At 63.2% G+C, this 57,671-nt stretch carries 49 protein-coding genes (1 of these 49 running past the window's edge); 29 read left to right on the top strand and 20 right to left on the bottom strand.

Annotated elements, in window-relative coordinates; translation table 11 throughout:
- Positions 1–1,352 carry the 3' portion of a circularly permuted type 2 ATP-grasp protein gene (locus NE850_RS21555; protein WP_007178004.1) on the top strand. The gene continues 1,288 nt to the left of window position 1, outside the view, so only the last 1,352 of its 2,640 coding nucleotides appear in the window; the start codon falls outside the window, past its left edge; it ends in the stop codon at positions 1,350–1,352.
- A complete protein-coding gene (locus NE850_RS21550; protein ID WP_007178003.1) occupies positions 1,349–2,239 on the top strand; it encodes a transglutaminase family protein in 891 nt (296 codons plus the stop codon). Before NE850_RS21555 ends, NE850_RS21550 begins: the two co-directional genes overlap by 4 nt.
- 197 nt (positions 2,240–2,436) lie before the next feature.
- Here NE850_RS21550 and NE850_RS21545 read toward each other — a convergent pair whose 3' ends face one another.
- Positions 2,437–2,619, bottom strand: a complete 183-nt coding sequence (locus tag NE850_RS21545) for a hypothetical protein (RefSeq protein WP_157187717.1) — start codon at positions 2,617–2,619, stop codon at positions 2,437–2,439.
- 88 nt (positions 2,620–2,707) lie between these two features.
- Between NE850_RS21545 and NE850_RS21540 the strand changes: the two genes are divergently transcribed.
- From NE850_RS21540 to NE850_RS21465, 16 genes are all read left to right on the top strand, one after another.
- A complete protein-coding gene (locus tag NE850_RS21540) occupies positions 2,708–3,313 on the top strand; it encodes a hypothetical protein (protein WP_310699386.1) in 606 nt (201 codons plus the stop codon).
- 479 nt (positions 3,314–3,792) lie between these two features.
- Positions 3,793–4,746 (top strand): hypothetical protein, encoded by a 954-nt coding sequence (locus NE850_RS21535; RefSeq protein WP_165189091.1) that lies wholly within the window; start codon positions 3,793–3,795, stop codon positions 4,744–4,746.
- A gap of 61 nt (positions 4,747–4,807) precedes the next feature.
- Positions 4,808–6,013 (top strand): HlyD family efflux transporter periplasmic adaptor subunit, encoded by a 1,206-nt coding sequence (locus NE850_RS21530; RefSeq protein WP_165189089.1) that lies wholly within the window; start codon positions 4,808–4,810, stop codon positions 6,011–6,013.
- Between the two features lie 12 nt (positions 6,014–6,025).
- Entirely contained in the window at positions 6,026–8,143 is a 2,118-nt protein-coding gene (locus NE850_RS21525; protein WP_007177999.1) for a peptidase domain-containing ABC transporter, read from the top strand.
- Positions 8,136–9,440, top strand: a complete 1,305-nt coding sequence (locus NE850_RS21520; RefSeq protein ID WP_007177998.1) for a TolC family outer membrane protein — start codon at positions 8,136–8,138, stop codon at positions 9,438–9,440. The genes NE850_RS21525 and NE850_RS21520 overlap by 8 nt, the downstream gene beginning before the upstream one ends.
- 67 nt (positions 9,441–9,507) lie before the next feature.
- Entirely contained in the window at positions 9,508–9,930 is a 423-nt protein-coding gene (locus NE850_RS21515; protein WP_007177997.1) for a MarR family winged helix-turn-helix transcriptional regulator, read from the top strand.
- An 81-nt stretch (positions 9,931–10,011) separates the two neighbouring features.
- The gene (locus NE850_RS21510) at positions 10,012–10,428 is read left to right on the top strand and encodes a MarR family winged helix-turn-helix transcriptional regulator (protein WP_007177996.1); all 417 of its coding nucleotides are present in this window, start codon (positions 10,012–10,014) and stop codon (positions 10,426–10,428) included.
- A gap of 91 nt (positions 10,429–10,519) precedes the next feature.
- Positions 10,520–11,647, top strand: a complete 1,128-nt coding sequence (locus tag NE850_RS21505; RefSeq protein ID WP_007177995.1) for an HlyD family secretion protein — start codon at positions 10,520–10,522, stop codon at positions 11,645–11,647.
- Between the two features lie 7 nt (positions 11,648–11,654).
- On the top strand, positions 11,655–13,226 hold the full coding sequence (locus NE850_RS21500) for a DHA2 family efflux MFS transporter permease subunit (protein WP_007177994.1): 1,572 nt from the start codon (positions 11,655–11,657) through the stop codon (positions 13,224–13,226).
- A gap of 10 nt (positions 13,227–13,236) precedes the next feature.
- Positions 13,237–14,670: an efflux transporter outer membrane subunit gene (locus tag NE850_RS21495; RefSeq protein WP_310699385.1), complete on the top strand. Its 1,434-nt coding sequence runs from the start codon at positions 13,237–13,239 to the stop codon at positions 14,668–14,670.
- A 46-nt stretch (positions 14,671–14,716) separates the two neighbouring features.
- Positions 14,717–15,904: a thiolase family protein gene (locus tag NE850_RS21490; RefSeq protein WP_165189085.1), complete on the top strand. Its 1,188-nt coding sequence runs from the start codon at positions 14,717–14,719 to the stop codon at positions 15,902–15,904.
- Between the two features lie 193 nt (positions 15,905–16,097).
- The gene (locus tag NE850_RS21485) at positions 16,098–17,375 is read left to right on the top strand and encodes a NupC/NupG family nucleoside CNT transporter (RefSeq protein ID WP_007177991.1); all 1,278 of its coding nucleotides are present in this window, start codon (positions 16,098–16,100) and stop codon (positions 17,373–17,375) included.
- Between the two features lie 15 nt (positions 17,376–17,390).
- Entirely contained in the window at positions 17,391–17,780 is a 390-nt protein-coding gene (locus tag NE850_RS21480; RefSeq protein WP_007177990.1) for a cytidine deaminase, read from the top strand.
- Positions 17,777–18,742: a nucleoside hydrolase gene (locus NE850_RS21475; protein WP_007177989.1), complete on the top strand. Its 966-nt coding sequence runs from the start codon at positions 17,777–17,779 to the stop codon at positions 18,740–18,742. The genes NE850_RS21480 and NE850_RS21475 overlap by 4 nt, the downstream gene beginning before the upstream one ends.
- A 246-nt stretch (positions 18,743–18,988) precedes the next feature.
- Entirely contained in the window at positions 18,989–19,924 is a 936-nt protein-coding gene (gene panE / locus NE850_RS21470; RefSeq protein WP_007177988.1) for a 2-dehydropantoate 2-reductase, read from the top strand.
- 63 nt (positions 19,925–19,987) lie between these two features.
- Positions 19,988–20,287 (top strand): hypothetical protein, encoded by a 300-nt coding sequence (locus NE850_RS21465; protein ID WP_007177987.1) that lies wholly within the window; start codon positions 19,988–19,990, stop codon positions 20,285–20,287.
- A gap of 86 nt (positions 20,288–20,373) precedes the next feature.
- Here NE850_RS21465 and NE850_RS21460 read toward each other — a convergent pair whose 3' ends face one another.
- From NE850_RS21460 to NE850_RS21430, 7 genes are read right to left on the bottom strand one after another with little or no spacing between them, the layout of a single operon-like run.
- The gene (locus NE850_RS21460; protein ID WP_007177986.1) at positions 20,374–21,420 is read right to left on the bottom strand and encodes an ABC transporter substrate-binding protein; all 1,047 of its coding nucleotides are present in this window, start codon (positions 21,418–21,420) and stop codon (positions 20,374–20,376) included.
- A 42-nt stretch (positions 21,421–21,462) separates the two neighbouring features.
- Positions 21,463–22,590 carry an FAD-binding oxidoreductase gene (locus NE850_RS21455; protein ID WP_007177985.1) on the bottom strand — a complete coding sequence of 376 codons (1,128 nt, stop codon included), beginning with the start codon at positions 22,588–22,590 and terminating at the stop codon, positions 21,463–21,465.
- Positions 22,583–24,016: an NAD(P)/FAD-dependent oxidoreductase gene (locus NE850_RS21450; RefSeq protein ID WP_007177984.1), complete on the bottom strand. Its 1,434-nt coding sequence runs from the start codon at positions 24,014–24,016 to the stop codon at positions 22,583–22,585. The genes NE850_RS21455 and NE850_RS21450 overlap by 8 nt, the downstream gene beginning before the upstream one ends.
- On the bottom strand, positions 24,013–24,408 hold the full coding sequence (locus NE850_RS21445) for a (2Fe-2S)-binding protein (protein WP_007177983.1): 396 nt from the start codon (positions 24,406–24,408) through the stop codon (positions 24,013–24,015). Before NE850_RS21445 ends, NE850_RS21450 begins: the two co-directional genes overlap by 4 nt.
- Positions 24,408–25,202 (bottom strand): ABC transporter permease, encoded by a 795-nt coding sequence (locus tag NE850_RS21440; RefSeq protein ID WP_007177982.1) that lies wholly within the window; start codon positions 25,200–25,202, stop codon positions 24,408–24,410. Before NE850_RS21440 ends, NE850_RS21445 begins: the two co-directional genes overlap by 1 nt.
- A gap of 39 nt (positions 25,203–25,241) precedes the next feature.
- Positions 25,242–26,156 (bottom strand): ABC transporter permease, encoded by a 915-nt coding sequence (locus tag NE850_RS21435; RefSeq protein WP_165189081.1) that lies wholly within the window; start codon positions 26,154–26,156, stop codon positions 25,242–25,244.
- On the bottom strand, positions 26,149–27,240 hold the full coding sequence (locus NE850_RS21430) for an ABC transporter ATP-binding protein (protein ID WP_007177980.1): 1,092 nt from the start codon (positions 27,238–27,240) through the stop codon (positions 26,149–26,151). Before NE850_RS21430 ends, NE850_RS21435 begins: the two co-directional genes overlap by 8 nt.
- A 302-nt stretch (positions 27,241–27,542) precedes the next feature.
- Between NE850_RS21430 and NE850_RS21425 the strand changes: the two genes are divergently transcribed.
- A complete protein-coding gene (locus NE850_RS21425; RefSeq protein WP_007177979.1) occupies positions 27,543–28,421 on the top strand; it encodes an IclR family transcriptional regulator in 879 nt (292 codons plus the stop codon).
- A 60-nt stretch (positions 28,422–28,481) separates the two neighbouring features.
- Here the strand turns inward: NE850_RS21425 and NE850_RS21420 are convergent, their stop codons facing one another.
- The 7 genes from NE850_RS21420 to NE850_RS21390 all read right to left on the bottom strand — a co-directional run bounded on the left by NE850_RS21420 (position 28,482) and on the right by NE850_RS21390 (position 36,502).
- Positions 28,482–30,062: an OprD family outer membrane porin gene (locus NE850_RS21420; protein ID WP_007177978.1), complete on the bottom strand. Its 1,581-nt coding sequence runs from the start codon at positions 30,060–30,062 to the stop codon at positions 28,482–28,484.
- Positions 30,063–30,215: 153 nt separating this feature from the next.
- Entirely contained in the window at positions 30,216–31,262 is a 1,047-nt protein-coding gene (locus NE850_RS21415; protein ID WP_007177977.1) for an ABC transporter ATP-binding protein, read from the bottom strand.
- Complete coding sequence (locus NE850_RS21410) at positions 31,259–32,257, bottom strand: ABC transporter ATP-binding protein (protein WP_007177976.1); 999 nt, start codon at positions 32,255–32,257, stop codon at positions 31,259–31,261. Before NE850_RS21410 ends, NE850_RS21415 begins: the two co-directional genes overlap by 4 nt.
- Position 32,258: 1 nt before the next feature.
- Positions 32,259–33,173: an ABC transporter permease gene (locus NE850_RS21405; RefSeq protein WP_007177975.1), complete on the bottom strand. Its 915-nt coding sequence runs from the start codon at positions 33,171–33,173 to the stop codon at positions 32,259–32,261.
- Between the two features lie 3 nt (positions 33,174–33,176).
- Positions 33,177–34,115 carry an ABC transporter permease subunit gene (locus NE850_RS21400; RefSeq protein WP_165189077.1) on the bottom strand — a complete coding sequence of 313 codons (939 nt, stop codon included), beginning with the start codon at positions 34,113–34,115 and terminating at the stop codon, positions 33,177–33,179.
- Between the two features lie 16 nt (positions 34,116–34,131).
- Positions 34,132–35,748, bottom strand: a complete 1,617-nt coding sequence (locus NE850_RS21395) for a peptide ABC transporter substrate-binding protein (RefSeq protein ID WP_310699384.1) — start codon at positions 35,746–35,748, stop codon at positions 34,132–34,134.
- 181 nt (positions 35,749–35,929) lie between these two features.
- On the bottom strand, positions 35,930–36,502 hold the full coding sequence (locus tag NE850_RS21390; RefSeq protein WP_007177972.1) for a cupin domain-containing protein: 573 nt from the start codon (positions 36,500–36,502) through the stop codon (positions 35,930–35,932).
- 928 nt (positions 36,503–37,430) lie between these two features.
- On the opposite strand from NE850_RS21390, the gene NE850_RS21385 reads away from it, so the two are divergent.
- From NE850_RS21385 to NE850_RS21355, 7 genes are all read left to right on the top strand, one after another.
- Positions 37,431–38,972 carry a peptide MFS transporter gene (locus NE850_RS21385; protein ID WP_007177971.1) on the top strand — a complete coding sequence of 514 codons (1,542 nt, stop codon included), beginning with the start codon at positions 37,431–37,433 and terminating at the stop codon, positions 38,970–38,972.
- A 159-nt stretch (positions 38,973–39,131) separates the two neighbouring features.
- Positions 39,132–40,604 (top strand): PLP-dependent aminotransferase family protein, encoded by a 1,473-nt coding sequence (locus NE850_RS21380; protein WP_007177970.1) that lies wholly within the window; start codon positions 39,132–39,134, stop codon positions 40,602–40,604.
- Positions 40,605–40,922: 318 nt separating this feature from the next.
- Entirely contained in the window at positions 40,923–41,375 is a 453-nt protein-coding gene (locus tag NE850_RS21375) for an HU family DNA-binding protein (RefSeq protein WP_007177969.1), read from the top strand.
- A 404-nt stretch (positions 41,376–41,779) separates the two neighbouring features.
- Positions 41,780–43,189, top strand: a complete 1,410-nt coding sequence (locus tag NE850_RS21370) for a circularly permuted type 2 ATP-grasp protein (protein ID WP_007177968.1) — start codon at positions 41,780–41,782, stop codon at positions 43,187–43,189.
- 165 nt (positions 43,190–43,354) lie between these two features.
- Positions 43,355–44,305 (top strand): alpha-E domain-containing protein, encoded by a 951-nt coding sequence (locus tag NE850_RS21365; RefSeq protein ID WP_007177967.1) that lies wholly within the window; start codon positions 43,355–43,357, stop codon positions 44,303–44,305.
- 11 nt (positions 44,306–44,316) lie between these two features.
- The gene (locus NE850_RS21360; RefSeq protein ID WP_310699383.1) at positions 44,317–45,117 is read left to right on the top strand and encodes a transglutaminase family protein; all 801 of its coding nucleotides are present in this window, start codon (positions 44,317–44,319) and stop codon (positions 45,115–45,117) included.
- 170 nt (positions 45,118–45,287) lie between these two features.
- On the top strand, positions 45,288–46,160 hold the full coding sequence (locus NE850_RS21355) for a proteasome-type protease (RefSeq protein WP_007177965.1): 873 nt from the start codon (positions 45,288–45,290) through the stop codon (positions 46,158–46,160).
- 303 nt (positions 46,161–46,463) lie between these two features.
- On the opposite strand, the gene NE850_RS21350 is transcribed toward NE850_RS21355, so the two are convergent.
- Together NE850_RS21350 and NE850_RS21345 are read right to left on the bottom strand one after the other, a co-directional pair.
- Positions 46,464–47,645 carry a porin gene (locus NE850_RS21350; protein WP_007177964.1) on the bottom strand — a complete coding sequence of 394 codons (1,182 nt, stop codon included), beginning with the start codon at positions 47,643–47,645 and terminating at the stop codon, positions 46,464–46,466.
- Between the two features lie 413 nt (positions 47,646–48,058).
- The gene (locus NE850_RS21345) at positions 48,059–49,393 is read right to left on the bottom strand and encodes a YihY/virulence factor BrkB family protein (RefSeq protein WP_310699381.1); all 1,335 of its coding nucleotides are present in this window, start codon (positions 49,391–49,393) and stop codon (positions 48,059–48,061) included.
- Positions 49,394–49,605: 212 nt separating this feature from the next.
- On the opposite strand from NE850_RS21345, the gene NE850_RS21340 reads away from it, so the two are divergent.
- The gene (locus NE850_RS21340) at positions 49,606–50,145 is read left to right on the top strand and encodes a YbaK/EbsC family protein (RefSeq protein ID WP_007177962.1); all 540 of its coding nucleotides are present in this window, start codon (positions 49,606–49,608) and stop codon (positions 50,143–50,145) included.
- A gap of 406 nt (positions 50,146–50,551) precedes the next feature.
- On the top strand, positions 50,552–52,111 hold the full coding sequence (locus NE850_RS21335; RefSeq protein ID WP_007177961.1) for a methyl-accepting chemotaxis protein: 1,560 nt from the start codon (positions 50,552–50,554) through the stop codon (positions 52,109–52,111).
- 35 nt (positions 52,112–52,146) lie between these two features.
- Here the strand turns inward: NE850_RS21335 and NE850_RS21330 are convergent, their stop codons facing one another.
- From NE850_RS21330 to NE850_RS21320, 3 genes are all read right to left on the bottom strand, one after another.
- The gene (locus tag NE850_RS21330) at positions 52,147–53,634 is read right to left on the bottom strand and encodes a SulP family inorganic anion transporter (RefSeq protein ID WP_007177960.1); all 1,488 of its coding nucleotides are present in this window, start codon (positions 53,632–53,634) and stop codon (positions 52,147–52,149) included.
- Positions 53,635–53,928: 294 nt separating this feature from the next.
- Positions 53,929–54,519 carry a YSC84-related protein gene (locus NE850_RS21325; RefSeq protein WP_007177959.1) on the bottom strand — a complete coding sequence of 197 codons (591 nt, stop codon included), beginning with the start codon at positions 54,517–54,519 and terminating at the stop codon, positions 53,929–53,931.
- A 214-nt stretch (positions 54,520–54,733) separates the two neighbouring features.
- Positions 54,734–56,122: an FAD-binding oxidoreductase gene (locus NE850_RS21320; RefSeq protein ID WP_310699380.1), complete on the bottom strand. Its 1,389-nt coding sequence runs from the start codon at positions 56,120–56,122 to the stop codon at positions 54,734–54,736.
- Positions 56,123–57,217: 1,095 nt separating this feature from the next.
- Here NE850_RS21320 and NE850_RS21315 point away from each other — a divergent pair.
- A partial coding sequence (locus tag NE850_RS21315) for a hypothetical protein (protein ID WP_310699379.1) occupies positions 57,218–57,671 on the top strand: 454 nt, incomplete at its 3' end.

Here is a 57,671-nt window from a genome sequence, read left to right as displayed (position 1 = left end):
CCGACACCTATACGATCCAGCAGGCGCAGCGCTTTTCCTGCACGCCGCGTTACGAAGACGGCACCATTGGCCGCCGTCCGTCGGTGCTGCGCGTCTATGCGATCGCGGACGTCAACGGCGGCTGGCATGTGATGCCGGGCGGCTTCACCCGCATGGCCGCCGAACGCCAGACCACGGTGTCCATGCAGTACGGCGGCAGCAGCGTCGATACGTGGGTGCTGTCGAGCCAGCCAACTTCGACCTTCACGCTGCTGCCTTCGCCCATGCAGCCTGCCGACCTCGCGCGCAAGCACCGCACGGTGTCGAGTCGCGCGGCGGAAAACCTGTTCTGGGCCGGACGTTACGGCGAGCGGGCCGAGAACAACGTGCGGCTGCTGCGCCTGATTCTCGGCTCGCTGGAAGGCAACGACGCCGACGCGATGTTTCCGACCCTGGTCGAACTCGCCATGCATTGCGGGCTCGTGCAGTCCGGCGACATGTTCTCGCCGCATTCGCCGCAAGCCTTCGAGCGTGCGCTGGTCGCCAATCTGAGCGAGAGCACGGGCGCCGCGAGCATCGGCCAGAACCTGAGCTGTCAGGCGCGCTCGAACGGGGAAGTGCGCGGGCGTCTGTCGAACGACCACTGGCGCACGATTCTCGCGGCGCGCAACGATTTTCGCGACGCGTTGCAGACGCTGATGCCGGCGCCGGGGTACATCGGGGGTGCCTCGCAAGGCAATGGCAGTAACGGCAACGGCCGCGGCGAACGCTACGAGCGTTACGATCGCGTTACGTTGATGAACGCGCTCGAACGGCTGTCGGTGCAGTTGTCGGCGATCAGCGGCGCACAGGGCGACCGCATGACACGCGACGAAGCATGGCGCCTGCTGTTCGTGGGCCGTCACATCGAGCGCGTCTCGGCGATGACCTCGTTCCTGCGCGTGGTCGCCGATAAAGGCCAGCTCTCCACGCCCGCCGGTTTCGATCTGCTGTTGCAGCTGTTCGACAGCACGCTCACGTATCGCTCGCTCTATCCGGGGCGCTTCGAAGTGCCGGCATTGCTCGATCTGCTGGTCATCGAGCCGACCAATCCGCGCGGTATTTACGGCGTATACGAGCGTCTGCGCAAAAAGCTCGACGAGATCGCCGTGGCGGCGGGCAGCACGCGGCATCGTCCGTTCGCCGAATTGATGGCGCCGGCGGATTCGTTGCCGTCGCTCGAATCGCTGTGCGCCGTCGACGAAGACGGCGCCTACGGCAATCTGATTGCGGTATGCGATCAGATCGGCGGGTTTGCCGGCGCGGCCGCGCATGAAATCAGCGCGCGCTATTTCAGTCACGCCAGCACGGTCGCCTCGCAGGTATGGTCATGAAGAACGCGCCGACTGTGCTGTCCGTCTCGCATCGCACCACTTACCAGTATTCCACGTATGTGGAGACCGCGCAGCATCTCGCGACGATCCGGCCGATTGCCTGCTCGTGGCAACGCGTGGTCTCGCACAGCGAGAAGATCGAACCCGAACCGTCGTATCTGAATAGCCGGATCGACGCATTCGGCAACGACGTCCTGTATTTCGCGCTCGATGCGCCGCACGAGCGCCTGCAGCTCGTCAGCGAAACCACTGTGTCGCTCACGCCGCGCTGGACCGACCTCGATCCCGAGGCGACACCCGAATGGGACGACGTGGCCGACGCGCTGCGGTTTCGCGTCGGCGGCCAGTTCCGGCCCGAGGTGGAGTTCTGTTTCGCGTCGCCGAACATCGTGCCGCGGCCGTCGCTGCGCGCCTATGCATTGCCGAGCTTTCCGCCGGGCATGCCCATTGCCGCCGGCGCGATCGATCTGATGCACCGCATTCACGAAGACTTCGCCTACAAGCCTTCCGCGACCATGTTCGATACGCCCGCCGAACGCGCCTTCGAATTGAAGAGCGGCGTGTGTCAGGACTTCGCGCAGGTGATGATCGGCTGTTTGCGCTCGCTGGGTTTGCCGGCGCGCTACGTGAGCGGCTATCTGCGCAACGACCCGCCGCCGGGACAGCCGCGTTTGATTGGCGCGGATGCGTCGCACGCATGGGTATCGGTGCATTGCCCCGGCAGCGGCTGGATCGATCTCGATCCGACCAACGACGTACTTGCCGATGTGGATCACGTAACGCTTGCCATTGGCCGCGATTACAGCGACGTGTCGTTGCTGCGCGGAATGATTCTCGGTGGCGGTGCGCATCGGGTGGAAGTGGGGGTGACGGTTCTCGCGCTTTAGATGCGGGCTGCGCAGGCCGTTTTCAGCGGATATTCGGTGTAGTTCTTCCAGTGCTTCATAACGTTGCAGGCCGCGAACCAGCGTCGCGGCCGTTTCGGTCACAACTCCGCTTTTCACTTCTGAGAGGCGCGAATCTCTGTTCGGCAGGTGTCTTCACTCGACACGGTGTCAGTTTCATTCAACGTCAATGTCGCCGGTCAATCTATCGGCATCTTTGGGAAAATTCCGACGTTTTCTCGGTGAAATCTTACAACTGGCGAGACCGCCAGCGCGGATACTTTTACACGTTGCTCTGGGCAACCTGAACAACCTGAAAAGAACGTTCCGACGCCGATGACACCTGCCGCATGTTTTTTGCGCGGGGCGATCATCGTCGTCATGCAGGCGGGTGTGCATATCGTCACGCGCAGAACAAACATTGGTAGTTTTGAAATGGCGGCTAAAAGACAGTCCGAATTCACGCGGGAAATGAACAGGCGAGCGCAGCGGCGCACCCATGCGCTGATGTTAGGTGCGCTCGGCGTCTGTGTGTCGGCGCCTGGACATGCGCAGACCGTCATGGATGGCAGCGCCCAGTTCAACGATCAGCGTGACGATGGCGCGAGTGCTTCCGCTACGGAGTCGGGGCAGGCAATCGCTGGGAGCGAATGTATCGTGAATTCGTGTGCGCAAAGTCCGTCGGCGGCGCTCGGCTACGCTTTCAGTACGTTTCGTACGTCGGGGCAAGGGGCGGCGGATACGCAAAACTATTCCGGCTTCACTGCCGGCGCCAGTATCGGCAACTGGCAAGTGCGCGAGCGGGGCGCCCTCCAGTCCATCACGAGGCCAGGCACGTCATATCAGAACATCGCGGCTTACCGGCAGCGCGACATTCCGTCGTTGAAAGGTCAACTGGTTCTCGGCGACGCGCCTCCCTCCGCGGACGACAGCATCGCTTCGAATATCGCAACCGCGAACCAGACGGAAGGGGCCGAACGCCTGATGCTGTTCATGAATGCCGTTCCCATGAAGGTGTACGCACGCAATTCGGTTGTCTCATGGTCGGATGTGGAGCGCGGGAACGGGCATCACTAATGTCGACCGGCGCTCGCCAACAGGATCTGGAGTCGCGATCTTCAGAGACTCCGTGCAGAGCGGGTCGCTAAAGGATTCAAGGATTGGCCGAGCTTCGCAAGAGGCAAAGCCATGTTTGTAGGTCGTAGTTTGTCGCTGTAGTTGTACTAACTTTAATTTTTTAAATAAAAGGCAAGAAAATGCAAAAGATCGATCGTAACGCACTGGCTCAATCGAAAATCGCCGGCGGCTGCTGCAAGTGCTGCTGCGCACCGGCGAGCTCGCCGAAGGCGGCAGCGCCGACCAAGGCACCGGCAGCAGCACCGGCAGCACAGTCGGGTTCGCGCGCCTAAGCAGCGTCGCGATAGCGGTGTAAGGGTGGGCTGATCGTCCGCTCGCAGTCTCGCGAAGCCCGATCGTGAACGGTTGGGCTTCGCGTTCAGAAGACGAATTATGGCGTTCCCGCGGAACGGCTATGTCACCGTGACGAAGGAACAAGCATGAGGTTATTCAAAGCGTTGCGCGCGTTGCCCGGCACTTTCGGGCGCGGTGCGAGACACAGCCGCGACCGGCTCCGGGGCGCTTGCCTCTCGCGCATTCCGCTGCGCGCGATCGAGCCGCTTGCTATTTCAGCGTGGTATTTGAGGAGTCGCTTCAACGCGAGGCTCCGCTGGAACGGTATTGAGCGGCGGGAAGTCGGGCGCGACGTGTTGAAGCTCGAACATATCGATGCACGCCGCGTGCTGCCGGGCAGGGTGCTCGAGAAACTGATCGATCAGCGGCTACATTTCGGGCGGCAGCGCAATCGCGCGGAAGCGTGGCCGGATTTGCAGCGCGCGGCGAGCACTCTGGCGCAGACCATCAGGAAGGCAAAAAAAGCGACACCGGAGCGGCCGGTCATCGTTTCGCCGTTTCATTACGTCTCTCAATACGCAAACATTTACCTGATCGACGAACTGCGCAAGCAGCTCGGTCTCGCGTCCCTCGGTGTCGTATCGGGCGTTCCGCAGAATATCTACGGAAGCGATGAGGCGATGATTCCGCACATCGACATCCTCCACACCTATAGCGAAACGAACCGCAGCGGATTGGGTTTGCGTGCGGCGCGCTCGCTCAAACGCAACGGTGTTGTCGTGCTGTTCTCCGATGCACCGCCGTTCACGCTGAGCGGCTATCCCATGGAGACGGTCGGCGTATCCATTTTCGGCCGCTCAGCGCGAATTCATAACGGCGTATTTCGCATGGGCGCGCCGCTCGACGCGCTGCTGTTGCCGTTCTATCTGCGCTTCGAACATGGGCGTTTTAGCGCCGTTGTATTCGATCCGCTCGAACTGGCGCGTAGCGATGCGCCGCAGCGTGTCGCCGACTGTATAGAGAAGGGTCTGAGAGACAACTATTCACGCTCGCTGATTGCCGGACATCCTTCAATGTACGCATTTGCGCCGGCCAGATAATTCACGCGGCTAGCGCCGGAAATACCCATCTCGTCTTCGGAAGAGAGACGGCAGGACAGTCATGGACCCAACCAGTATTCCGCAGTACCAGGACATTTCCTGGCGATGGATCGCCTATGCCACATCGGCGATCGTGGTCGTCGCTATCGGCTTCGGCTTTCTGCATGAAGTGGAACTCAAGCAGGACGTGCAGTGCGAAATCGTATCGCCATCAGAAGTGAAGGTACGTGGTTTGAGCGGACTCGTGACGTCGGTGTACGTGCGTCCTTCGGAGCGCGTGACTTCGGGGTCGCCCTTGTTCACCTTGCAGCGCGACCTGTCGTTGTCGAGCGACGGCCGGCAGCGCACCCTGTTCGATTCGCAAATGCGCGACGAGCAGATTCGTGTGGCAGACGCGCAATACGCGCAGCGCAAGGCACAGCTCACCGCGCAGCGGGATGCTTCGCTGCTGACCGGATCGAGCCGTAAAGCGGAACTCGTTGCGCTGGATGAGCAGATCACCCAGAACCGCCAGCTTTCCGGCGAATCGCAGCAAAAACTCGTGCGCCTCAAGTCGGTGTCGGACTACGTCACCGCCGATCGTATCGAGCAGGCGAGTGCCGACGAACATCAGGTCAAGGTCGCCATTGCCCAGGGCGTGGCGCGCCGCGAACAATTGCTCGGCGAGATTTCCACGCTGAGCGGCACGCTGATCGACCTCAATGCACAACTGAAAGAGAACGACGCGCGGCACGAACAAAGCATTCAGGAAATCCAGATGCGCTTCGAACAGTCGCGCCAGGACGCAACGATCTCAGCGCCGCAGGCAGGCGTCGTCACGTTTTCCAGGCTCGTGGCGGGCCATACGCTGGAAGCCTCCGACATCGCGCTCGTCATTGCGACAGACGACAAGGGCGCATTGCGGGCGGCGCTGCGCATTCCGTCGCGCCGTCGAGGCTTCGTCGAGAAAGGCCAGATTGTACGGCTCAAATTCGACGCGTTTCCCTACGCGAAATTCGGCAGCTACGAAGCACGCATCGACGCCATATCGGACACGACCATGCAGTCGTCTCCCTCTCTTCCGGGCGTGCCAGGCTCCCTTGCCGCTCAAGCGGGCGGAGACGGCGACTACCTGGCGTGGGCGACGCTGCGCGGCAAGACGTTCGACTACGGCAAACAGCATTTCGATATTTTGCCCGGCATGCGGGCCACGGCGAGCATCGTCATCGAGCGTAGAACGATTGCCGAATGGGTGTTGGCGCCGCTTTTCCGCATGATCAGAGGCTAATCAGGGGGCCTTGTGCGAACGATTTATCAGAACGAAGTCGCGGAATGCGGCTATGCCTGCCTGGCCATGGTGCTCTCGCACCTGGGCCGAGCCACCGAAGTGCGCGAGTTGTCCGCATTCAGGCCGATATCGGCGAACGGCCTGTCCTTGATGGACCTGTACGACGTGGCGACCGAATTCGGCCTCGCCGTGCAGGCTTACCGGTTCGACGTCGCGGATCTGCCGTCGGTCAGGCGAGGCTCGATTCTTCACTTTGGCGGCGCGCATTTCGTGGTGTTCGAGAAGTGCGGTCATGGCTACGTTCAGGTTGTCGATCCTGCCAGCGGCCGGCGGCGGGTCTCGATGGATACGTTCGTGGCGAGCGTGTCCGGCTATCTGCTCGAATGCTCCGCCACGCCTTCAATGCCGCGCATTCGCGCGAAATCGCAGGTGCCCGGCGCGCTGGCGCGCGTGCGGGCGTTGAATCCCGCACTGCGCAAGCAACTGGCGAAAGTCATGTTCGTCGCGCTGGGCAGCCAGTTCGCGATCCTCGCCATGCCCTATCTGGGCAATCTCGTACTCGACTACGTGGTCTCGGCTGACAACATCAATCTGCTGGGCGTGCTCGTGCTGACATTTGCCGGCATCTTCGCGGTCGGTGCGCTCAGCCAGTATGTGGAAACGCGCCTTGTCGAATTGCTGCATCAGCTTACGCAGATCAACACGACCGAGGGGCTGCTCGGTCATCTTCTGCGCAATCCCATGTCGTGGTTCGAGAAGCGCCATGTCGGCGACGTTTTCGCGCGCATCAAGGCGCAGGACGAAATCAGCGTATACGCCACCCGTACCGTGACGTCGATGTGCATCGACGTCGCCGTGGGGTCGCTCGCACTCATTCTGATGCTCGTGCAAAGCCGCATGTTGACGGCCGTCGCGGTGGGCATGTTCGTCGTCTATCTTGCGGTCGCGCTGGGCATGTTCGCCCGCATGCGGGACAACCACGCACTGGTGCTCGAAACGTCGGCGCGTTGCGACGATGCATTGATCGAGACGATCCGCGCAGCGAGCCTGATCAAGCTCGCCCAGGGCGAGACGCGCCGCACGGCGCTCTTCATGATCAAGTACAAGGAATATGTGAGCGCGCTGCTGGCGAGTAACCGGCTGACCAGCGCTCGCGACGCAATTCTCAAGCTGGTGCAGTACGCGGACACGATTGCGATCACCTGGTTCGCCGCGCGACTGATGCTGGCGGGCACTGTATCCGTGGGCGTTTTCTATTCGTTTCTGATCTACAAGTCGCTGATGTCCGAGCGCTTTGCACACGCGGTCAACGGTGCGTTTGCCTACTTCATGCTGAGTGTGCCGACCGCGCGCGTGGCGGATATCGTCGAGTGCGAAGAAGAGCGGTATACGCCGCTTGCCGACTGCAACCGCGTGACCGAGATACGCATGTTCGAGCGGATTGAAGTGCGGAATGTGACGTTTCGCTACGGCGTTTCCGACCAGCCGGTTCTACGGGACGTGAGCATCGATATCCGGCACGGCGACAAGATCGCCATTACCGGGCCGTCCGGTGCGGGGAAATCGACGTTGTTCAAATTGCTGTCGGCTTCCGAACCGCTTCAGGAAGGCCAGATAGCGCTGAACGGCATTGCGTGGCCCAATCTGAGCGTCGACGAGATCCGCCGGCATGCCGCGCACATGCGTCAGGGCGACCTGATTCTGCATGGCTCGATTGCCGAAAACATCACCTTGTTTGCGGGCAGCATCGATGAAGACCGCGTGCACGCGCTACTCGAAGACGTGGGCTTACTACAGGACGTCATGCGTCTGCCGATGCGCACACGAACCGTCATTAGCGACACGATCGCGAACATTTCGGCGGGCCAGCGGCAACGATTGCTGCTGGCCCGCGCGCTTTATCAGGGCCGCAGTCTGCTGCTGCTCGACGAACCGACGTCCAATCTCGATCCGGCTTCGGTGCAACACGTAGCCGCTTTGCTGCGCCGGCTGGATTGCACGGTCGTGGTGATTACACACGACCGGTCACTGGCGGCCGCATTCGATGTTCGCTATCGTCTGATGGACGGCGCGCTGGTGCGCGAAATGCCCGATCATCCGCATCGTCTGCCGGAGCCGGCCCATGTTTGAGTTCCGTCTCGCGCACGTTGCGATCAGTCTGTTGTGCGCCATTGCGAGTCCCGCGTTTGCGACCGACCTTCTTACCGTAACGCAACAGACGCTCGGCCGCGACTCCAACCTTGCGCAGGCGCGCGCCGGCTACGCGGCGGCACAGCAGGCCGTTCCGCAGGCGCGCGCCGGGATGTTGCCACAGATTTCCGCAGGTTGGGGGCGCACCTATAACAGCATAGCGACGGATGGTTTTCCGAAGACGACCTACTGGCAGTCGGGATGGACCATCAATATCGCGCAGCCGTTGTTCGACTGGACGAAATGGAGCAACTACAGGCAGGCGGATTTCGTCGAAGCTCGCGGCACGGTCGAAGTGAATGCGGCGCAACAGGCCGCGATTCTGCGGGCCGTGCGCGTGTACTTCGAAGCGCTCGTTGCCGAAGACGAATTGAGACGCGTCAGCGAATACGCGAACGCTGTCGATCAGCAACTTCAATTGATCAACCGGGGCAAAGCGGGGGGCGAAGCGACGCTGATCGATCTGCGCGACGCCCAGACCGCGCGTGAGAAGATCGCGCTGGAGCAGATGGATGCGGAAAATACCTTGCGTGCGAAGCGCAGGGCATTCGCGCAAGCCACCGGCGTGCCCTTCGAAACGCTCGCGCGTTTGCCTGACTCGTTGCCGATGCCGCGCCTGGAGCCTGAAGACATCGAGGCGTGGGCCGGCCAGGCCAGAGATCATGCGTTCGAGGTTCAACTCAAACAACTGGACTGGCAGATTGCAAAAATGGAGGTGAGCAAGGCCACGTCGGCACATCTGCCCTCGGTTTATCTGACCGGAAGCTATACCCCGGCCGGCGCGGCATCCGGCTACTCGCGTCCCACCACGACGACAACGGGCATGCTCGCCATCTCGATCCCGGTTTTCTCCGGCGGTGAGACACAGGCCAAGGTGAGGGCGTCGTCCGCGCTGGAAGACAAGGCGCAAGAGGGCCTTGCGGGCGCGTCGCGCGACGCCGCGGCCGCGGCGCGCGACGATTACAGCCGCTATCAGTATGGACGCACGCGAATCGATCTGCTCACGCACCTCGTGGCCTCTTCGCGAGAGGTGCTGGCGGCAACCCGAATTGGCTTTCGGGTAGGGAGCCGAACGGCCAGCGACGTACTGAGAGCGATCGATGCGCTTTATTCCTCGCAACGCGATTTGCTGGCCGCCCGCTACGACGCCATCGGCGCGCTGATGCAACTCAAGGGCGACACGGCCGCCCTGAGCATCACCGACGTGGTCCAGATCAACGACATGCTGGTGCATTGAATGCGCAACAGAGTGTTCAAGCCAGCGAAACTTGACTCTGTGCGTATGCACATATAGACTGCGCATCATGAACCGTCCTCTCTCTTACGACGAATGCAACTGTTTCGCGCTGCGCCAGGCGGCGCGGCACGTCACGCAAATCTACGAGCGCCATCTCAGTGCCGTCGGGTTGACGGCTGCGCAGTTCACGATTCTCGCCAAGCTCGCGCGCACGCCGAATCTGCCCATGCTGGATCTGGCGGACGCAATGGTGATGGAACGCACCACGCTGGTCCGTGCCATGAAGCCTTTGCAGCGCGACGGTCTGGTGGTTGCGGAATCCGCGGAGCATGACGGCCGCACGTTGCTGTTCAGCCTGACGGAGAAGGGCGAAGCAACGTTCGACCAGGCCGCCATTGCGTGGCGTGCCGCGCAGGACGAGTTCGAAAAGAAGTTCGGCCATGCGCGCGCCAAAACGCTGCGCGCCGAGCTGTTCAGCATCACCGGCTAGCTGAGGCGTCCGCGCTCGTTCACTGGGGCATACGTGCGCCTGTTTGTGTGCATACGCACTCACTCACGAGGAAGTCCAGCAATGGAAGGGCTAATCGACGACGACTGTTTTGCCATCCGCCAGGCCGCGCGTTATGTCTCGCAGATTTACGACCGGCATCTGGGCAATGTTGGGCTGACCATTACGCAGTTTTCGCTGCTGGGGCGGCTCAAACGCACCGGCCCCATGACAATGAAGCAAATGGCCGAGGCCATGCGCATGGAACGCACGACCCTGGTCCGCACGATCCAGCCGCTGCGCCGCAACGGCCTCGTGTCGAGCGAGGCACTCGGCGCCGACGCACGGGCGCTGACAATCGCGCTCACCGCCGCAGGCGAGGAGCGGCTCAAGGCAGGCCGTGAACACTGGTATGCCGCGCAAGCCGAATTCGAGCACCGCTTTGGCGAGCGGCGCGCGGCCGCACTACGTAGCGAACTGTTTGCAATGACACGGGATTGAGTCCGAAGCCGCGAGTGCGGCAACGGATGGCCGGCGCAATTGACGCGCCGTTTTTTTCAACGTAACGAGTGCATACGCACATACCGACAACATGTCCACTACTCCATCGACTATCGCCCCGCCGAGCGCGGCGCAGACCGCCAAACCGGCACGGCGTATTCCGTGGATGCTGCTCGCGGTCATCACGGTCCTCGTCGTGCTGGCGCTGGCGGCGTCGTACTGGTTCTTCGTCGGCCGCTTCGTCGAAACGACCGACGATGCCTACGTGGGCGGCGATGTCACTGTGATGGCGCCGAAGGTGAACGGCTTTGTCACGGACGTGCTGGTGCAGGACAACCAGTTCGTCCACGCAAACCAGGTGCTGATCCGGCTGGATGCGCGCGACTACGACGCGCGGCTCGCGCAGGCCACGGCGGAAGTGCAGAGCGCGCAAGCGGCGGTGATTGAATTGCAGGCGAAGAAATCCCTGCAACTCGCCACGATCAACGAGCAGGCCGCGGAGGTCCGCGCATCGGGCGCCGAATTGACGCGCAGCGCCGCGGACCAGACGCGCTACCGCGAACTCGTGAAGGACGAAGCGGTATCGAACCAGGTGGTCGAACGCGCGGACGCCGATCTGACGAAAGCGCACGCCGCGGTCGATCGCAGCAATGCGGCGCTGGTGGCCGCGCAGCGCCAGATCGCCGTGCTCGACGCGCAGATCGGCGACGCCGAGGCGCGCATCGCCACCGCGCAAGCCGCCCAACGCGTTGCGGCACTGAACGTGGAGTACACGACGATCCGCTCGCCGATCGACGGCTATGTCGGCAATCGCACCGCGCGAGTCGGCCTGCTGGCGAACACGGGTGTGTCGCTGCTGACGGTGGTGCCAGCGAGTGGATTGTGGATCGACGCCAACTTCAAGGAGGACCAGTTGAAGAAAATGCGCGTCGGCGACAGCGTCGACGTCGATCTCGATGCATCGAGCAAACGCATCCACGGGATCGTGGAAAGCCTGGCGCCGGCCACGGGTGCGACCTTTAGCGTGCTGCCCGCCGAAAACGCCACCGGCAACTTCACGAAGATCGTGCAGCGCGTGCCGGTGCGGGTGCGCCTCGATGTGCCCAAGGACATGCAAGGCGTGCTGCGTCCCGGTCTCTCCGCCACGGTGAAAGTGCATGTCGATGCCCCGCAGGGGGACGCCCTTCGGAGCGCCGAAAACACGTCGGCGCGCGGTTGAGCCGATCATGACTCAAGTTCTCGCCAACCCCGCCGATTTGCCGACGCGAACCAAAGTTCTGGCGTTCACGTTGATGTGCATCGGCTTTTTCATGGCGACGCTCGATATCCAGATCGTTGCGTCGTCACTCAAGGATATCGGCGGTGGCTTGTCCGCGAGCCAGGACGAACTCTCGTGGGTGCAGACCTCGTATCTGATCGCCGAGATTCTGGTGATTCCGATGTCCGGCTGGCTCACCCGCGTGTTCTCGACGCGCTGGGTGTTCGCGTTTTCCGCGCTCGGCTTCACGCTCACCAGCATGTTGTGCGGTCTCGCGTGGGACATCAACTCGATGATCCTGTTCCGCGGTTTGCAGGGCGCGCTCGGCGCCGCGATGATCCCGACGGTGTTTACCACGGCATTCGTGCTGTTTCCCGGCAAGCAGCGCCTGATCGCCTCCACCACCATCAGCGCGCTCGCCACGCTCGCGCCGACCGTCGGTCCGGTGATCGGCGGCTGGATCACGTCGCAATGGTCGTGGCACTGGCTGTTCTATCTGAACCTGGTGCCCGGCGTCGCCGTCACGCTGATGGTGCCGAAGTACGTGCACTTCGACAACGTCGACCTGTCGCTGCTGAAGAAAGGCGATTACCTCGGCATCCTGCTGATGTCGGGTTTTCTCGGTTGCCTCGAATACGTGCTGGAGGAAGGGCCGCGCAAGAACTGGTTCGGCGACGACATAATCGTGACGTGTACGTGGATAGCGGCGATCTGCGGCTTCCTGTTCATCGTGCATGCGTTCACCGCGAAAGAGCCGATCGTCGACTTGCGCGCGCTGGCGATCCGCAATTTCGGCATCGGCAGTCTGCTGTCGTTCATCACGGGGATCGGCATTTTCTGTGCGGTGTTCCTGACGCCGGTGTTCTTGTCGCGTGTGCGTGGCTTCGATTCGTTGCAGATCGGCGTGGCGTTGCTGTCGGTCGGCTGTTTTCAGTTGGCCGCGATGGTGGCTTATTCGGTGGTCGCGCGCTTTGTCGATATGCGGTTGCTGCTGGTGTTCGGCCTGGTGCTGTTCGGCGTGGGCTGTTATCTGTACGTGCCGCTGACCAATCAATGGGGCTGGCAGGAGTTGCTGATCCCGCAGGCGTTGCGCGGAATCGGCCAGCAGTTCTGCATTCCACCCATTGTCACGATGGCGCTCGGTTCATTGCCGATGTCGCGGCTTCGTTCCGCGAGCGGCCTGTTCAATCTGATGCGTAACCTCGGCGGCGCGATCGGCATTGCGGTGAGCAGCACGATGCTCAACGACCGCCTGAATCTGCACTATGAGCGGCTGGATGAACATCTGAACGTGGGCCGTCCGGTGGTCGAGTCGATCTTGCAGCAACAAGGCGCGCATTTCGCGGCAGTGGGCGGCAACGTGCTGAACGCGGCAAACGCGGGGCTCGGCGAACTGCACGCTCTGCTGATGCGCGAAGCACTCGTGCTCACGTTCTCCGATACCTTCTTCGCCCTGTCGCTGTGTTTCGTGGTCGGCCTGCTGAGCGTGCTGTTCTCGCGCCCGTTCGGCAACAACGCTCCGCCACCCGATGCCCATTGAGGAATTCCCCATGAAACCGATCCTTCTCAAAGTACTGGCGAGCGCCGCCATGCTGACGCTCGCGGCGTGCGCGGTGCAGCCGGCAACGCACGCGGATTTGCCGCAGACGGTGAAGACCGTCGCGCCCGCTGCGTGGAATGTCGATGCGCCGCAAGACAGCGTGAGCGCGGATGCGTGGTGGGCGCGATTCGGCGACCCCGTCATGCATCAACTGGTCGAATCCGTGTTGACCGGCAATCTCGACGTGCAGGCGGCCGTGGAACGCGTCAAGCAGGCGCAGGATCTGGCGACGCAAAACCGTGCGGCCCTGCTGCCCGAGTTGAATGCAAGCGCGACCGCGTCCGACTCGCGTCAGAACGCGCCGCCGCCACTCGGTTATGTGCGTCAGGCCGGTTTCGGCGTAACCGCCAGCTGGACGCCCGACGTGTTCGGCGGCGAGCGTCTTGCGGTGCTCGCGGCGCAGGCGCAGGTATCGGGACGTCAGGCGGCTTTGAATCAGGTGCGCCTCGCACTCGCGGCGAATACCGCGGCGGCGTATATCGATCTGCGCTGGGCGCAATCGCAGTTGCAGATTCTGAACGACAACGAGCAGATTCGCGCACGCGCGCTGAAGCTCACACAGGCGCGTCTGCATTACGGGCTGTCGACGCAACTGGACGTTGCCCGCGCGCAGAACCAGCTGGAAGATTTGCAGGCGCAGATTCCGCGTGTGCAATCGGCGGTGCAGCATCAATTGAGTTTGATTGCGGTGTATTCGGGGCGCACGCCGGAAAGCGTGGACAGTTTGCTGCTTGCCAATGCCCGCGATATTCCGGTGCCCGCGCAAAGCGTGCCGCAGATGCTGCCTTCTCAAGCGCTCCTGCAGCGCCCCGACGTACGCACCGCATACGCAACGGTCGAACAGCGCGCGGCGGAAGTGGGCGTGTCGAAAGCGCAGCGCTATCCGCAGTTCAGGCTCAATCTCGCAGACGGTTTGCTGGCCTCGTCCTACCTCGGTCTGCCGACGCTGACCGACAACCTCTTTAGCGCCGCCTTGAACGCGACGAGTCCGATTTTCAACGCGGGCCGTATCACCGCGAATATCGATGCGAGCGAAAGCCGCATGCGCGAATCGCAACTCGGTCTGCAGCAAACCATGCTGCAAGCGCTCAAGGAAATCGAGGACAACCGCAGCGATCTGGTGAGCGGCGCAGTGCAGGTCCAACGGCTTGGCGGCGCGCTGGATGCGTCGGACCACGCGCTGCGTCTTTCGACCGAGCTGTACAAGGGCGGTGCGTCGAGTTTCCTGGATGTGCTTGCGGCGCAGGAAGCCTATCTGCGCGACGCCGAGTCGTTGAACCAGGCCAAACGCGAGCATGCGCTTTCGGCGGTTGCGTTGTACCGCTCGCTCGGCGGCGGCTGGGATGTGCCTGACGCGGTCACGGCGGTATCGGCGAACAACTGATGCAAGCGTGTGGCCAGTGAGTTGTTGATCCAACTGGAGAGAAACGATGACGAATCAGCGAGAAGTAGTGATCTGCAATCCGGTGAGAACGCCGATCGGCGCATTCGGCGGGGCGCTGAAAGAGGTGCCCGCCACCGAACTCGGCGCGATCGCCGTGCGCGAGACGTTGCATCGCAGCGGGCTCGACGCGGCCGCGCTGGGCTCGGTCGTGATGGGCAACGTGATTCAGGCCGGCAACAGGATGAATCCGGCGCGCCAGGCGTCGATCGGCGGCGGCGTGCCGGTGAGCGTGCCGGCGTTGACTGTCAATCGCGTGTGCGGCTCGGGTGCTCAGGCAATCGCCTCGGCGGCGCAGGAGATCCTGCTCGGTCTCGGCGATGCGGCCGTGGCCGGCGGCATGGAGAACATGGACCGCGCGCCGTATCTGCTCGACGGCGGCCGTTGGGGCTACCGCATGGGCAACGCGCAGATCCACGACAGCCTGCTGCGCGATGGTCTGAACGATGCGTTTTCGGGCGAGCACTCCGGCTGGCACACTGAAGACCTCGTCGCGCAATTCGACATTACGCGCGAAGCCCAGGACCGCTGGGCGGCGCGTTCGCAACAGCGATTCAGCGAGGCACAGGCGCGCGGCGATTTCGACGCCGAACTGGTCGCCGTGGAAACCGCGGGACGCAAAGGTCCGCAGCATTTCACGCGCGATGAACAACCGCGGCCCGACACCACGGTGGAAACGCTGGCGAAACTGCGTCCGGCATTTCGCCCGGATGGCACGATTACCGCGGGCAACGCGCCCGGATTGAACAGCGGCGCGGCCGCGATGCTGGTGGCGGAGCGCGGTTTCGCGGAAGCACGCGGCATCGAGCCGTTCGCGCGGCTCGTGTCTTACGGCGTCGCCGCGGTCGAACCGGGCATGTTCGGCCTTGGTCCTGTGCCGGCCGTGGAGATGGCGTTGGCGCGAGCGGGTTGGCAATTGCACGACGTCCAGCGCTTCGAGATCAATGAAGCGTTTGCCGCCGTGCCGATCGCGGTCGCGCGCAGATTCGGCATTGCGGACGAATTGATCAACGTGCAAGGCGGCGCGATTGCACATGGCCATCCGATCGGCGCGACCGGTGCCGTGCTGACCACGCGCCTGCTCCATTCCATGCGGCGCGATGGTCTCAAACGCGGCATTGTTACGCTGTGCATCGGCGGCGGCCAGGGGATTGCGCTGGCGTTGGAAATGCTCTGATTCTGAATCGATAGCGGCGGGGTGCATCGGCGTGCGAAATACCTCGACACACTCCGCCGCCTTTGTGCAAATGCGCGGCGCATCAATCGTGACTGAATCTTCGGCAATGGAGCGTGCGCCGCTATTTAAAGTTTCTCCTCCAGTACGAGTTTCGTTTAGCATCATTGCCACTTTCACAAGAACACGAAGAGACATGGCACTGATCGCTCGAAACATTCTCGGTATTGCCGTACTTCTGCTTGTCGCTTTCATCTTTTCGACCAACCGGCGTGCGATCCGTTTACGGACTGTAATTAGCGCGTTACTGGCGCAGATCGGTATCGGCGCGTTCATTCTTTTCGTGCCGGTCGGCAAGTCGATTCTTTCGGGCGCGGCCTCCGGGGTGAATCATGTACTCGGCTACGGCAATGCGGGCATCGAGTTCCTGTTCGGCGGCCTCGTGCAAGCGAAGATGTTCCAGGTTTTCGGCGACGGCGGTTTCGTGTTCGCCGTGCGCGTGCTGCCGGCCATCATCTTCGTTACCGCACTGATCTCCGTGCTGTACTACATCGGCGTGATGCGCTGGATCGTGATCGTGCTCGGCACGTTGTTCCAGAAGCTGCTCGGCGTGTCGAAGCTCGAATCGTTTTCCGCGGTCACCACGATCTTTCTGGGTCAGAGCGAAATGCCCGCCGTGGTCAAACCGTTTACGCGCGACATGACCGGCGCCGAGCTGTTCGCGGTGATGTCGAGCGGCATGGCGGCCGTCGCCGGGTCGGTTCTGGCGGGGTATGCGGGTCTTGGCGTGCGAGTCGAGTATCTGCTCGCGGCCTCGTTCATGGCGGTGCCGGGCGGCTTGCTGTTCGCGAAGATCATTCACCCGTCCACGGAACCGAGCCGGGTTCATCTCGACAACCTCAACTTCGACGAGAAGCGCCCTGCCAATGTGATCGAGGCGGCGAGTTCCGGTGCGACCGTGGGCCTGAAAATCGCGGTGATGGTCGGTGCGATGCTGATCGCGTTCGTTGGGCTGATTGCGCTGCTCAACGGGATCGTGGGCGGCATTGGCGGCTGGTTCGGCCATCCGCAACTGTCCATGCAAGCGGTGCTCGGTATCGTGTTCGCGCCGCTCGCGTATCTGATCGGCGTGCCGTGGAGCGAGGCGACGATTGCCGGCAATTTCCTCGGGCAGAAGGTCATTCTCAACGAGTTCGTCGCCTATGCGTCGCTGTCGCCGTATCTGAAAGACGCCGCGAGCGTGACCGCGGCCGGTCTGCAGGCGCTCGATCCGCGTACCATTGCTATCCTGTCGTTTGCGCTGTGCGGCTTTGCGAATTTTTCGTCGATTGCGGTGCTGACGGGCGGCTTTAGCGCCGTCGCGCCGGAGCGCCGCGCCGAAGTCGCGCGTTACGGCCTGCGTGTCGTGCTCGCCGCGACGCTCTCGAACCTGATGAGCGCCACGATTGCGGGCATGTTCATTACGCTGAATTGAATCGAGGATCGCTGTATGAATATGGAACAATTGCTGGAACGCGCCGGTGCCGCGCGAGAAAAGGCCTATGCGCCGTATTCGAAGTTCAAGGTCGGTGCGGCGCTGCTGACCCGGGACGGCAAGGTGTTCGACGGCTGCAACGTCGAGAATGCGTCGTATGGTTTGTGCAATTGCGCCGAACGTACCGCGTTTTTCAGCGCTATTGCAGCGGGCTATCAGCGTGACCAGTTTGCGGCGCTCGCCGTGATCGGCGACACAGAAGGCCCGATCGCGCCGTGCGGTGCGTGCCGCCAGGTGATCATTGAACTGGGCGGGCCTGATTTGCCGATTCGCCTCGGCAATCTGCATGGCGCCACGCGCGACACTACCGCGCGTGAACAATTGCCGGACGCGTTCTATCTATGAGCAGGCATAAGGTCATCTACGACACCGACCCAGGTGTGGACGATGCAATGGCGCTCGTATTCCAGGCGCTGCATCCGGATATCGAACTGCTCGGTCTGACAAGCGTATTCGGCAATGCAACGATCGAAACGACCACACGCAACGCGCGCTTTCTCGCCGGGCGATTTGCCGCAGGCGTGCCGGTCGCACAAGGCGCGGCAGCGCCGCTCAAGCGCGCCGCGCCCGAACCGCTCGCATGGATTCACGGCGACAACGGGCTCGGCAATATCGCGTTGGATACAACGGAGCAGGCTGCACTCGACGCGCGCCCCGCGCACCGCTTCATCATCGACACGGTGCGCGCGCATCCCGGTGAAGTGACGCTGCTGGCGGTTGGGCCGCTCACGAATCTTGCTCTTGCGCTTGCCGACGATCCGCAGATCGCGCCGCTCGTCAAACAGGTAGTGATCATGGGCGGCGCATTCGGCACGGACGGCGTGCTCGGCAACGTCACGCCCGCGGCGGAGGCCAACATTCTGGGCGACCCGGATGCCGCGGACATCGTGTTCGGCGCGGCGTGGCCGGTCGCGATCGTCGGTCTGGACGTTACGCAGCGCACTATCATGAGCCACGATTATCTGGCGTCGCTGCGTGCTCGCGGCGGTGCGGCAGGTCAGTTCGTATGGGAAGTGTCGCGGCACTACGAGGCGTTTCACGAGCAGAGCGCGCAGCTTCCCGGCATCTACGTGCATGATTCGTCGGCGGTAGCCTACGTATTGGCGCCGCATCTCTATACGACGCGCAGCGGCCCGGTGCGCGTGCTGACCGACGGTATCGCGGTGGGCCAATCCATTCAGAAACCGTCGACCATGCCCGTGCCCGCGCCGGCCTGGGACAGCCGGCCCGACTGCAAGGTATGTATGGCGGTGGAGGTGCCGGGCATGCTCGCGCTCTACGAGAACACCATTTGCGGCACGCTTTGAGAAGGAGGACGCCGTATAGCCGACATCGCTGACACCCCGAGGCAAAGAGCGAAAGACGAAAGCGGTATTGCGCGGATTGATCTGACCTAAGCCGCTGTGCAGTGCAGCACGCCGGGCCACGGCAATCGTGGCGGATGTCGATCTTCAATCTTTGCTACATTCCTGCACACGCACTGCCTGTGCGTTCCTGAACGCCTTTGCTCATGGACGCGGCGCGCGTGACCGAAATCTATCAAGAGGCCAAAGATGCGAATTCTAGTAGTAGGGGCGGGTGCCGTGGGCGGCTACTTCGGCGGACGTCTCGCGGCGGCGGGACAGGACGTGACCTTCCTCGTGCGCCCTGGCCGGGCGGAGAAACTCAAGCGCGACGGGCTCGTGATCAGCAGCGTGCGCGGCGATCTCACCTTGCGCGACCCACAAACCATTCTCGCCGGCGTGAGCGCCGAGCCGTTCGATCTGGTGCTGCTGAGTTGCAAAGCCTACAGTCTCGACGACGCCATTGACTCCTTCGCACCGTTCGTCGGCGAATCGACGCTGATTCTGCCCATGCTCAACGGCATGCGCCATATCGAGGTGCTCGACGAAAAGTTCGGCTCCGCGCGCGTGCTGGGCGGTCAATGCGTGATTGCGGCGACGCTCAACGCCGAGCAGCACATCGTGCATCTGAACGACAGCCATGCGATCACTTTCGGCGAGCAGACGGGCGGCACGTCGGAACGTGTGCAGGCTATCGCCGAGGCAATGAGCGGCGCGAATTTCGATGCGCTGGTCAGCGACAACATTTTGCTGCGCATGTGGGAGAAGTGGGTGTTCCTGGCCACATTGGCGGCCGGCACGTGCTTGATGCGCGGTTCGGTCGGCGATATTCTGGCGGCGCCGGACGGCAAACGCGTGATCGAAAATCTGCTGGGCGAGGCGCGGGCGGTGGCCGAGCACAACGGTTTCACAATGGGCCCCGACTTCGACGCACGCGCCACGCAGACGCTCTTTACGCCTTCGCCGCTCACCGCTTCGATGCTGCGCGATGTCGAAAACCACTCGCATACCGAGGCGGATCACATTCTCGGCGACCTGATTTCGCGTGGCGGCGACGCGCAAAAGGGCGAGCACGGCTTGTCGTTGCTGCGTATCGCCTATAGTCATCTGAAGACGTATGAAGCGAGGCAGACCCGCACGTCCTGAATCAAGCCGTAGCGCGGAACCCGGCAGGCATGACCATGACAGCCTAACGATCGGAGGTGAAGCATGCCGAGTCCATCCGGGTCAGTGCCCGCGCTGAGTTCCGCGTCGGCCACGATCTTCTCGATCGGGATCGTCTTTCTCGGCTACTGGGGCATGTATGAGCCGACCGCCTGGCGAGTCGCCGACGTCTTCGTGTTCGTGTTCGCGCTGATCGGCTTCGGCTGCCTCGGGCTCGTGCCCTGGGTCGCGACAAGTCCCGTCGAACCCGAAACCAGCGACCGCCGGGTGCGCATTGCGCGGCATCTGTTTCTAGCGGGCGTGACGGCGATCTGGCTGGCGGTGGCGATGTCGGTGGTTTTCTAAAGCCACAATTCCTGCAAGCTCACAAAAAACGCGCGCCTTGCAACTCTGCAAGGCGCGCGTTTTTGTTGCAGCTCCCGAAGACCGGCTTAGCGTTCGATCTGCCGGTTCCAGCGCGTATCCCACTGCGCGCGGTGTGCGTTGATCGTGTCCCAATCCACAACCGTCACCTTGCGCACCAGATCTTCCACGTTGCCGAGGCTTTGCTGCATGGCCGGCGTCATCTTCGCGAGACGGTTGGTGGGGATCTGACGGCCGGCCTCGGCGGCCTTGGTTTGCGCCGGCGCGGAGAGCAGGAACTGCGCGAGCTTCTGCGCCAGTTGCGGGTCCGGGTTGTTGTTGACCACGCACAGATCGACCAGCAGCAACACCGGACCTTCCTTCGGATTCACATAGCCGACCGGAATGCCCTTGTCCGCCAGATCGCCCACGGCGGTCGGCGTCAACGGGAACAGACCCGCCTCGCCGGTCTGGACCATTTCGGAAATCTTCGCCGAATTCGGCACGTACTCGACCACGTTCGGTCCCACCGTGCTCGCCCATTTCGTGAAGCCCGGCTCCACGTTCTGTTCGCTACCGCCCATCAGACGGTTGATGGCGAGAAAGCCGTGCAGGCCGAAAGTACTGCTCGACGCCGACTGGAACACCACTTTGCCCTTGTATTTCGGATCGGCGAAATCCATCCACGAAGTGGGCGGCGCCCAGCCTTTTTCAGCGAACAGCTTCTTGTTGTAGGCAATGCCGGTCATGCCGAGTTGCACGCCCGCGCCCATGTCGTCTTTCATGCGCGCGAACGGATAGAGTTCCTTGAGCACCGGCGAATCGTCGAGCTTCCTGCACACACCCATGCTGACCGCGCGTGCCATCACGCCGTCGTCGAGAAACACCACATGGATCTGTGGACTGGCCTTGTTGGCCAGCAGCTTGGCGAGAATGTCCGACGACGTGCCCGGCACCACGACCACCTTCACGTTGTTGGCTTTCTCGAAGTCGGGCAGCACCTGGCTCGTATAGGCCTTTTCCATCGGGCCGCCGTTCATGCCGATATAGATCGTTTTGGTTTGCGACCACGCCGGCGCGGCCGCGCCGAATGCACATAAGGCGGCCAGCGCCGCGAGCGTTTTGAACAGTTTCATTGAGGAGCTCCGGGGGTTCACTAAAGTTCACTAAACGATGACTCAGGCGACCGGAGAGGTCGCCACAGCAGCAAAGCGGCCAATCGAAAAAGCGTCGAGTGGCGTGGCGGTGGCGCCGTCGATGACGAGATCGGCGAGCACTTCGCCGACGCCCGGCGCGAGCAGAAAGCCGCCGCCTGAAAAACCGAATGCATGCAACAGACGCGGCACGGTGCGGCTCGCGCCGATGATCGGATTGCTGTCGGGCGTTTCGCCTTCCACGCCGCTCCACGTGCGGATCAGCAACGCCTCGCGCAACGCGGGCAGCAGCGCGCAAGCGTCGCGCATCACCGCGCGCGTGGTTTCCGTCGACGGCTGGCCGTATTCGCCGTCGCCATGTCCGCGTCCGCCGCCGATCACACAATTGCCGCGCGCCACCTGCCGCGCGTAGATGCCGCCGCCATACACGCCCAGGTTGTGCGTGATGAAGAGCGGCAGCGGTTCGGTGACCCACATGTTCGGGTAGATCGGTTTCATCGGCACGGTCTCGCCGAAATAGCCCGCCACGGTATTCGCCCACGCGCCGGCCGAGTTGATCAGCCAGTCGGCGCTGACGCGCAGGTCGCCGGCGCGCAATTGAAAACGCTTGCCGTCGTGCCGAATGTCGGTGAGTTCGGATTGCTCGCGCACGTCCGCGCCCGCGGTACGCGCGGCATGCGCGAAGGCGGGCGACACCAGCCGCGGATTCGCATGACCGTCCGTCGCACACAGCGAGCCGCCGACGGCCGATGCGCCGAGCCACGGGTAGCGTTCGCGGAACGCCGTGCCGCTGATCAGTTGCGCGTGCACGCCATAGTCGCGCGCCATCTCGGCCCACGTTTGCAGCGCGGCCAGCGCGCTTTCGCCGCGGGCCAGGCGCAAATGGCCCGACACCGTAAATTCGCCGTCGATGCCGATCAACTCCGGCAAGCGGTCCCAGATACGCCGCGCGCGGATCGCGAGCGGCATCTGTTCGACTGGGCGTCCCTGGCAGCGCACGCCGCCGTAGTTCACGCCGCTCGCCTGCGCGCCGCAATAGCGTCGCTCGAAGAGGCCTACGCGCAGGCCGCGCTTAGCCAGCGCCAACGCCGCCGATGAACCGACCAGCCCGCCGCCCGCGATTGCGACGTCGTAATGCAGGGTGTCACTCATCGCGCGCCTCCATTGGGATTTCGGCGACGTCGTCGGCATACATGGCCGGCGCGAGCGGAATGGGTTTGACGGGCGGCTGGCTGCGCAAGCGGCCCACTGCGTCGAGAGGTTTGCCGGTTTCTTCGGCGAGCAGGTTGAGCGCGGCTTCGCCGCACATGCGTCCCTGGCAACGTCCCATGCCGATGCGCGTGAGCGCCTTCAACCGGTTGATCTCATTCGCTTCGCCGCCACGGATGCAGCGCCTTAGCGTGCCCGCGTCGATTTCTTCGCAGCGGCACACGGTCATGTCGTCGGGCCATTGCGACGCGCATTTCGCGGGCGGCGCGAAGGCCGTTTCGATACCCTCGCGAAATACCGCGATACGTTTCAGCCGGCGTTCGATCGATGCAGCGTCGGGCATATTCGGGCCACGTGGATGCGCGATACCGAGATCGTCGAGCAACGCCAGCGCGGCGTGTCGGCCGGCCAGTTCGGCGGCGTCCGCACCGGCGATGCCCGCGCCGTCGCCGGCGAGATAGAGGCCGCGCACGGAACTGCGTCCCGCCGGGTCTGTTTCAGGCAGCCAGCAACGGTTGGTCGCGTCGAAACGGAAGCGGCAGCCGGCGAGATCGGCGAGTTGTGTTTCGGGTTTCAGGCCGAAGCTCAAGCCGACCGCGTCGCACGCGATTGTTTCGTTTGCCGAACCATTACGCGCGGCGCGCCATTCGAGCGCTTCCACACCGTCTACGCCGCGAATGCCGACTAGCGTCACATCGCGCTCGATCCGCACGCCATGCATTTTCAGCCAGCCGACGTAGTAGAGGCCTTTGGCGAACGTGGACGGCAGGCGCGCGAGTTTCGGCGCCGCGGCGATCTGCTGCGAGAACGGACTCGTGTCGAGCACGGCCACGACTTGCGCGCCCGCTTTCACGTACTGGTACGCCACGAGGTACAACAGCGGACCGGTGCCCGCCAGCACGACGCGCCGGCCGATCGCGCAGCCTTGCGCCTTCAATGCGACCTGGGCCGCGCCGAGCGTGTAGACGCCGGGCAGCGTCCAGCCCGGCACCGGCAGCACGCGGTCGGTCGCGCCGCTGGCGATGATCAGATGCGAGAACGGCACGCGCCGCTCACGTCCTGCGTGCAAGGTATCGAGGTGGCCCGCTTCGCACGCCCATGCAAGCGTGTCGGGGCGATAGTCGAGATGAGGCAGAAGTGCGGCCATGGTCGAATGCAATGCATCGGCCTTGCACGCTTCGAAACCGTAGAGCGTTTTTTTCGAGCGCTGGAATCCGCCATTGGCGGGCGGCTGCCGATAGATCTGGCCGCCCCAGCGCGCGTTTTCATCGATCACGACCGGCTTCACGCCGGCCGCCACCAGCGTCTCGGCAGCGCGTACGCCAGCCGGTCCGGCGCCGACGATCACGATGCGGCGTTCGTCGCTCATCGCGCGTCTCCGTTTCTGTCCGCGGTGTCGGCTTCGATAGCGGCGGCCGGGCGCGTGAGCACGCGCATGCCCTCGGTCACGAGCGTCGAGCACGCACGTACGCGCTTGCCGTCTTCGGTGCGCATCCAGCAGTCCTGACATGCGCCGATCAGGCAGAAACCCGCGCGCGGCGCGCCGCTGAATTCGCTTTCGCGCACGCGGCGTTGCTGCATCAGCACGGCTGTCAGCAGCGTATCGCCTTGCAGCGCGGCGACTTCCTGACCATCGAGAAAGAAGCGCAGCGGTTTGCGCCGCGTTTCCGCAATGCGGATGAATTGCGGCTCACGACGCGGCGCGGTGGCGTTGGTAGACGACAAGGTGGACGGCATGAGAGCGTGGTCGGAAGAAGACATTAGTGCTGGCCGATCAGAATGCGGTTGAGGCCATACACGCGGTCGAGCAGCAGCATCGCGCCGCCCGTGATGAAAATCACCAGCGCGGACACGGAAGCCATCATCGGGTCGATCGATTCGGTGGCGTACATGTACATGCGCACCGGCAGCGTGACGGTTTGCGGCGAGGTGACGAAGATCGACATGGTCAATTCGTCGAAGCTGTTGATGAAGGCCAGCAGCCAGCCGCCGGTTATGCCCGGCAGAATCATCGGGAAAGTGATGCGGCGAAACGTGGTCCATGCGTCGGCGCCTAGCGAGTTGGCGGCGTGCTCGACGCTGCGGTCGAGCCCGCTTACCGAAGCCAGCACGAGCCGCATGACGAACGGCGTGATGATGATCATGTGCGCGAGCACGAGCCAGGCGAACGAGCCGGTCGCACCGATCAGCGCGAAAAAACGCAGCAGCGCGATGCCGAGTACGAGGCCGGGAATCACGAGCGGCGACAGCAACAGGCCGTTGAGAAAGCTGCGGCCGGGAAAGCGCGCGCGGCCGATGGCGAGCGCGGCGGGCAGCGCCACGATCAGCGAGAGCGTTGCCGAAGCGAACGCCAGCTTCAGGCTATTGAAAAACGCGCTGATGAAATCCGGGTAATTGAGGATCGCGCGGAACCAGCGCAACGAGACGCCGTGCGTGGGCAACGTGAGCGTTTCGTCGGGCGTGAAGGCGACCAGCACGACGATCACGAGCGGTGCGAGCACGAACGCAATCACGAGCGTGTGGAAAATCAGCGCGATAAGGCCGTTTTTTCTCATGATGTTTTCACTGAGTGAGCCGATAAGTGAGCCGATGAATTAGCCGAGGCTTCGGGTGTATTTGCGTTCCAGAACCCGGTAGTACGTGAGCATCACGATCAGGTTCGCGACCAGCAGCAGGAGCGCGATAGTCGCGCCGAGCGGCCAGTTCAGCGAGCCGAGGAACTCGTCGTACACGGCGGTGGCGGCCACTTTCAGGCGTCGTCCGCCGAGCAGGCCGGGAATCGCGAAGGCGCTCGCCGACAAGCCGAACACCATCAGGCTGCCCGACAGAATGCCCGGCGTGAGCTGCGGCAGAACGATGCGACGCAGCGTGGTGGCGGGCGATGCCATTAGCGAAAGCGCGGCGTTTTCCGTTTGCGGGTCGAGCTTCTGCAGCGCCGTCCACACCGGAATTACCATGAACGGCAGCATCACGTGCACGAGTGCAATGACGATCGCAAAGGTGGTGTACTCGAGCTTGTAAGGCCCGAGTCCGATCAGACCGAACGCCTGATTCACGAGACCGTTGGTGTTGAGCAGCATGCTCCAGCCGAAGGCCCGCACCACCACGGAGACCAGCAGCGGCGCGAGAATCACCAGCAGGAACATCGAGCGGTACGGGTCGCGCATGCGCGACAGCACATATGCTTCCGGCGTGCCGATCACGACGCACAGCAGCGTGACCAGAAACGCAATGCCGAAGGTGCGCAGAAAGATGGTGTGGTAATACGACGAGCTCAGCACTTCCGCGTAATTGCCGAACTGGAACGCGGCGATCGGCCCGCTGGCCGGATCGAAGCGATAGAAGGTCAGCACCAGCGTCATCAGAAGCGGTACGAGCACGAGCGCCACGAACAGCAGAAACGCCGGCGCGCACATCAGCCATAGCGGCAAAAATGCCTGCCAGGGCGCGCGGCGGGCGTTGCCGGATTTCATGTCGCGCTTGTCGGTGGCGGGCAGCGTACTAGCCATGATGCGCGTCCCGTTGAATGAAGCGGATCGCCTCGCTGTTCCAGTCCACGCCCACTGCCGCGCCTTCGGGCAGCGGCTCCGTGCCTTCGTTCTGGCAGCACACCAGCACTTCGCCGAGCCGGCTGTCAAGCCGGTACAACCATTGGCTGCCGAGGAAGAAGCGGCTCGTGACGGTTGCTGGCACACGCCCCGCGTTCGGTGCGCACAGGCGCAGTTTTTCCGGGCGAATGCACAAGGTCACCGCGTCGCCGACACCGACCACACGCTCGCGCGCCGGCAACTGCGCCGTGTGCCCGGTTTCCGCGAGATCGTGGCCGAGATCGATGCGGATCGCGTCCCCGTCGCGCGCCACCACGATGCCAGGCAGCATGTTGGCCTTGCCGATGAACTGCGAGACGAAGCGATTCTCGGGTCGCTCGTACGCTTCGTACGGTGTGTCGATCTGCGTAATGCGGCCGGCTTCCATCACCACCACGCGATCGCTGATCGACAGCGCTTCGGATTGATCGTGCGTCACCATGATGGTGGTCGTGCCGATCTTGCGTTGAATGCCGCGCAGTTCGAACTGCATGTCTTCGCGCAGCTTGGCGTCGAGATTCGACATCGGTTCGTCGAGCAGCAGTACCGGCGGCGCGATCACGATGGCCCGGGCAATCGCCACACGTTGCCGTTGACCGCCGGAGAGTTCGCGCGGAAAGCGATGCGCGAGCGTGTCGAGCCGCACCAGCGCCAGCGCTTCGCGAATGCGCTCCTTGCGCTCGGCTTTGTCGATGTTGCGCATTTCCAGTCCGAAGCCGACGTTCTCGGCGACGCTCATGTGCGGAAACAGCGCGTAGCTCTGGAACACGATGCCGAGGCCGCGCCTGTTCGGTTTCATGTGCGTGATGTCGCGGCCGTCGAGCGTGATGCGTCCGCGCGTCGTTTCGACGAAGCCCGCGATCATCTGCAAGGTGGTGGTCTTGCCGCAGCCGGACGGCCCGAGCAACGAAACGAATTCGCCTTTTTCCACCGACAGGTTCACGTCGGCGACTGCGTGCAGATCGCCGAACGATTTCGTGACGTCGGTAAGTGTGAGGAACGACATGATCTGACCTTTGGATGGTTCGACACCGGTTCAATCGACTACTGCCTCGATGACGCCGACTCTAGCTAGCCAAATTACCGTCAGTCAATTTCAAATTCCGATTGCCGGTATAAGATTAAAAAAAATTCCACTGTATGAAAGATATTGGTGGAAAGCGTGCTCGCTGTTCCGCTGCGTGGCGTCCGGAAAATCCCTATGAATTATCGGCACAACGTCTCTACGAGCGGGATGTTCCCAGATTCCATTTGAGGATAAAACGCTTTATAGTGTTTCGGTCAATGAAATAATTCAGAGCCAGAAAGATGAAAGTTGCCGCCAAACGAGATACCGACACCGCCGTGGCCGAGCCGGGTGGCACTCCCGGCCCCGGCATGCTGGAACGTGCGTTCGCGGTGATTCGCGCATTGTCCGAGGCGCAGCCCGACGGCGGGCGTGTCACGCGTCTGGCGAAAACGGTCGGATTGACGCAAGGCACGGTGCACCGCATCCTGCATGCGTTGATCGCGGAGGGTATCGTCGAACAGGACGAAAGCTCCAAGCTGTACCGGCTGAGTGTGGATTTTTTCGCGCTCGCGGCGCAGGCCGGCAACCCGAGCGGCATGCGCACGCTATGCCGTCCCGCGTTGCTGCGGTTGTGCGCCAGTCTCGGCGACACGATCTTTCTACTCGTCAAAAGCAGCTTCGACGCAGTGTGCCTCGACATCTGCGAAGGGCCGTTTCCGATCCGTTCGTTCACCGGCGATATAGGCGGGCGCGTGGCTTTAGGTGTCGGGCAGGGCAGTCTGGCGATTCTCGCGTTTTTGCCCGAGGCGGAGCGTGAGGAGATCATCCGTTTCAACGTGCCGCGAATTCGCGGCTACGGCGTGCTCGACGAGGTGTATTTGCGCACCGAGATCGAACGCGTGCGCCAGTTGGGCTATGCGGGGCGCAATAGCGGTGTGCTCGACGGCATGGCGGGTGTCGCGGTGCCGATTCTGGATCGCACCGGTGTGGCGGTCGCCGCGTTGAGCGTCGGCACGCTGGCCGCGCGTCTCGGCGACGACCGTCTGCCGATGGTGGTCGAATTGCTGCGCCGCCAGGCTGACGCAATCGGCCCGCAAACCAACCCGTTCGATGTCGCGTTGCGCAGGCCGATGCATGGCTTGTCGCGCGCCATGACCACCGAACGGATCACGGGATAAGCGCAGGCGCGCTCAACGAGGCGGCGCGCTAACTGCGCCGCCTCGAACGCTTGCAACCGCTTAGAAGACCTTCACCGGCACATTCACCACCAGCCGGTATTCCATGTTGTTGCCATCCGAGTAGTGGTACTGGCTGTTATGCCACATGGCGATGAACGTGACCTTCGTATCCTTGAAGCGTCCGCTTTGCAGCGTGTAGCTCGGAATGAAGCCGAACTCGTGGTGATGGCCATGCACCGGCTCGCCGTTCTTCCAGTAGAGATCATGCAGCGCTGCCGAAGGCGAAGCATTCTCCGCCGCGCCGGCCGACGCATCCGCGCCCCAGCCGTATTGCCCCCAGAACATCGCCTTGAGTCCCGGCACGCCGGCGTATTTGCCGTCGAACGTATAGCGCAACTGCAGCGACTGCTCGTGCGGCGCGTTGTAGTCCACGTCCATCGAGTTGGTCAGGTAGATGCCGTTGGTCTCGTTGACGTAGTCGAAGAACTGGTCGCCGAGCACCTGCTGGTAACCGAGCAGGAGCGCATGCGGGCCATGCTGCGCGGAAACCGACACGCTGTAGGCGTTGCTGTTGATGTGCCCCTGACGTGACGCGCCGGTGTCGTGCGTCGAATAGACGTTCGCGAGCCCGCTCCACTTGATCGTGGCCGGATCGCCGCACGACTGCGCGACCGAGCCGTAGTACTGACGCCAGACGTCGTCGGCCTGATCGACGTAAAGGGCCATCTCGCCGTTCTTCGCGTAGTGCCACGTGCCGCCCACATAAGTGAGGCGATCGATGCGCGTGCCGCCATACGAAGTAGTGAGATTGCTCAGGTTCGTGTGACCGCGTGCGTCGACCTTGGTGAAGCTGCCGGCCTGAAGCTCGGTGTGCGCGAGATCGTTGCTGACCATCGAGACGCCGAGAAAAGTCGGCGGCAGCGCGCGATTGTCGTGTGGTTCGAGGAACGGGTTGGTGACGATCTGCAACCCGTATTTCACGACCGTTTCCGAAATGCGCCCCTTGATGTCGTACATGCCGGGATATGCCCACGCGAGTTGTTCCGAACCGCCGCCGTCCTTGCCCACGTGCACCATGTTGCCCGCGCCGTTGCCGCCGTCGAGCTTGAGCGCGCCGAACAACGAGGCGTCCACGCCGAAGCCGAGCGGTCCTTGCGTGTAGCCGGATTCATAGTTGGCCTGCACGCCCTGAACCCACGCGTGACGATAGATCGTGTCCGGTGCCTGGAAGTAGTCGGCATAGTTGCGAAACTGCAGATTCAGATGGCTGTCGGCGATGAAACCCTTGCTCGCTGCCTGGCCCGACAGCGGTACTGGCGGTAAGACGGTCTGAGTGGCTTCGGCGTTGACGATGGCATTGGTGGTGTCCGGCTGGTCGTTACGCACCTGGCCGCCCTGGTCGGCCCGGCGCTTGCCAGATGGATTGCTTTGCGCCGCCGACGAGTCCGCAGCATGTTGCGTGGGGGACGACAACGTTTGCGCGAGCGTTTGAGTTTTAGACGTTCTGGAGGTGGGCTCCGTCACGCTGTCATCGGCATACGCGTTCGTGGCTAGCGTCAACGCGGGAAGCGTGAACGCGCAGTAAAAGAAAGTCGCGGCTCCGGTTTTTTTTGACCGCTTTTTTGATCGGGTATCTTTCATGAAATACGTCTCTGATTATTGTGATGAATCTTTGGCTGGCGGTTAGCCAGTCCACGTTTATCGTTCGTCGTGCTGATGACAGGACGAACGCATCCAGCGGCGCGACGGCTCGCCGCGCCGGGAATACGGTTTTAACTTCTCAGGTTCGTTGCTTTAGCGGTTGGCCGAAAAGGCTTCCTGTGGGGCATCCACCACGCGAATGCATGCGACGCGTGTCGCATTGGCACCGCGCGTGACAGGTTGCGGAATTTCCTCCCCGCAGGCTTCGATCGCATCCGGGCAGCGCGTGCGAAACGCGCAACCGGAGGGCGGGTTGAGCGGCGAGGCAATCTCGCCGCGCAACAGCAGATGACGGCGCGCCCGTTCCACCACCGGATCGGGCACCGGCACGGCCGAGAGCAACGCCCGCGTGTACGGGTGGCGCGGCGTGCCGTACACCTCGCGCTTGTCGCCGAACTCCATCACACGTCCCAGATACATCACCAGCACGCGGTGGCTGATCGCTTTCACCACGGCCAGATCGTGCGCGACGAACAACAACGAGAGCGACAATTCGCGTTGCAGATCGCGCAACAGGTTGACGATCTGCGCCTGGATCGACACGTCGAGCGCGGACACCGGCTCGTCGCAGATCACCAGTTGCGGCTCGCCGATCAGCGCGCGTGCAATGCCTACCCGCTGGCACTGGCCGCCGGAGAACTCGTGCGGATAACGGCGCAGATGCTGCGCGTTGAGGCCGACCCGTTCGAGTATGGTCAGCACGCGCCGCTGCACATCGGCGCGCGCGATGTCCTGGCCGTGCGTCGTCAACGGTTCGGCGATGATCTGTTCGATCGTCATGCGCGGATCGAGGGAGGCGAGCGGATCCTGGAAAATCATCTGCACGTCGCGGCGCAAACGCGATGTATCGCGGCGCGCACCCGGCAGCACGGTTTCGTCGCCGAGCCAGCGCACGCTGCCGCTCGCCACGGGTGCGAGCCCGATGATCGCGCGCGCGAGCGTCGACTTGCCACAACCCGATTCGCCGACAAGGCCCACGGTTTCGCCGCGCCGCACGTTGAACGACACGCCGTCCACCGCGCGCAGCGTCGCTTTGCCGGACCACGGAAAGCCGCCGCGCGGCACGCCGAATTGCACCTTGAGATTGTCGACGCGGAGCAACGTTGCTGCGTCCTGATTCGCGATAGGCGTGGCGTTCATATGTGTTGTGCCTCCAGGATTTCGCCTGCCGGTTTAAAGCATGCGCGCAGGGCGTCGGGATAGCCTTCTGCAGCAACAAGGGACGGGCGCGATTCGCGGCAGCGCTCGGTGCAATACCCGCAGCGCGGCGCGAACGCGCAGCCCGCGCCGACCTCGCCGGGCAGCGGCGGATTGCCCGGAATGGTTTGCAGCGGACGCTCGTCGTCATCGTCGGTCAGACGCGGCAGCGCGTTCAGCAGGCCGAGCGTGTACGGATGCGTCGGCGCGGCGAACAGCGCGGCGGCGCTCGCCTGCTCGACGGTCTGGCCGGCGTACATCACCATCACGTCGTCGCACAGGCCGGCCACCACGCCCATGTCGTGCGTGATCAGAATGATCGCCGTGCCGCGTTCGCGGTTCAGTTCGCGCAGCAGTTCGATGATCTGCGCCTGCACGGTCACGTCGAGCGCGGTGGTGGGTTCGTCGGCAATCAGGATTTCGGGTTCGGAAAGCAAGGCCATTGCGATCATCACGCGTTGCCGCATGCCGCCGGAAAATTCGTGCGGATACATGTTGATGCGGCGCGCGGCATCCGGAATACGCACCGATTCCAGCGTTTCGATCGCGCGGCGGCGCGCTTCGCGGCGCGACATGTTGCGGTGCAGTTGCAACGTCTCGGTCATCTGCCGCTCGATCGTCAGGAACGGATTGAGCGAGGTCATCGGATCCTGAAAGATCATGCCGATGCGGTCGCCGCGAATCCGGTTCAGCGCGGCTTCGTTCATGGTCAGCAGGTTTTCGCCGCGATACGTCGCGCTGCCCGACACCTTGCCGTTGCCGGCCAGCAGCCCCAGTAATGCCATCACGGTCTGACTTTTTCCGGAGCCCGATTCGCCGACAATGCCGAGCGTGCGGCCCGCTTCCAGCGAAAACGACACGCCTTGCACCGCGTCGACGGGTGCGCCTTCGCGGCGCGTAAAGCGCACGCTGAGGTCTTTGACTTCGAGTAGCGGCATGTCAACGGTCCTTCGGATCGAATGCGTCGCGCAAACCGTCGCCGACGAAATTCACGCAATACAGCGTCACGCACAGCATCACGGCGGGGCACAGCAGCAGCCAGGGCATGGATTCGAGCTTCTGCGCGCCGTCCTGAATCAGCACGCCCCAGCTCGTCATCGGCTCCTGCACGCCGAGGCCGAGGAACGACAGCACCGATTCCGTCAGCACGATGTTCGGCACCGTCACGCTCGCATACACCACGACCACGCCGAACAGATTCGGCACGATGTGGCGCGCGATGATCGAACGCGAACTCACGCCGATCGCCTTTGCGGCGTCGATGAATTCGCGCGAGCGCAGCGACAGCGTCTGGCCGCGCACCACGCGCGCCATGTCGAGCCACGAGAACGCGCTGATGGTGAGCACGACCAGATAGAACGCGCGGCCGAACATGGTCATCATCAGAATCGCGATCAGCATGTAGGGAATCGCGTACATCATGTCGACGATCCGCATCATCACCGCGTCGACGCGGCCGCCCAGATAGCCGGCGGTCGCGCCGTACGCGACGCCGATCAACCCCGACACGAGCGTGCCGAGCAGGCCGACTTCGAGCGAGACACGCCCGCCTTGCAGCGTGCGCGCGAGCAGATCGCGGCCGAGTTCGTCGGTGCCGAACCAGTGCATGTTCTGCAAGGTGGGCGGCAGACTGATCGCGCTCCAGTCGCTATCGATCGGATTGTTCGGCAGGAACCACGGGCCGGCTACGCAGGCGATCACGATCAGCATCAGCACAACGAAGCCGGCAAAGGCGGCGCGGTTGCGCACGAAGCGCCACGCGGCGGTGGCGAGCGGGCCGCGCGAACGCGGCGCCCTGGCGATGGCCGCGAGCGGATCGAGCGCCGCGGCAGTCGATTGAATTGAGCGGGGCATGGATCAGTACCGGATGCGCGGATCGAGCCACGCATACGCGAGGTCGACCAGCAGATTGAACAGCACGGCGATTGCGGTTGTCAGCACGACGAGGCCGAGCACGAGGGTGTAATCGCGATTGATCGCGCCATTGACGACCAGCTGGCCGAGACCCGGCAGCGCGAACACCGATTCGGTGACCACTGCGGCGGTGATCGACGAGATGCAGATCGAGCCGAGCAGCGAGACGACCGGCATCAGCGCCGGCTTCATGGCGTGGCGCAACACGATCGTGCGGCCCGGCAAACCCTTGGCGCGCGCCGTGCGGATGAAGTTGCCCGACAGCACTTCGATCATGCTGCCGCGCATCACGCGGGCAATCGCGGCGACGTTGATGATGGTCAGCAGCACGATGGGCAGCACGCGATAGCGCCATTCGCCTTCGCCCCAGCCGCCGGCCGGCAGCCAGCCGTGTCCTTCGGAAGTCTTCAGCAGGATCGCGAAGATCCACACCAGCACCGGCCCAAGCACGAAAGGCGGCACCACGTTGCCGAGATTGCCGAGCACCATCACGAAGTGATCGACGAAGCGGTCGCGCCGCACCGCTGCCACGGTGCCGAGCGCGACGCCGATCACGAGCGCGATCGGCACCGACACGCCGCCCACGCCGAGACTCACCGGCAGCGCTTTCCACACGAGGTCGTTGACCGACCAGTCGGCATAGCGGAACGACGGCCCGAGGTCGCCGTGCAGCAGCGAACCGAGGTAGTGGAAGTACTGCAGCCACAACGGTTCGTCGAGGTGATACCTGGCGTTGAGGTTCGCGAGCACGGCGGCCGAGAGTTGCTTCTCGGTGTCGAACGGGCCGCCCGGGGTGAGATGCAGCAGCAGATAGCACGCGGTGATCACGGCGAGAATCGTCGGGATCGCCCAGAGCGTGCGGCGCAGCGTATAGGCCAGCATGACGGTGCTCCCGCGCTTAGTGCTTGATCAGATACATGTCTTGCGTGGCGCGCTGATCGACGTAGTTGGTCGACGTGTAGCCGCCCACATACGGCTTCACCAGCCGGTCCGCCGAGTACTGGAAGAGCGGCACCAGCGGGTAGTCGTTCATCGCCATATCGTGTGCCTGCGTGAGCAGGGCGGTGCGCTTCGCGTCGTCGAGCTGCTGGTTGGCCTGATCGACCAGTTTGTCCACTTGCGGGTTGCAGTAGCGCTGATCGTTCTGCACGCTGTTGCAGCGGATCAGATCGAAATACGACATGGCGTCGTTATAGTCGACGAACCAGCCATCGCGCGAGGCCTGCACCTTGCCGTCGTGGCGCTGCTTGAGCAGCACCTTGTATTCGACGTTCTCCAGTTTCGCGTTCACGCCGAGCTTGGTGCGCCATTCGGAGGTGGCGAAGAGCGCCACCTTCTTGTGCAGGTCGTTGGTGTTATAGGTCAGCGTGAACGTGAGCGGCTTGGTCTCCGAATAACCGGCCTGCTTCAGCAGATTGCGGGCGTAGTCCACGCGCTTGGGCATCGGCCACGTGGACCAGTCGGGCTTGAAGACGGCCGCCCCTTGCGTGCCCTTGGAAATCAGGCCGTACATCGGCAGTTCGCCGTCCGCGGTGAGGCGCTGGGTCAGCAGGTCGCGGTCGAGCACCATCGAGAGTGCCTGGCGCACGCGCTTGTCCTTGAACAGCGGGTCTTCGTTATTCAGGCTGTAGTAGTAAGTGGCGATCTGCAGGCCGGTTTTCAGTTCGGAGCCGAACTGCCTGCTCACCTGCGCATAGATGCCGGAGGGGATCGAATACGTGTAGTCGAACTGACCAGCCTGATACATGCGCATGGCCGTTTCGTCGTTTTCGATCGGCAGGTAGGTCACTTTCGTGATCACGACCTTGCCGGCGTTCCAGTACGTCTTGCTCTTCGTGCCCACCAGACGGTTGCTCGGCTGCCAGTCCGTCAGCATGTAAGGCCCGTTGCCGACGAAGTTGCCCGGCCGGGTCCACTCGCCGCCGAACTTCGTCACGACGTCGCGGTTGACCGGCGCCATGGTCGGCATGGCGGCCAGTTGCGGGAAGAAGGCGGCGGGCACTTCGGTAGTGACTTCCAGCGTGTACGGATCGACGGCGCGCGCGGCGAGGCTCGTGAGCGGCGCCTTGCCGGCGAGAATCGCCTTGGCGTTCTTCACGAATTCGACCAGCACGGTGTACTTCGAGCCGGTCTTCGGATCGAGCACGCGCTGCCATGCATAGATGAAGTCCGCTGCCGTGACCGGCTGACCGTTGCTCCAGCGCGCATCGTGGCGCAGCTTGAACACCCACGTATCGGGCCCGGTGCGCGTCCACGATTGCGCGACGCCCGGCACCACCGCGCCGGCCGCGTCGATGCGCGTCAGGCCTTCGAACAGGTCGAGCGCGATCGTATTGCCGGTCCACGATTCGATATGCGCGGGGTCGAGCGATTCGGTTTCAGCCGGCACCTGCCGGGTGATTTCCTGGCTCGCGGCGAGCGTGACGCCGGCCGGCACGTTGACGGCAAAAGCGGACGGGGCAAACGTGAGGACGAGCGCGGTTAGCGCCGTCGCGTAGACGAACGGGGTTTTCATCGATTGAGATCGCAGGAAAGGTCGAGAGAGAAACGCGCTGGCGCCGGGGCGCCGGTCTAGCTGCGTTGCTCGGGCCAGGGCGGCCCTTGTTGCTCGTGTTGGTAGCGCGACATGCAGGATTCCTTACATTTCGTAATGCAGGCAATCCCTGGCCGGGTCGACCGGATAAGGTGCCTGCTCTTCAGAACAGTCTTGGCGTGCCCACCCAGACGACCACCGACTCGATGCGCGCGGTGTTCACCCAGCTGTGCGGTACCGTCGATTCGTAATGCGCGCTGTCTCCCGCGTGCAACACGAACGTCTTGCCTTCCAGTGTCAACGACACTTCGCCGTCGATCACATACATAAACTCTTCTCCGGCATGCGTGGTGACTTCGGAGCGCTTCTGCCCGGGCGGCATCCTCACCAGGATCGCTTCGAGTTGACGGCCGCCCGTCACGTTGGTCAGCCGCGCAAACAGATTGGCCGAATCCGCAAAACCGAAAAACCTCAACTGATCGCCGCGGCTCACGCAGCGTTCCTCGCTGGGTGTGTCGACGAAATACTGCACCGTGACCCCGAGTGCGTTTGCGATCCCCGCCAACGACGTGATGGACGGCGACGCGAGACCACGCTCCACCTGCGACAGAAACGGCTTGGAAATACCCGCCGCGGTTGCCGTGTCATCCAGCGTGCGCTTGAGGCGTTGCCGCAGCGCGCGGATCTTGCTGCCGATTTCTAGTGCCGGATTGCTCTTTTGAATTGTCGTGACCATAGCAGGAGGAAATTAGCCCGTCAAAATTTGTTTGATATATGTAAATATGTTTTGATTGCGGTCTGGACGGGGCAGCAGGTCTAATCCGCGCCGGGCGATGCAGGAGACCGCAATTCGAGATAGCACTCTATGTTGCCAGAATCGAAACTAAACCCGGCCAAAATGACCGTTTATTTCCGAAAACGGCAAAGCAGATGCGGAAATGGCTGCAGTATGCGCGCCGGTCAACGCGTCTATTCAATTTGCGTATCAGGAGGATTAAAGGCATGACACTACAGACTATTTTCGGCCGCAGGCGCCAATGCGGCAAAGCCGTAAGGCACGGTAAGCATAGGTTGTCGACGCGGAATCAGTGAATTCCCTGAGTGACTCGACATGCTTCTGTTTGCAGAATCAGCCCCGCTTGCGGAAGGGCGCGGGTGTGCATACCACACGCGAGTCAGGCCGCAGTTTCTCATTCCGCCCGCAGCGATCCTGTGCGGTGGAGCACTGTCCGGCACGTTCCAACCGAACACCTGCCGGCGTAAGGATATGACCATCACCGCCGATTTTCCCCGCCGCGGGCCGTGCGCCCGTCGCTGCCTCGCACCGCCGTCATCTGCGGGCCGCAGCATTTCCGTTCGCCACGATGCTTTATCATTGCGCCCGCTCCGCACGCCGGAGTTCGAGCCCGATGTGGCGCCGCGCGCCCCAAGGGCGCTCCCTGCGAGCCGTCCCGCACGCGGACCTGTTTCGTCGCGTATCGCGAGGCGCGTTTCCGTCCGATCCTCTGGTTTCTCTGCTGGTTTGGGGCTCCGTCGCGGATGAGTGCGTTCGCGCCGACGCCAACACATAGGCATGACGTCGCCGGCTGTCTTTCCAGATTCCGTTTCACGCGCCGCGCGACCAGCTCGCGCGACGCTGCAACCGTTTGAACAAGAGGTACATGATGAATTCATCCAATCCGCCCGGCGCGCGCGTGTCGCAGACCCGTTCGTTTTCGACGGTCTTTCTGATCGAGATGTGGGAGCGCTTCGGTTACTACGGTATGGCCGCGCTGCTGGTCCTGTTCATGATCGACAAGCTGCAGTTCAGCGACAGCCACGCCACCCTCACGTGGGGCGCATTCACGGCACTGGTGTATGCGTCACCTTCGATCGGCGGCTGGATCGGCGACAAGATTCTCGGTGCGCGCCGCACCATGATCTTCGGCGCCGGCGTGCTGTCGGTCGGCTATTTCATGCTGGCGCTGCCCAACGACCAGCTCGCCTACATGTACGCGTCGCTCGGCGTGATCGTGGTGGGCAACGGCCTCTTCAAGGCCAACGCCGCGAATCTCGTGCGCCGTATCTATGAAGGCGACGACGCGCGCATCGACAGCGCGTTCACGATTTACTACATGGCGGTCAACATCGGCTCGACGGTGTCGATGCTCGCCACGCCGTGGATCAAGGACCATTGGGGCTGGCACACGGCGTTTGCCGTCTGCTGCGCGGGAATGCTGCTGTCGGTGCTGAACTACTTCGTCATGTTCCGCACGCTCGCGCATATCGGCTCCGCGCCGGACGCCGAACCGGTGCGCTGGAAGCGCGTCGGCGCGGTCGCGCTGGGCGGCCTCGCGCTCGGCGCGGCGACCATGTTCGTGCTGCAGCACAAGGCGATCGCGGTGGCCTGCGTGTACACGGCGGGCGTCGCGATTCTGGCGATCTTCGGCTACATGCTGGTGAAGTGCGAACGCTCGGAGCGTTCCGGTCTGGTTGCCGCGCTGATCCTGACCGCGCAGGTGATCCTGTTCTTCGTGTTCTACGTGCAGATGTCGACCTCGCTCACGCTGTTCGCGCTGCGCAACGTCGATCCGCGTTTCATCCTGTTCGGCCAGACGTGGTTCACGTGGAGCGCCGCGCAATTCCAGGCGCTCAACCCGATCTGGATCATGTTGCTGAGCCCGCTGCTCGCGCTGCTTTATACGAAACTCGCGAAGAGCGGCAAGGACGTGCCTGTAGCGGTGAAGTACGCGTTCGGTTTCGCCGTGGTCGCGGCCGGCTTCTTCGTCTACGCGGCGAGCGGAAATTACGCGGTGAACGGGCGCGTGTCGTCGTGGTTCATGGTGGGCGGCTACGGCCTGTATTCGCTCGGCGAACTGCTGGTGAGCGGTCTCGGGCTCGCCATGATCGCGCGCTACGTACCGGCGCGCATGAGCGGTTTCATGATGGGCGCGTACTTCGTCGCGACCGGCGTGTCGCAATATCTGGGCAGCGTGGTTGCGAATTTCGCGCAGATGCCGGCGGGTGACATGGATCCGCTCGAATCGTTGCCGCTTTACACCAAGCTGTTCACCGGGTTGGGCTGGCTCGCGGCGGTAGGCGCGCTGGTGGCGGTCCTGCTATTGCCGTTGATGCGCAAGCTGTCGCGCGAACATCAGCGTTGCAGCGACGAAGCCCGCGAGAGCGCACGGCAAACCGCGGCACTGAACGGCGTGGTAGCGGAGTAATCCGCCGCAACGCCGGTAGCGGCGCGAAGGCGCCGCCGAACGGCATGAGTCGATCTTCCTCGTAAATGACCACGCCGACAGCGGCGACAGGGGTAAGCTTACGATCGACAGTGGTCCTCCGAAACAACTGTTTGCCGGACACTTGAGGTAGCCACCCGGATGGAAATCCATATCGCGGTCGAAGGGCATCACGATCTGTCCGGACAGATCTATCGGCAATTGCGCGCCGGCATTCTCGAAGGGCGCCTTGCCGGTGGCACGCGCCTGCCGTCCACGCGCGATCTCGCCACGCAACTGGGCGTTTCGCGCAAGACCACACTCGACGTATTCGAGCGGCTGCTCTCCGAAGGCTATCTCAGCGCCCGTGCCGGCTCGGGCACTTTCGTTGCCGACGGCCTGGAGCGTTTGCCGGTGGAGCGCTCCTCGCATGCGCGGGCGGTGGAATCGTCGCGCGAGCGGGTCAGGGCGAAGACCGCCGCGCGCGCGCAGCCGCTGTGGGAAGACATGCCCGAGCGCCTGGCGTTGCCGCGGCCTTTGGCGCTGTTGCCGCAGGACTTCGTTGGCGGCGCGACGGATAAGACGCTGTTTCCCTTCGAGGTCTGGCGCCGCTGCGTGAATCGTGCGTTGCGCGCGCAATCGCGCGGCCCCGGCACATATCGCGATGCGGCCGGCGAGCAGGAGTTGCGCCTCGCGATCTCGCGCTACCTGGCCTTCAACCGCGCGGTGGCGAGTAACTGGGAAGACGTGATCGTGACGCAAGGCGCGCAGCACGCGCTCGATCTGCTTGCGCGCATCAGCTTGCGTGCAGGCGAAGTCGCGGCGATCGAGGATCCCGGTTATTCGCCGGCCCATGCGTGCCTGAAGGCCACCGGCGCGCGCGTGGTGCCTGTGCCGGTGGATGCGGAAGGCCTGATCGTGAGCAAGCTGCCGGACAAGGCGCGGCTCGTCTACGTGACGCCTTCGCATCAGTTTCCGCTCGGCATGCCGATGAGTCTGGAGCGCCGCGTCGAATTGCTCGAATGGGCGCAGAAGCGCGGCGCGGTGATCATCGAAGACGACTACGACTGCGAGTACCGCTTTGAAGGCCGGGCGATGGAGCCGCTGAAAAGCCTCGACCGCGCCGGCCTCGTGGCGTACGTGGGCACGTTTTCAAAGACGATCTTTCCCGAACTGCGGGTCGGCTACGTCGTGCCGCCGGCCTCGCTCTATGGTCCGCTGCTCAAGGCGCGCCAGATCACCGACTGGCACGGCTGCACGCTCACGCAAACCGCGCTCGCGTCCTTCATGCTCAACGGCGACTTCGCCAAGCACCTGCGGCGCATGCACAAGATCTACGCGGCGCGCCGCGCGATGCTGCTCGCCCATTTGCACGGCGGCCTCGCGCCCTGGTTCGAACCGATCGTGCCCACGGCCGGCATCCATATGGCGGCGCGCCTGAAAGCGCCGCTGACGGAGCAGGCCCTGGTGAGCGCGGCGCGTGAAGCATCGATCGGCTTATATGGGCTCGCGGCTTTTCATCTGCGCGTCAAGGCGCAGCCGGGCCTGATCTTCGGCTACGGCAATATTGCAGTCGAGGATATCGATGCGGCGCTCACGAAGCTCGCCGGCATTCTCCCGCGGCTCGTGCAATAAGCACGCGAGCCGCGACGTCTTTTTTGCGATGATCGAGCGGGTCGCGGCAATCCCCCGGCGCAGAAAGTGCCGTTATTCATGCATCGAAATGACTTGTAACGTACGTTACGCGTCCGTGTCGCGAGCTCGCCGACGCACGTTTACCCGCTAAAACAAGCATCAAAATGTGTTGTGCAGTCTGCGCCGCGCAACAAACCTTCGCTGTTATACATAAAAGAGTCGCGCAAATCGCATTAGCGCTTGTAGAATCCGGCGTTGAAGCGTGCGCATACCGTGCACGCTTCGTGCAATTCACTGACCACAACAGGTAGGAGAAACATGCCGACTTCCGCAAAAAAGGTGGCCAAGAAGGCTGCTGCCCCGGTACCGACCAAGAAGGTTGCTGCAAAGAAAGTTCCTGCGAAGAAGGCCGTCGCAGCTAAGAAGGTCGCCGTGAAGGCGTCCAGCGCTCCGTCGCCGATCAAGGACACCTTCACGAAGGCCTCGCTGGCTGCACATGTCGCTGAACGCGCCGCTGTGGAACCGAAGACCGCCAAGGCCGTTCTGGCTGCGCTCGAAGACACCATCCTCGGCGCAGTGCATAAGAAGGGCGCTGGCGAATTCACGCTGTCGGGTCTTCTGAAGATCGTCGTGCAAGCTGTGCCGGCGAAGAAGAAGCGCTTCGGCAAAGACCCGTTCTCGGGTGAAGAGCGTTGGTTCCCGGCCAAGCCGGCTAGCGTGCGCATCAAGGCACGTCCGCTGAAGAAGCTAAAAGACGCTGCTGCAGGCTGATCACGTTTCACGCGTCGGCGCTGTTTTTAACAATGGCTGACGCTTGAAATGCCCGCAGGGGAGTACCCTTCGGGAACGATCCTCAATGCACGTTGCCTGAGTCCCCGTGGGTGCAAATCCACGGGGATTTTTCATGCGCGTTCATGGTTTCGCGAATGCGGGCGCGGTTATAAGAACTTTCCTCGCGCACGCACCGCAGTGCTGCGCATGCACCGTACTAGCGCATCATGGGCCGCCGCAGTACGATGGCACCGGAGCCTTGCCGGGCGGGATGCGCTGTTCGCGTGCATACACCGTGTGTAGTGCGTGAAAAGCTCAATGGCATAGCGCTTGCTTGATCGATTGTCGAACACCGAATGCGCAGCGCATTCGCCTTCTATCCGACAACAAGAGCGGGGCGTGACATGCGATGCTATGACGAGATGCGTCATCATGACGATGCCGTGCGGCCACACTACGCGCGCTTTGAGCGGTGGCTGGTGAAGCAGGGCAACGAGGCGATCGCACGCAAGCGTGCGGAAGCCGACCTGCTGTTTCGCCGGGTCGGCATTACCTTCGCGGTGAACGGCGACCTGTCCGGCACCGAGCGGCTGATTCCCTTCGACCTGATTCCGCGCATCATTCCGCGCAGCGAATGGCAGACGCTGGAGGCCGGTTTGCGCCAGCGGGTGCAGGCGCTCAATCTGTTCATCCACGACGTCTATCACGATCGCAACATCGTGCGCGCCGGCATCGTGCCGGCCGAGCAGGTCTATACCAACGCGCAATACCGGCCTGAAATGCAGGGTGTGAATGTGCCGCTCGGTGTTTACGCGCATATCGCCGGTGTGGACGTAGTGCGCGCGGGCGACGAAGGCGAGTTCTACGTGCTCGAAGACAACCTGCGCGTGCCGTCGGGCGTGTCCTACATGCTCGAAAACCGCAAGATGATGATGCGGCTGTTCCCCGAACTGTTCGTGCAGAACCGCATTGCGCCGGTCGCGCATTATCCCGATCTGCTGCTCGATACGCTGCGCTCGGTCGCGCCCGAAGGCGTCGACGATCCGGTCGTGGTGGTGCTCACGCCGGGCATGTACAACTCGGCGTATTTCGAGCACACCTTCCTCGCGCAGCAGATGGGCGTGGAACTGGTGGAAGGCAAGGATCTGTTCGTCGACGACAACTATGTGTTCATGCGCACCACGCAGGGACCGAAGCGCGTCGACGTGATTTACCGCCGCGTCGACGACGATTTTCTCGATCCGCTCGCTTTCCGCAACGACTCGGCGCTCGGCGTGCCGGGTCTGCTGACGGCGTACCGCGCCGGGCGCGTAGCGCTGGCGAATGCAATGGGCACCGGCATTGCCGACGACAAATCGATCTACCCGTACGTGCCGGAAATGATCGAGTTTTATCTCGGCGAGAAGCCGATCCTCAACAACGTGCCCACGTTCCAGTGCCGCAAGCCGGACGATCTGGCATACACGCTCGCGCATCTGCCGGAACTGGTGGTCAAGGAGGTGCACGGCGCGGGCGGCTACGGCATGCTCGTCGGGCCGGCTTCGACGAAGGCCGAAATCGAAGCCTTCCGCGAACGTCTGATTGCGCGTCCGGGCGGGTATATCGCGCAGCCCACGCTGGCGCTCTCCGCGTGCCCGACGTTCGTCGAAAGCGGCATCGCGCCGCGCCATATCGACTTGCGTCCGTTCGTGCTGTCCGGTAAGACCGTCACGATGGTCGCCGGCGGACTCACGCGCGTGGCGTTGCAGGAGGGCTCGCTCGTCGTCAATTCGTCGCAGGGAGGCGGGACCAAAGATACATGGATGGTCGACTGACGCGGTTGCCGATGCGGTTGCAATGCTTTACGCAACCGCGCCTGCAACCCAACGCGCCGGGGCGGCACGTGATACGCAACACGCGCGCCACCGGCGCATACGGATAACCAGCGCGGGCCTTTTACTTCGACGAAGGCCTCGCGTCATCAGATACGGAACGCCGTCATGCTAAGCCGAACCGCCGATCACCTTTTCTGGATGGCCCGCTACATGGAGCGCGCGGAGAACACCGCCCGCATGCTCGATATCAACCTGAAGGCGCTGCTATTGCCGCAGACGCCCGAACAGGAGGCGCGCGCACAACGCTCGGTGCTGCGCATTTCCGAACTCGAAACCGCGTTTGCGCAACGCTACGACGAACCGACCCGCGAGCACGTGCTCGATTTCATGGTGGCGGACGCGACCAATCCGTCGAGCATTCACTCGTGTTTGCAGGCCGCGCGCGAAAACGCCCGCGCGGTGCGTGGCACCTTGACGACCGAGTGGTGGGAAACCATCAACGATACGTGGCTCGAATTCAACGAGCGCATTTCGTCCGGACAGGCGGCGAACAATCCCGGCGCGCTGTTCGAATGGGTGAAGTTCCGCTCGCACCTCTCGCGTGGCGTGACGATCGGCACCGCGCTGCAGGACGACGCATTCTTCTTCACGCAACTCGGCACCTATCTGGAGCGCGCCGACAACACCGCGCGGATTCTCGACGTGCGCTTTGCCGACGTCGAACCGAATTCACGCGACGCCGCGCGCCAGCTCGAAGATTTTTATTACTGGACCTCGATTCTGAGCTCGGTGTCGGCGCTGGAGATCTATCGCAAGGTGTATCGCGACGTCGTCACGCCGGCGCGCGTGGTCGAACTGATGATCCTGAATCAGCAGATGCCGCGTTCGCTGCTGGCGTCGCTCGAAGGCGTCTGCGCGAATCTGGCGATGCTGCGCACCTCGGGTTCGAACCAGTGCGAGCGGTTCGCCGGCAAACTGCGCGCCGAACTTGTGTATTCCGACATCCGGCAGATTTTCGAGGCCGGCCTGCACGCCTATCTGACGCAGTTCCTCGCTCGTGTGTTCGAGCTAGGCAATCTGGTTGCGCGTACCTATCTGATGCTGCCAGTCGCCTGACGGAGTTTTTTATGTACCTGACGATCCGCCACGACACGTCCTATCGCTACGAAGCGACTGTCCATTATTCGATCCAGCAACTGCGTCTGACGCCGTCGAGCGGCGCCTCGCAGGTCGTGCGGCGCTGGAGCATCGACGCGCCGGGCAAGCTCGACGCGACTTTCGACGCTTACGGCAACGTGCTGCACACACTGGTCATCAACAAGCCGCATAGCGAGATTCGTCTGCATGTGGCCGGCGAGGTGGACACGATCCCGCTGATCGACGGCTATCTGCCCGACCACATCGGCCCGATTCCGCTGGAGCATTTCACCTGTTCGACGCGGCTGACCGAGGCCGATGCCGCAGTCCGCGAGCTCGCCGAATCGGTGCCGAACCTGGCGAGCTCGGCGAACCTGATCGCGCTGTCCGAACGGATCGTGCAGCGCGTGAAGTACAACCCGGGCGTCACCGAAGTCACCAGCACGGCCGCCCAGGCGCTCGCGCTCGGCAACGGTGTGTGTCAGGACCACGCGCATCTGATGCTCGCGTGCTGCCGCGCGCGAGGCATTCCGGCGCGCTACGTGAGCGGCTATATCGAGCCGGGCGATGTGCCGCACGCTGCCAGCCACGCCTGGGTCGACGTATGGCTGGAGGGCACGGGCTGGATTTCCATCGATGTCACGCACGCCGCGTTCGCCAGTGAAATCTACTGCCGTCTCGCTGTCGCTCGAGACTATGAATCGGCCGCGCCGGTGCGCGGCCGGCGTATCGGCGGGCTGGAAGAACAGCTGAAGGTGTCCGTGATGGTCAGTGCGCAACAGCCGCAATAGCTGCGGAGAGAGGGTGACGGTCCGGAGAGGCCCGCTGGAGGCGCTAGTGAGCGCCAGCCCTCACAACCCATTCAGATTGGGCCCGCAAAGGCCGTAATACGGAATAGGGACGCATGCGCGCGGCATTACAATAGCGCCATTCAGTGGTTTTTTTGCAGGTACCTTTCCTTATGACTTACTGTGTCGCGATGTCCGTCGACGACGGTCTCGTGTTCCTCTCGGACACGCGCACCAATGCGGGCGTCGATCACATCAGCACCGCGCGCAAGATGTCGGTATTCGAGCAGCCGGGCGAGCGCATGCTCGTCCTGCTGGGCGCCGGCAATCTGTCGCTTACCCAGGCGGTGCTGCACGAACTGTCGGAACCCGCGGATCCGTCCCAACCCACGCTCTGGAGCGCGCCCACCATGGCCGACGCGGCCCGCGTGATCGGCCGCGCGGTGCGGTGCGTGCATCAGCGCGAGGCCGAAGCGTTGCAGGAATTCGGCGTCGATTTCAATTGCAGCTTTATTCTCGGCGGGCAGATCGCCGGCAACCGGCCGCGCCTGTTCATGATCTACGCGGCGGGCAATTTCATCGAGGCGTCGGCGGTGAATCCGTATTTCCAGATCGGCGAGGCGAAGTACGGCAAGCCGATCATCGACCGCGTGCTCACGCCGTCCACGCCGCTCGACGAGGCCGCCAAGTGCGCGCTGGTCTCCATGGACTCCACGCTGCGCTCGAACCTGTCGGTCGGGTTGCCGCTCGATCTGCTGGTCTATCAGAAGGATGCGCTGCGCGTCACGCGTTTCGTCTCGATCGATCACGACAACGCGTACTTCGAGATGATTCACCGTACGTGGGGTGAGCGGCTGCGCCAGGTGTTCGGCGAGATTCCCGACCCGGACTGGCAGGATTCGCCGAACGTGCCGTTGCTGCAGCGCGAGCGGGCGCTGGTGCTGTATCGCGCGCCGGTGGGCGCCGACGGCATCGAGCATGAACTCCACGCGAAGCCCGCGCAGACGCTGGCGCAGGCGGAGAAGGGCAAATCGCAGCGCAGGTAGGCTGTGCCGGCGAGGCCGAGGTCCGCCTTCCGTGATGAAGAAGCAGCCGTATAAGAAGCCGCTGTAGCGAAACAAGGTCGTCAGGCGCCCCAACCGGGTTGCTGGCGGCCTTTTTTGCGTCGTCCGGTGCGCGGGGCGGCCGCGTATCTGGCGAGCCGAAGCATCTGCGAGTGTGCGAGCGCGGTGCCGTGACGCGGGCCTGTATTGCAGAAGAAGTCTCAGCACGAAAAAAAACCAGCCACAGGCTTCTCGCCCGTGGCTGGTCTTCAACTGCGTGTTGCTTCAGCAGTCCGTCAAGTCAGATTAGAACTTGTGGCGGATGCCCAGGCTGACCAGTTCTTGCGAGCTGGAAGCCGAGTTGTAGCTATACGAACCGATTGCTGCGCCTGCATTGACCAGCGTGCCGTCCGCGGCGCGTTGCTGGCCGCTTGCGTGCTGATATGCGCCAACCAGGTAGATGTCCGTGCGCTTCGACAGGTTGTAGTCGCCGCCCAGGGAGACCTGGTGATACGTTGCGCCCGAATCGCCGCTAGCCTTGGTGTAGGTATAGCCCACGCCAACCAGCATTGCCGGCGTTGCCTGGTAACCCAGGTATGCGGCGCCGATGTTGTACTTCTCGGTCGAACCGAAGCCCGAGTTCGCGTCCGGCTTGTACTGCGCGTTGCTGTAGCGCAGGTTGGCCGTGAACGGGCCCGTGACGTATTGCACGGCGACCGAAGCGATGCCGATCGACTTGGCTGCCACGTAGGCACCGTTGACCTGGTTGTCGAACGTGCCGTCCGACGTGCTGCCGTTCCAGCCCACCGAGCCTGCCGACGTGCGGCTAGCCAGCGTGTTGCCGTTGTCTGCGCGGAAGTAGCCGGCAGCAACGCTGAACGGACCCGTTGCGTACGTTGCAGCGCCCGACCACGTTTGGCCCGAACCCGTCTGGCCAGCCACGCCGCCCAGAGCGTACATGCCTTCGAACTGGAAGCCGCCCCACACCGGCGAGGTGTACTTGATGGCGTTGTTCGTGCGCGAGGAGTTGTCGTTGTTGTCGACGTCGCCCGGCGTGGCGAAGGTCGAACCGAAGTAGTTGTCAGCCGTCAGCGGCTGAACCATGTCGACCAGCGGATCGTATTGACGACCCAGCGTGAACGTACCCCATTGATCGCCCGTCAGGCCGACGTAGGCTTGACGACCGAACATCTTGCCGCCTTGACCCAGCTTGCCGGTGTTGAGGTCAAAGCCGTTTTCCAATTGGAAAATCGCCTTCAGGCCGCCGCCGAGATCTTCGGTGCCTTTCAAGCCCCAACGATCGCCTTGCAGGTTGCCGCCGACCAGGCCGACCTGATTCGCGTTCTTGCCGGAAGCGTCGACCGTGTTGTGGGCGAACTGAACCGATTCATCGATCAAGCCGTACAGGGTAACGCTGCTTTGAGCGTGTGCGACGCCAGTGACGCCGAGGAGCGCCAGCGAGAGGGTAGACAGTGCGATTCGTTTCATCCATTTCTCCACGCAGATGATTAGTTTGTTGTTGCGGGAAGGAGAATAGCGCAGAGGTCTATCCGCTAGAACTGGAAAAAAAAGACTGTCTCCAAAAACTGACAACCGACGCAAAGCCTTGTATTTAAAGCGCGTTAACGATTATTCCTGTTTCAGCAACATTTATTCCCTAGCCAAGCATTATTGTTGTTTTGTTGACAGTGACGACTCTGGCACCTTCACTTTCGACACTTCCTTGAAGGTGCTTCGTAATCTAGTCGTCTAGTTTTTTTGGTCGCTTTGCAGGATCTGCATAAAAATTGCGATGCGTTTTGCTTGACGCAGGCGCTGGACAGGTTCGTCGTGCTGTGGTCAGGCGCGACCATGTTGGTGCATAGGTGCGGCCAGACGGGGTCCGGTTGAAACGCGAGGCGTCAGGAATTGCGCTCGCTGTCGCTATCGCGGGCGTTGCGGCGCGCGACGGTCGCCGCTGCCAGCCCGGCAGCCGCGGCCAGCAACATCGAAGGCCACGGGTGCCGCCGCACGTAGCGATCGGCCGCGACGGCTTTGCGGCTCGCCTCGATCAGCGTGTCGGCGGCGATGCGGGTCGCTTGCGCTTCGGCCGAGACGACGCTGCGGGCGAGTTTGACCGCAGTCGCTCGCGCTGACGCCGTGTTGCCGGATTGCTCCCGAAAAGCCGACGCCGCCGTACCGCCCGGCGCGTTTGCAGTTGCGTCGCGCCCGGCGGCGGCGAGCGCGGCGTCGCTCGAAGCGGTGTGCGCCTGTGCGGCCATGTGGGGCGCAGCATCCGCACTGACCGTCGATGCCGCCAGCACCGACGCAAGCTTGGCGCGGCTGCCGGGCGGCGTGTCGTCCTGCATGCCCCAGCCTCCGCGCGGGTCGTGCATGCGCCCGCGCGCCGCCGAAAACTCCGCGCCGAGCAGCAGCACAGCGGCCGAGAAGTACAGCCACATCAGCAGCACGGCGAGCGAGCCGGCCGCGCCGAACGAACTGGCCATCCCGGCGTGCGCGATATAAAGGGCGAACAGCTTCTTGCCCGCGGAGAACAGCACGGCGGCGACAATCCCGCCGACAAACGCATCGAGCCAGCGCACGCGAGCGTCCGGCAGAAACTTGAGCAGGCCGGCGAACGCACACGCCAGCACCAGCAAGCCGACGCCGAGTTGCAACAGGTTGCCGATCACGACGTACGGCGAGTCGCCCCAGAGCCACTTGCCGACGAAGGTGATGATCGTATCGAGAACCAGCGAAACGATCAGCAGGAACGCGACGCCCAGCACCAGGCCGAACGAGATCAGGCGCACGCGCACCAGCGCGATCACGCTCGACGACCGCGGCCCCGTATACGGCCACACTATATTGAGTGCGCTATTGAGCGACGAGAAAGTGGCCGAAGCGCCGATCGCCAGCATCGAGAACGAAATGATCGCCGCGATGCCGCCGGCGCTGCCGTTGTGATGAGCGTTCTCGACGATGGTCTGCACGCCCGCGGCGGCCTGGTCGCCGAGCAATCCGTGAATGTGGTCGAACAACTCGCCGCGCGCGGCTTCCGCGCCGAAGACCCAGCCGGCCACGGCGATCACCATGACCAATGCGGGCGCAAGCGAAAACGCGGCATAGAAGGCGATGCTTGCGGCCATGGCCGCGCAGCGGTCCTCGGCAAACTGTCTGAAGGCGCCGATGGCCCAGTTGGCCTGCTTGCGGGCCGCCAGTTGCAGGTTTTCGGCGGAAAGCGTGTCCATGTCCATGGTCGTGTTTCTCAAGAGGTGCTGACGCCGCGCGGGCAAGGCGATAGGGCGGGGTGAACCGTCGAGGCAGCCTTGACGCAGTCTTCGCGTGAAAGCTTTCGCAAACCTTGTGCCTGTCACTATAACAAGCGGGACCGGCGTGCGCGGAGCCCGCGCACCTCGGCTCAGGCGTGCCGTTAGAATGCCGGGGATCCTCATACACTTTGCTCGCCATGCACTCGCACGAACTCATACAGCAGTTGGATGTCATTCCGGCCGAACAATTGGGCGCCCATTTGCCCGCGCATGTCGTCGAGCAGTTGCCGGCGCAAGGCGTGACGGTTTTCTCCGTCTCCGACGACGCTTCGGATACCGCCGAATTCAGCGCGCGCTACGGTTTCGGTCTGGAAGACTGTGCGAACACCATCGTGATCCGGTACAAAAAGGAGGGCGCAGAGCATTACGCAGCGCTGGTCTCGTTGGGTTCGCTGCGTTTGGACATCAACGGCGCGGTGAAGGCGGCCCTGGGCGCGCAACGGCTTTCGTTCGCGAAGCGGGAAGCGGCCGTGGAGCATAGCGGCATGGAGTTCGGCGGTATCACCGCCTTCGGCTTGCCGGCCGACTGGCGCATTCTCGTCGACGCCGCCGTCATGGAGCGGAACCAGATCGTCATGGGCGCGGGCGTGCGAGCCGCCAAGTTGTTGCTGGCGCCGGACGTGTTGCGTCAGTGGCCGCGCTGCGAAGTCGCATCGCTGACGCTGCCGGCGGAGTAACGCCTCGCTTGCGGCCTGCGTGTGCGATCCGGTTGGGAGACGGCGCCGTCACGTCGGCCACTCCGTGGGCCGCGCTAGCTGGGTCCACCAGGTCGGGGGCAGCGCCAGCCGGTTCCGCCAGGTCATGAGCCGCGCCAGTCAGCTCCGCCCGGTCGGGGGCCACGCCAGCCGGGTCCACCCGGTCACGAGCCGCACCAAATCAGGTCCACCCGGTCATGAGCACGCCCGTCGGGCCCGCCAGGTCGCAAGTAGCGCCAGCCCGGTCCACGCCTTGGCCGTGTGGCTGCGGCCGATCGGCAAGCCCTGAAGTTTTTTCCCGTTCCGCCGTTAATCCTGAAGATGGACATGAGCCGCCTGGGCGTCCGCCCTGGCAGCGCGTCGACGACAAGTACAAAGGGATACGGAGATGGAACGGTTTCGCCTGAAGGTGCGGCTCTGGCTCGCGCTAGCGGTAATGTGCATGGGTATTCTGGCAATCGGCCTGTGGGGCGCGTTCAAGACGCGCGACACGATGATCGCCGATCGCCAGGCTGAACTGAAGAGCGTGGTCGGCGTCGCGTATAGCGTGCTGGATCGCTATAACGGCCTCGTCGCCTCGGGCGCCATGCCGCTTGCCGACGCGCAGCGCACGGCGATGGCCGATCTGCGCGCCATGCGCTACAACGGTGCCGGCGGCTATCTCGTGCTCGAGGACGCGCAGGCCCGCGTTCTCATGCATGGCGTACGCGCCGACCTGGAAGGCAAGGACATGAGCGGCTTCACCGACCCGCAGGGGCGCCACGTGTTCAAGGACGGCTCCGACCTCGCCGAGCGCGAAGGCGAAGGCTTCATCCATCTGCAGTTTCCGAAGCCCGGCTCCAATGAAATGGCGCCGAAGATCAACTTCGTGCGGCTGTACAAACCGTGGGACTGGACGATCGTCACCGGCGTATTCACCGACGATATCGACGCCGCGTTTTACACGACGCTCGTGCAGTACGTGGGCGCCGCGCTGATGCTGTGTGTGGTGGTGTCGCTCGTGATCGGCGTGATCCTGCGCAGCATCCTGCGGCAACTCGGCGGCGAACCGGCGTACGCGGCGCAGATCGCTGCCCGCATTGCCGACGGCGAACTCGACCTGGTCGTGGAGACAAAGGCGGGCGACGAAACCAGCCTGCTCGCGGCAATGCGGCGCATGCAGCAGCGCCTCGCGCAGGCGATCGCGCAGATTCGCGGCGGCGCGACGCTGATCTCCACGGTGTCCAACGAAATTGCCGCCGGCAACGCGGACCTGTCGCGCCGGACCGAGCAGCAGGCCACCGCGCTCGGCGAAACCGCGTCGAGCATGGAGCAGATCACCGCGACCGTGAAGCAGAACGCCGACAACGCCAGGCAGGCCAGCCAGCTCGCGCATAACGCATCCGAGACGGCGGTGCGCGGCGGCGAAGTGGTCGGCCAGGTGGTCGAGACGATGCGCGGCATTTCGCAGTCGTCGCACCGGATCGGCGACATCATCGGGGTGATCGAAGGCATTGCGTTTCAGACCAACATTCTCGCCTTGAACGCGGCAGTCGAAGCGGCCCGCGCCGGCGAGGAAGGACGCGGCTTCGCGGTGGTGGCCGGCGAAGTGCGCAGCCTCGCGCAACGCAGCGCGGCGGCGGCCAAGGAGATCAAGACGCTGATCGAGGAGTCCGCGGCACAGATCGAAGGCGGCTCGCAGTACGTGAGCCGCGCTGGCGAAACCATGCAGGAAGTCGTGCAGGCGGTGCGCCGCGTGACGGACATCATGGGCGAGATCAGCGCGGCTTCGGTGGAGCAAAGCTCGGGCATCGAGCAGGTCAACATTGCGGTGGCGAGCATGGATCAGACGACGCAGCAGAACGCGGCGCTGGTGGAAGAGGCGAGTGCCTCGGCGGATGTGCTGAAAGCGCAAACCGGCCAGCTCAGCGCGGCGATTGCCGTGTTCACGCTGCCGGAAGGCCGCTGACTCGCGGCACGCGGCTGGGCGAAGCGCGCAGTTCGTTACGCCAATGCAATTCCGGCGCGACTCAGCAGACGCTGGTTGCGCTCGGACAGATTCTTCATGCGCAACTGTTTGCCGGCTTTCCGATAGCGCTCGACGAGGCCTTGCAGCGCCGCGAGCGCGGAATGGTCCGCCAGCAGCAGATCGCGGCAATCGATCGTGACGCGCTCGGGATCTTGCAGCGGGTCGAACAGCTCGTGAAAACGGGCGGTCGACGCAAAAAACAGCGTGCCGCGCGGCGCATAGATCTTGTCGTCGGCGCGATCTTCGACATGCGCATGAATTTCGCGGGCGTGCTGCCACGCGAAATTGAGCGCGGCGATCACGACGCCGCATAGCACGGCGATCGCCAGATCGGAGAACACGGTGATGATGGTGACCGCCACGATCACCAGCGCGTCGTGGCGCGGCACTTTGCCCAGCACTCGTAGCGAGCCCCATGCGAAGGTCTGCTGCGCCACCACGAACATCACGCCGACCAGCGCCGCCAGCGGAATGCGTTCGATCAGCGGCGACAGGAACAGGATGTACATCAGGATCATCACGCCGCTGACGATTCCCGACAGGCGCGAACGTCCGCCCGAATTGAGGTTGATCATCGTCTGTCCGATCATGGCGCAGCCGCCCATGCCGCCGAACAGACCCGAGGCGATATTCGCCGCGCCGAGCGCGAGGCATTCACGGTTCGGCTGGCCGCGGGTTTCGGTGATCTCGTCGGTGAGATTGAACGTGAGCAGCGTTTCCAGCAAACCGACGATCGCCATCAGCACCGCGTAGGGCAGCACCACATGCAGCGTGTCCAGATCCAGCGGGACGCCCGGCATATGCAGACCCGGCAGGCCGCCTGCAATGTGCGCCATGTCGCCGAGCGTGCGCGTGGGCAGGTGCAACACCTGCGTGAGGAGCCCGACGCCGACGATAGCCACCAGAGCGGGCGGCGCCGCGCGCGTGAGTCGCGGCAGCAGATAGACGATCGCCATGGTCAGCGCGACGAGTCCGCCCATCATTATCAACGCGCTGCCGTGCAGCCATTGCTCGCCTTGCGGCGTGCTCTGTCTGAAGTGCGCAAGCTGCGCCGTCGCGATGACGATCGCCAACCCGTTGACGAAACCGAGCATTACCGGATGCGGCACCATGCGGATCAGTTTGCCGAGCCGCAGCGCGCCGAATAGCACCATCAGGATGCCGCTGAGGATCACGGTGGCGAGCAGATATTGCGCGCCGTGTTGCACGACGAGCGCCACGATGACCACCGCCATCGAACCGGCGGCGCCGGAGATCATGCCGGGGCGTCCGCCGAACAGGGCCGTGATGGTGCAGATGAAGAAAGCACCGTACAGGCCCATCAGCGGATTGAGATGGGCGACCAGCGCAAAGGCGATGCATTCCGGCACCAGCGCGAAAGACGAAGTCAGTCCTGCAAGGACATTGCTTTTGATGCCGGGCAGCGCGGCAAGCCAGCCGTGAGTGGGACGAGCGGTGTTCATCTTCAGCGAGGTGGGAAGTCCGGGCAAACAGCGTGCATGGATACGAGACGCGCGGCTTCGAACAGGTGAATGTCCCGGCCTGAGTTGCAGCGCTGGCCGGGAAGATGACAGAAGGGCTGGATTTTACAGCAGTGCGGAGAAGGTGGCCGGTAATGCGTTCAGTGAGCGTACAGTGGCGCCAAGGGTTCGCGTCGGGTCAGGAAGGGGCCCGCTGTAGGTGTCCACGCGGCCCCCGACGAATGGAGCGCGCATGCCGCGCAGCCGGTCAGGCGGCTGCGCGGCATGCGCGTGCGCTCAGATCATCAGGCGCGAGACTTTGGTGCCTTCGAGCGATACGCCGGCCATCAGGCCGCCGTTCGTCAGGACAAAGGCTTCGACCGGGCTGGTGGCGGTCGAGGTGTCGACCGCTCCGTTCGCGCCGACCTTTAGCACGGCGACGGTCGCGTCCGCGCCGGCTGCCCACCCCTGGCTGCCCAGGAATTTGTCGAGCGCGTCCTGCGTCATGAAGAGGAATACGAGAGCCTTGGACTGCGCGCCGATCTGCAAACCGAAGGAGCCCGCAACGGTGCTGTAATAGCCCGCCGTGCGGCCGGCCACGCGCAACGCCCCTTCGCCGTACTGGCCGCCGACCCAGAAGCCCGCCGAGATCACAGACGGGAACACCAGAATGCCGCGTGCTTTCGCCACCAGTTCGCGCGAACCGTTGACGTTCGCGTAGAGACGCGAGAGCGTGGAATCGACTCCCGCATTGATCGTGTCGCGCTTGCCGGCGTTGGCTGAAGACGATGCGCTCGAAGACGGCGACGTGGTCGTGCAGCCGGCGAGGCCAAGGCCCGCCGTGGCGAGGGCGGCGCTGGTGGTCATGATGAATTGTCGTCTGCGCATGTTGTTTTTCCTTGTGCGTTATTAAGTTATGAAGGCTGGGTTTCTCGTTTCCTGGCGAGCAATCGTACCGTGACGCAGGTGAACCGTACGTACGTCGATTGCTGATCAGCATTTAGCGTGCCTAGCCCCCGCATTTGCGTGCGTATTGGCGGGTCGGGCCCGCCGGCGCGGGAACGGGCGCGCGAATCTCGCGCCGTTCCTCGTGCTTCTATGACTACACCGACGGTCGGATGTTCTGGTTGCAGCGGAACAGGTTGCGCGGATCGTAGCGGTTTTTTACCGCGACCAGCCGTTCGTAGTTCGGCCCGTAGGCGTCGGCGACCCGGCCGCCTTCCTCCTGCGTCATGAAGTTAACGTAGACGCTGCCCAGCGCGAAGGGTGCCGCCGCGTCGAAGAACGCGCGAGCCCACGCGATGCAGCGCTCGTCGTCGCTTGCGTCGTCCCACCGGCCGTGCACGTTCATCGCGTACAGCGTGTCGCGGCTCGAATAGGCGGTGGCTTCCACGGCCACGCGCTGGGTCTGCGCGCCGATCTGTCCGAAGAAAATCTCGCATTGCGGTGACGGCAACTGATCGATCGCGCTGAGCAGCGCGTCGACGAGCCCGTCCTGAATCTCGCCGAGATTGTGCGATTTCCAGTAATTGCGCGCGCCTGGCGTGAGTAGCGGGTCGAACGCCTGCTGCCACGCGACAAACGGCATCGGGCCGAGATGTTCACCAACCGGCGTGCCGAATGCGCGTACGAATTCCACCGCGGCCGGACCGCTTTCGACGGGCCCTGTATAGCACATCGCGAACACGATCACCGGTTTGCCGTGCACTTCGGGCGGCAGAAACGGCAGCGGCGGCGCGAGCCGCAGCACGGCCCACACACTCAGTTCCTCCGGCATGCCGGCGTTCGCCGCGCGGTATTTGAGCAGGGCGTCCCGTGCCTGTGTGAGCGGCAGGACGACGAGGCCGCCGTATACCAGCGGTCCCACCGGATGCAGAGCGAACTCGAATCGCGTGACGACGCCGAAATTGCCGCCGCCGCCGCGAATCGCCCAGAAGAGATCTTCGTGCGAGTCGGCGCTCGTGTTGAGGAATTCGCCCTCGGCGGTCACGACGTCGGCGGAAACCAGATTGTCTATCGTCATGCCATATCTACGGCTCAGCCAGCCGAAGCCGCCGCCGAGCGTCAGGCCCGCGACGCCGGTGGTCGAATTGATGCCGAGCGGAGTGGCGAGCCCGAATGCCTGCGCTTCATGGTCGAAATCGTGCAGCGTCGCGCCCGGTTCGACATAGGCACGCCGTGCCGTGGGATCGATATGCACTGATTTCATCTGCGACAAGTCGAGCACCACACCGTCGTCGCACAATGCGCTGCCGCCAATGTTGTGGCCGCCGCCCCGAATCGCCAGCGACAGGCCGTTGTCGCGCGCGAACCCCACACCCTGGCGCACGTCGGCCACGCCCGCGCAACGCAGAATGACTGACGGATGCCGGTCGATCATCGCGTTCCAGATGCTGCGTGCCTGATCGAAGCTGGCGTCGCCGGGCAGCAGAACCTGTCCCCGGACAGCAGTTTTCAATTCGTCGACGGCGCTGCTGGACACAATAACCATGGTTCATCTCCTGAGATAGTGGAAGACGCTCGCAGAACACTATTCAGCTGGCCAGAGCAAATCGGAAGTGTCCTGAAAGGTTGTTTTGCGTCCAGTAAACGAGCCTGCTTCCTGAAGTCAAACAGAGGTAAACCCGCGTTTTTTAGCGGCCGTGCGCGAGAGCTCGCGCGACAGGCATCCGCGGGCCGCGCCGGTGACGATGACTCGTCTCGATGCCGCGGATGGTGGAAATGCTTCGGAAAAAGCCGCTGCCAGGAAGTGTTGGTTGTGCGGCGGTGTGGTGGTTGCATAGCGACACTTTCCAGTTCGACTCGCCGAGGCTTGCGCGGGCGACATGACTGGACGCGTTTGCTATTGGGATGGTGGGCCGCGGCCGTGCGCGGGATGTCTGCCTGAAGCGGCGGCGCCCGGTTCCTCGTCTTTTGTCGCGAGAGTGGGTTTTTACCTCTTGTGATGGCTCGCGACTGCGCTCGTTTATTCACTCGCCGTTTTTGTGTTTTGCTGAATCACCGAGGAATGATGACTCAGAGTAGGAAATCCTGAGTTGCGCTGTCTGTGTGATTGCGCTCACTCCCATCTCGATAGTGGCTTTTTTATGTTCGGAGAAACACATAGCGTTTCTTTTTCGCTATGTGACGGCAACGGCGATATCGGCTTGATGCATTCTGCGAGGCTTTGGCTCCAGTGCGAAGTTAATAGTTCGGAGTGCGTATATAAAGGGAGGAATTTCCGGATTTTGATGAAACGGTAATTGACGATCTCTGACAGTTCGGGCGCGCAATTAATCGCTAAAGAAGTCGGCGATGTCACATTGCGTGGGCTAGCGCACGGTCACTGAATGGCGCTCCGCATAACTTCAATGTCCATCAGGCCCAGCTGTGTCCATTTAAAAATCAGTTCGTGCACAGCCAATCGTTTCTCTCGAATCACGTTGAATCGGACCGGGGTTTTCCGCGAGAGAAATGCCGGATGTCATGCGGTTTTGTGTGACGCGCGGCAAAGACGACTGGGTGTTGAAGTTTCATTTTTAACAGTGAACAGAGAGTCACTTGTTATCCAGGCCGGTCTTTCAAGGCATATAGTTAGGAGAATGAAATGAAAAATAGAAACGGGGATGCTCTGGCGTTGGGGACGCGCCGGGCGGTATTTGCAGTTGCCGTGAGTTTGTATGCGGCGATGGCGGGTGCGCAAACGAATCAGGCGCCGTCTGCCGCGCCGTTGGTCAGTCCGTCGAGGATGATGGTTGCGCAAGCGTTGCCGATTGATTGTCCGTCGTTCGACGCGCCTGGCTGCAAGCGGGAGAGCGATGACATGGTGACGCCCGGCGGAATTGGAGTCGCTGCGGCGGCGGGCGGGTTGGGATCGCTATCGGCTGCGGGCTCGCAAAGCGGCAGTGGCGGCGGGACTTCGTCGGCAGGGGCGGCAGCCGCGGGCAGTGGCGGCGGGAATGGTGGGACGAACTCTGGCTCGGCGGGACTTGGTGCCGGGAGTACGGGCAGTGGCGGCGATGGGAAGGGAGGCGCGGGAGCGGGTGGTGGTGGGACTGGGG

This window comes from Paraburkholderia sp. USG1, from assembly GCF_031570135.1.
Lineage (GTDB): Bacteria > Pseudomonadota > Gammaproteobacteria > Burkholderiales > Burkholderiaceae > Paraburkholderia > Paraburkholderia dioscoreae.
The sequence above is the reverse complement of the archived record's forward strand: the minus strand, read 5'-3'. Positions and strand labels throughout refer to the sequence as shown.

Bases quoted from the DNA above. Each gene is read 5' to 3' on its own strand.
- NE850_RS21550 (WP_007178003.1), top strand. From the start codon at position 1,349: ATGAAGAACGCGCCGACTGTGCTGTCCGTCTCGCATCGCACCACTTAC.
- NE850_RS21545 (WP_157187717.1), bottom strand. From the start codon at position 2,619: ATGACGACGATGATCGCCCCGCGCAAAAAACATGCGGCAGGTGTCATC.
- NE850_RS21540 (WP_310699386.1), top strand. From the start codon at position 2,708: ATGAACAGGCGAGCGCAGCGGCGCACCCATGCGCTGATGTTAGGTGCG.
- NE850_RS21535 (WP_165189091.1), top strand. From the start codon at position 3,793: ATGAGGTTATTCAAAGCGTTGCGCGCGTTGCCCGGCACTTTCGGGCGC.
- NE850_RS21530 (WP_165189089.1), top strand. From the start codon at position 4,808: ATGGACCCAACCAGTATTCCGCAGTACCAGGACATTTCCTGGCGATGG.
- NE850_RS21520 (WP_007177998.1), top strand. From the start codon at position 8,136: ATGTTTGAGTTCCGTCTCGCGCACGTTGCGATCAGTCTGTTGTGCGCC.
- NE850_RS21515 (WP_007177997.1), top strand. From the start codon at position 9,508: ATGAACCGTCCTCTCTCTTACGACGAATGCAACTGTTTCGCGCTGCGC.
- NE850_RS21510 (WP_007177996.1), top strand. From the start codon at position 10,012: ATGGAAGGGCTAATCGACGACGACTGTTTTGCCATCCGCCAGGCCGCG.
- NE850_RS21505 (WP_007177995.1), top strand. From the start codon at position 10,520: ATGTCCACTACTCCATCGACTATCGCCCCGCCGAGCGCGGCGCAGACC.
- NE850_RS21500 (WP_007177994.1), top strand. From the start codon at position 11,655: ATGACTCAAGTTCTCGCCAACCCCGCCGATTTGCCGACGCGAACCAAA.
- NE850_RS21495 (WP_310699385.1), top strand. From the start codon at position 13,237: ATGAAACCGATCCTTCTCAAAGTACTGGCGAGCGCCGCCATGCTGACG.
- NE850_RS21490 (WP_165189085.1), top strand. From the start codon at position 14,717: ATGACGAATCAGCGAGAAGTAGTGATCTGCAATCCGGTGAGAACGCCG.
- NE850_RS21485 (WP_007177991.1), top strand. From the start codon at position 16,098: ATGGCACTGATCGCTCGAAACATTCTCGGTATTGCCGTACTTCTGCTT.
- NE850_RS21480 (WP_007177990.1), top strand. From the start codon at position 17,391: ATGAATATGGAACAATTGCTGGAACGCGCCGGTGCCGCGCGAGAAAAG.
- NE850_RS21475 (WP_007177989.1), top strand. From the start codon at position 17,777: ATGAGCAGGCATAAGGTCATCTACGACACCGACCCAGGTGTGGACGAT.
- panE (WP_007177988.1), top strand. From the start codon at position 18,989: ATGCGAATTCTAGTAGTAGGGGCGGGTGCCGTGGGCGGCTACTTCGGC.
- NE850_RS21465 (WP_007177987.1), top strand. From the start codon at position 19,988: ATGCCGAGTCCATCCGGGTCAGTGCCCGCGCTGAGTTCCGCGTCGGCC.
- NE850_RS21460 (WP_007177986.1), bottom strand. From the start codon at position 21,420: ATGAAACTGTTCAAAACGCTCGCGGCGCTGGCCGCCTTATGTGCATTC.
- NE850_RS21455 (WP_007177985.1), bottom strand. From the start codon at position 22,590: ATGAGTGACACCCTGCATTACGACGTCGCAATCGCGGGCGGCGGGCTG.
- NE850_RS21450 (WP_007177984.1), bottom strand. From the start codon at position 24,016: ATGAGCGACGAACGCCGCATCGTGATCGTCGGCGCCGGACCGGCTGGC.
- NE850_RS21445 (WP_007177983.1), bottom strand. From the start codon at position 24,408: ATGTCTTCTTCCGACCACGCTCTCATGCCGTCCACCTTGTCGTCTACC.
- NE850_RS21440 (WP_007177982.1), bottom strand. From the start codon at position 25,202: ATGAGAAAAAACGGCCTTATCGCGCTGATTTTCCACACGCTCGTGATT.
- NE850_RS21435 (WP_165189081.1), bottom strand. From the start codon at position 26,156: ATGGCTAGTACGCTGCCCGCCACCGACAAGCGCGACATGAAATCCGGC.
- NE850_RS21430 (WP_007177980.1), bottom strand. From the start codon at position 27,240: ATGTCGTTCCTCACACTTACCGACGTCACGAAATCGTTCGGCGATCTG.
- NE850_RS21425 (WP_007177979.1), top strand. From the start codon at position 27,543: ATGAAAGTTGCCGCCAAACGAGATACCGACACCGCCGTGGCCGAGCCG.
- NE850_RS21420 (WP_007177978.1), bottom strand. From the start codon at position 30,062: ATGAAAGATACCCGATCAAAAAAGCGGTCAAAAAAAACCGGAGCCGCG.
- NE850_RS21415 (WP_007177977.1), bottom strand. From the start codon at position 31,262: ATGAACGCCACGCCTATCGCGAATCAGGACGCAGCAACGTTGCTCCGC.
- NE850_RS21410 (WP_007177976.1), bottom strand. From the start codon at position 32,257: ATGCCGCTACTCGAAGTCAAAGACCTCAGCGTGCGCTTTACGCGCCGC.
- NE850_RS21405 (WP_007177975.1), bottom strand. From the start codon at position 33,173: ATGCCCCGCTCAATTCAATCGACTGCCGCGGCGCTCGATCCGCTCGCG.
- NE850_RS21400 (WP_165189077.1), bottom strand. From the start codon at position 34,115: ATGCTGGCCTATACGCTGCGCCGCACGCTCTGGGCGATCCCGACGATT.
- NE850_RS21395 (WP_310699384.1), bottom strand. From the start codon at position 35,748: ATGAAAACCCCGTTCGTCTACGCGACGGCGCTAACCGCGCTCGTCCTC.
- NE850_RS21390 (WP_007177972.1), bottom strand. From the start codon at position 36,502: ATGGTCACGACAATTCAAAAGAGCAATCCGGCACTAGAAATCGGCAGC.
- NE850_RS21385 (WP_007177971.1), top strand. From the start codon at position 37,431: ATGAATTCATCCAATCCGCCCGGCGCGCGCGTGTCGCAGACCCGTTCG.
- NE850_RS21380 (WP_007177970.1), top strand. From the start codon at position 39,132: ATGGAAATCCATATCGCGGTCGAAGGGCATCACGATCTGTCCGGACAG.
- NE850_RS21375 (WP_007177969.1), top strand. From the start codon at position 40,923: ATGCCGACTTCCGCAAAAAAGGTGGCCAAGAAGGCTGCTGCCCCGGTA.
- NE850_RS21370 (WP_007177968.1), top strand. From the start codon at position 41,780: ATGCGATGCTATGACGAGATGCGTCATCATGACGATGCCGTGCGGCCA.
- NE850_RS21365 (WP_007177967.1), top strand. From the start codon at position 43,355: ATGCTAAGCCGAACCGCCGATCACCTTTTCTGGATGGCCCGCTACATG.
- NE850_RS21360 (WP_310699383.1), top strand. From the start codon at position 44,317: ATGTACCTGACGATCCGCCACGACACGTCCTATCGCTACGAAGCGACT.
- NE850_RS21355 (WP_007177965.1), top strand. From the start codon at position 45,288: ATGACTTACTGTGTCGCGATGTCCGTCGACGACGGTCTCGTGTTCCTC.
- NE850_RS21350 (WP_007177964.1), bottom strand. From the start codon at position 47,645: ATGAAACGAATCGCACTGTCTACCCTCTCGCTGGCGCTCCTCGGCGTC.
- NE850_RS21345 (WP_310699381.1), bottom strand. From the start codon at position 49,393: ATGGACATGGACACGCTTTCCGCCGAAAACCTGCAACTGGCGGCCCGC.
- NE850_RS21340 (WP_007177962.1), top strand. From the start codon at position 49,606: ATGCACTCGCACGAACTCATACAGCAGTTGGATGTCATTCCGGCCGAA.
- NE850_RS21335 (WP_007177961.1), top strand. From the start codon at position 50,552: ATGGAACGGTTTCGCCTGAAGGTGCGGCTCTGGCTCGCGCTAGCGGTA.
- NE850_RS21330 (WP_007177960.1), bottom strand. From the start codon at position 53,634: ATGAACACCGCTCGTCCCACTCACGGCTGGCTTGCCGCGCTGCCCGGC.
- NE850_RS21325 (WP_007177959.1), bottom strand. From the start codon at position 54,519: ATGCGCAGACGACAATTCATCATGACCACCAGCGCCGCCCTCGCCACG.
- NE850_RS21320 (WP_310699380.1), bottom strand. From the start codon at position 56,122: ATGGTTATTGTGTCCAGCAGCGCCGTCGACGAATTGAAAACTGCTGTC.